Consider the following 55,626-nt stretch of genomic DNA (forward strand, 5'->3'; position numbering starts at 1 on the left):
TGGAACTACGCGCAGCACTACTCGCTGAGCGACAACTCGTTCAACACCGTCTTCGGCCCGTCCACCCCGGGCGCGATCAACCTGATCTCCGGCCAGACGCACGGGATCCAGGCGGTCGACCCGGTCACGCACGAGCCGAAGAGCGACTCCTACGTCGTCGCGTCGCCCGACAAGGACGGCGTCGGCACCGTGATCAACGACCCGGACCCGGCGTGGGACGACTGCTCGGGCAAGAACCACACCTCGAAGGACAACCTCGGCGCGATGCAGGGCCGCAACATCGGCGACCTGCTGAACGACCGGCACGTCACGTGGGGCTGGTTCCAGGGCGGCTTCAAGCCGACCGGGACCCAGAACGGCTACGCGGTCTGCGGGCAGAAGCACGCGAACGTCGGCAATCAGTCCTCCGTGGACTACAGCCCGCACCACCAGCCCTTCCAGTACTACAAGTCCACTTCGAACCCGCACCACCTGCCGCCGTCCTCGGTGCAGGCGATCGGGCAGACCGACCAGGCCAACCACCAGTACGACATGAGCGACTTCAACGATTCGCTCAAGGCCGGTTCGATGCCCGCGGTGAGCTTCCTGAAGGCGCCGGAGTACCAGGACGGGCACGCCGGCTATTCCGACCCGCTCGACGAACAGCATTTCGTCGTCGACGAGATCAACAAGATCCAGCAGTCGCCGGAGTGGCGTTCGACCGCGATCGTGCTCGCCTATGACGACTCCGACGGCTGGTACGACCACGAGAACTCGAAGATCGTCAACGGCTCGCAGGACGCCTCGCAGGACCAGGCCGTCTGCACCGGCAAGCCGGCCGGGCTCGGCGGGTACGCCGACCGGTGCGGCTACGGCCCGCGGCTTCCGCTGCTGGTCATCTCGCCCTACAGCAAGGTGAACTACGTCGACCACACCCGGACCGACCAGACCTCGGTGCTGAAGTTCATCGAGGACAACTGGTTCTCCGGCCGGGTCGGGGACGGCTCGTTCGACACTCGCGCGGGCGGACTGTGGAACATGTTCAACTTCTGGCGGCCGCAGGCGGGCAAGCTCCCGCTCGACCCGAAGACGGGTGCGCCCGCCGGGCGGAACTAGCTCGCGTTTCGTCTCGCACACCGAAGGCCATCGGGTTTCGACCCGGTGGCCTTCGGCCGTTTCCGGGTCGGCCCGCCCGTCCGCTCAGCGGGAAACCGCGTGCGAATAGCGCAGGCAGGACTGGAAATTTTCCAGTGCCGCGAAAGTCGCTCGCATTCCCCCGGCTCCCGGACCGCCCGGACCCGCGCGGGACAAGGAACGGTGCGCGCAGTCGCGGATTGGGTACCGAAGGTGTTCGGGAACCGGAGGGGAAAGCACGGGCGGCCGGACAGGAATGGAGTCGCGGTGCGCGGTCCGTCACTCGACACGATAGGGTAATCGCAGGCACATCCTGTAGAAGGTGAAGGAACGCGAACCATGGCGCAAAAAGTCCATGTCGAGATGGTGGACGACATCGACGGCAGCATCGCCGAACAGACCGTCCCGTTCAGTCTCGACGGCGTGAGCTACGAGATCGATCTGTCCGAAGAGAACGCTGCCGCACTGCGGGAAGAGCTGGCCCGTTACGTCGCCGCCTCGCGCCGGGTCGGCGGCCGCAAGGTCCGGATGGCCGCGGGGCAGTCCCCGCGACCGGCGTCGACCGCCGCGGACCGCGAGCGCAACAAGGCGATGCGCGAGTGGGCCGAGGCCAACGGTTTCACCGTGTCCGACCGCGGCCGGCTTCCGGCCGAGATCGTGAAGGCCTACGAGGAGCGCGACACCGAGGCTCCGGCCAAGCCGGCTCGCAAGCGCGCGACGCGCAAGAAGGCCAGCGCCTGAGCGTTCTTTTCGGCAGCTGTGCCGCGGGGGCCGCGGCTAGTGATCAGCGGTGAGGGCGCCGCCGGGATTCCCGGCGGCGCCCTTCTGGCTGTCCGGGGGAAAGCGGATTTCCCGCATCGAGGCGATGCTGAGGTCCGTAAGCGACTCCTCGAGGGGAATCAGATTCAAGGAGCCCTTCGCGGATGTCCTCGAGCGGAGCGGGCGTCGGGAAAGAGCTCCGGCAACCGCTCCGGGGAATCGATTTCCCGGGATTAAGACTTGCCGAGTCCGAGCAGCGCGTCGAGATCGATCTTGCCGCCGGCGGCGTCGCGGATCGCGCGGATCGCCTCGGCGGACGCGAGCCGTTCCCCGTGCTGGTCGGCGTGCGCGCGCAGCAGATTCCCGATGTGCCGTTCCGGGACCGTCCACGTGGGCCAGCGGCGGCGGGCGATCGTGGCCAGTTCGGCGAAGTCCGGCGTGCCCGCGCCGGCGGTCGCGTCGAGCAGCCAGTGCAGATAAGTGCGCAGCACCGCGACCGGGAAACTGCCCGGGTGGCTGAGCCCGCCGTGCCCGGGCACGAAGGTGCGGACGTCCGGGAACATTTTGTCGAGCCAGTCCAATGCGGTCAGCCAGCCGGGGATCGAGCCGTGCACGGCGAACGGCGTGGACCCGACCGACAGCAGGTCGCCGGTGAAGAGCGTCCCGGTGCGCGGTTCGAACAGCACGAGGTCGCCGTCGGTGTGCGCGGTCCCGGGAAACGGGACGACCTCCACGACCACGCCGCCCAGGTCGACCTCGACCGGTTCGATCACCGCGTGCACCGACTCGGGTCGCGGCGCTTCGAGCTTGCCCCAGTTCGCGCAGTCGAAGATCTCCTCGTTGCACTGCGGTCCGGACCGGATGATCGGCACCGCGGTGGGCGCGGCCAGGATCCGGCCGCCGTTGCGCAGCGCGACCCCGGCCCCGTTGTGGTGGGTGCCGTGCGCGTGGGTCAGCACGAGCGTGAGCGGCATTTCGACGGTCGAGTACTTGCGGACGTCGCTGACCAGGTCGAGCGTGTCGCGTTCGGTCCCGCAGGTGTCGACGAGCAGAACGCCTTCCCGGCCCCGGATCCAGCCGCAGTTGGACACCATCCAGTCGCTCGGGCTGCGCACGTAGGCGACGACGCTCGGGTCGGAATACCGCAGCGGGACGATATTGCGCCTGATGACGGGCATGGGATCCCCTCGTTGGCCACCGGACGGGAAATGATCACCGGAATGGTATAGACCAAGTCACCTGCTGTCAGCGGGGTGGAGACCACGCTCACGCGCGTGGTCTCTCGCAGTTCTCGCCTGTCCCGTTCCGCCCAGCTTCGCGCGCATCGTTGCCCCCGGCTCCGTCGGTGCCCGACAGCGTATACCCCGACGCCGCGGTTTTCTCGATGGTCCACAGAGGACTGGTTCAGGGGTTGCTCACGTCCGGTAACCGGTGAATACCAGCAGTGAGACCGGCCGCGCCCAGCGCCACCGATTTCGCCCCGTGCCGGGAGAGCCGGACGGACACCGGCTTCCCGGACAGCAGCGGCCGTTCCTCCAGCGCTTCCCGCACCGGTTTCTCGAGCAGAGCCCAGGACTTCACCACCGAACCGCCGAGTACGCAGGTCGCGATGCCGAGCAGTCCGGCCGCGTCCGCGACCGCCTCGCCGAGGAACCGGCCCGCCTCCGTGAATACCGCCTGGGCGGCCTGGTCCCCGGCGAGCGCTTCCGCGGCGACTGCCTCCGCGGTGAGGGTCCGGCCGGTCGCTTCGGCATAACGGCGGGCCAGGGCGCGCCCGGCCGCGTACGCCTCAAGGTGTCCGATCTGCCCGCATGTGCAGCGTTCCTCCCCGTAGCGGCCGATGTGCCCGATCTCACCGGCCCCGGTCGCCCCGCCGTACAGCAGCCGCCCGTCCACGAACAACGCACCGCCGACCCCGGTGCCGACCGCGACGCCGAGCACGTTCCGCTCGCCCGGCAGCAACTCGCCGAGCAGGAATCCGTCCACGTCGTTGACGGTGCGGACCGGCACCCCGCCGAGCCGCACGGACAGCTCGGCGTTGACCGGAGTGCCCGCCCATCCGGTGAACGAATCCCCGGTGACCAGCACCGTTCCGGTCACGGGATCAACGACGCCCGCCGCCCCGACGCCGACCCCGGCGAGCGTCGCGTGATCCGGCGCCAGCGAGCTGACCAGCTCCGCCGCGCGGTCGAGGATCGCCGCGCCGCCCCGGTGCGATTCGGACGGCGCGGACGCGGACCCGAGTTCCCTTCCTTCCTCGTCGCACACCACCACCAGGGTTTTCGTCCCGCCGATGTCGACTCCGGCCCGCAACTCCGTCACGCCGCGGGGTCCGCGCCGGCCAGCGCCTCGCGCCGGCTCCGCTGCAACTGCGGGTCCGGCACCGGCGAGGACAGCAGCAACGCTTGCGTGTAGGGGTGTTCCGGAGTGCGCAACACCGTTTCCGCCGGGCCTTCCTCGACCAGTTCGCCCGTGCGCAGTACTGCCACCCGGTCGCACAGGCTGTCGACCACCGCGAGGTCGTGGCTCACGAACAGGCAGCCGAAACCGAACTCGCGATGCAGCCGCCGGAACACCTCCAGCACCGCAGCCTGCACGGACACGTCCAGCGCACTCGTCGGTTCGTCGGCGATCAGCAGCTTCGGGCCGAGCACCAGGGCGCGGGCGAGGCTCACGCGCTGCCGTTGCCCTCCGGACAGCTCGTGCCCGTACCGGTCCAGCAGGCTTTCCGGCAGTTCCACCGCGTCGAGGAGTTCCCGCACCCGCCGCTGGCGCTCGCTGCGGCTGGCCGAGGTGTGGACCACCAGCGGTTCGGCGACGGTCTGCGCGACCGTCATCCGCGGGTCGAGCGACGACGCCGGGTCCTGGAACACCGCGCCGATCTGCCGCCGGACCGCCCGTGCCGAACGGCCGGTGCCTTTCGGCAGCGGTCCGCCGAGCACCTCGACGGTTCCGGATTTCGGCGTGACCAGGCCCAGTGCGCAGTTCCCGAGCGTGGTTTTGCCCGAACCGGATTCGCCGACCAGCCCGACGATCTCACCGGGTGAGACGGACAGGGAGACGTCATTCACCACCCGCCGTCCGCTGTACTCGACCACCACCTTCGACAGCGCCAGTACCGGCTTCCGGATTTCTTCGGCGGCCGCTTCGTGGGCGAACGAACCGAGTTGCGGAACCGCGGCCAGCAGTTCCCGGGTGTACTCCGCCTTCGGCGAGGCGAACAGTTCCGCCGCCGGCGCCTCTTCCACGAGCTTGCCGTTACGCAGTACCGCGACGCGATCCGCGACATCGGCGACCACGCCCATGTTGTGCGTGATCAGCAGCGTCGCGGTGCCTTCGTGTTCGCGGATGTCGCGCAGCAGATCGAGGATCTGCTGCTGCACGGTGACGTCGAGCGCCGTGGTCGGCTCGTCCGCGATGATCAGCTTGGGCCCGGCCGCGAGCGCGATCGCGATCATCACTCGCTGCCGCAGACCGCCGGACAGCTCGTGCGGGTACTGCTTCAGCCGCGCGGCCGGTTCCGGGACCCCGACGCGGTCGAGCAGTTCGGCGCACCGGTCGTAGTAGCGGCGGTGCCGCAGCCTCGCCGGGTCGTGGTTGCGGATCGCCTCGGCGAGCTGGAAACCGATGGTCCGCAACGGGTTCAGCGCGGTCATCGGCTCCTGGAACACCATCCCGGCGGCCGGTCCGCGCAGTTTCCGCAGCTCTTCGCCGTGCAGGGCGAGCACGTTCTGCCCGGCCAGCTCGATCGACCCGGTGATCCGCGCGGAGCCGGGCAGCAGGCCGAGCACCGCGAGCGCCGCCGTGCTCTTGCCGGAGCCGGACTCGCCGACCACCGCCACGATCTCGCCGGGCGCGACCGACAGGCTCAGCCCGTCGACCGCCGCCGCACCGCCGGAGTAGGACACCCGCAGGTCGCGGATGTCGAGCACTGCTTCGCTCATCGTCGCCCCTTCACCGCGAACGCGTCGCGCAGCCCGTCGCCGAGGAAGTTGATCGCGCACACCACCAGCACGATCGCGATGCCCGGCGGCAGGATCAGCCACCACGCGCCGTCGAAGGTGTAGGTGATTCCCTTGGAGAGCATCGCGCCCCAGTCGGTGTCGGGCGCGGGCACGCCGAGACCGAGGAAGCTGACGTACGCCACGAGCAGGATCGCGTCGGCGATCTGGAAAGTCGCGTTCACCACCACGGTGCCGATCGCATTGGGAATGATGTGCCGGAACACCACGCGCGTGCGGCTCGCGCCGAGCACGGTGATCGCGCGGATGTAGTCGCGCTCGCGCAGGCTCACCGTTTCCGCGCGCATCAGCCGCGCGGGCACCAGCCACGACACCGCGCCGATCAGCAGTGCCAGCACGCCGACGTTCGGCGTCACCAGCGTCGCGGCCACCAACAGCAGGAACAGCGCCGGGATCGCGACGCCGGTGTCGACGATCCGCATCAGCACGGTGTCCAGCCAGCCGCCGGTGTACCCGGCGACCGCGCCCCAGACCGCGCCGATCGCGGTGGCGATCAGCCCGGCGAGCACGCCGATGATCAGCGACGTCCGCCCGGCGACCATGAGCCTGCCGAGCACGTCGTAGCCGAGGTCGTCGGTGCCGAGCGGATGCCCTCCGCCAGGTCCGAGCCGCGCCGAGGCGAGGTCGGTGTGGGACTGGTCGGTGCCGTACAGCAGCGGCCCGAGGAAACAGAACGCCACGACGAGCAGCAGCAGGATCGCGCCCGCCACGGCGGATTTGCGGGCGACCAGCCGCGAAAGGACAGTCACGACCGCGCTCCCTTCACCCGGACCCGCGGGTCGATCGCCAGCTGGACCAGGTCCGCGAGCAGGGAGCCGAGCACGGTCGCCACGGCGATCACGAGCACGACGCCCAGCAGCACCGGGAAATCGGCGGTGCGGGTCGCGGTCCAGAACAGCAGGCCGATGCCGGGGTAGTTGAACATCGATTCGACGACCAGCGAACCGCCGAAGACCACCGGCACGTAGTAGCCGAGCATGGAGACCACCGAGGTCAGCGAGTTCGGCCAGACGTGCTGCCAGATGATCGTGCGCTCCGGCGTTCCCTTGGCCCGCGCGGTGCGCACGAAGTCCTCGGACAGACTGTCCAGAGTGGACGCTCGCATGTACCGGCTGAACGCGGCGAGCGCGGCTCCGGTCCCGGCGAGCACGGGCAGTACCAGCGCACCCGGTTGGGACAGCAGTTCGCCGATCGTTTCGCCCTGCGCGGCTTGCGCCGGGAACCACGGCAGGACCTGCGCGAACAGGATGATCAGCACCAGCGAAAGGAAGAACACCGGCGTCGCGTAGAGCACGAACGTGATCGCGGTGGTGAGCACGTCCGCGGTACGGCCGCGGCGGACCGCCTGCCATACGCCGAGCGGCAGCGCGACGAGGATCGCGAGCGCGGTGGACACCACGGTGAGCAGCAAGGTTTTCGGCATCCGCTCGGCCAGCAGCGTGCTCACCGGCGAGTTCTGCGTGTAAGACTCGCCGAGGTCCCCGCGGACCAGCCGCAGCAGGTAGTCCCAGTACTGCACCGGCAGCGGCTGGTCGAAGCCTTGCGCGTGGTTGAACGCGGCGATCTGCGCCTCGGTGGCCTTCACCCCGAGCACGCCGCGGGCCGGACCGCCGGGCAGCAAATGCAGCAGCACGAACGTCACCACGGTGACCAGCAGCACGACCACCACGGCCAGCACGAGCCGGCGGAGGATGTAGCGCGTCATGTCCTCACCTCGTCCAGAACCAGCGTTGCGGCAGCAGCCCGGCCATCGGATCCTGGGTCACGCCGTGCAACGCGGTGTCGATCGCCGACACCTGATACGGCGGATTCGGCAGCCACAGCACCGGAAGCCGCTCGGCCAGATATGCGCTGTACTCGAGCATCGCCCGGTCGTCCGAGGCCAGGTTGGTGGCCGCGATCAGCTTGTCCGCGTTCGGATCGGTGTAGCCGCCGAAGTTCGTGCCCGCGCCGGTCGCGAACAGGTCCTCGCCACTGGGGTTCGCCGAGAAGTACCAGCTGCCTTGCGTGCCGAAGTACGACAGCTGCCAGCTGCACGAAGGGTCCTTCGGTTCGCACGTGGTTCCGTTGGCCAGCACGGTGTTCAGCGGCTGTGCGTTGATCTTCATCTCGATGCCGATCTTCGACAGCTCCGAGCGCAGTTCCTGCATGGTGCCGTCGGTCTCGTCGGAACCGGATTCGGTCAGCATGGTCAGCGACAGGCGGGTGCCCTCGGCGATGCCCTCGCCGCATTTCGCCGGGGCCGCGCAGAGGAGCACGCCGTCGGAGCCGGGCTTCCAGCCGTGGTCGGCGAGCAGTTGCCGCGACTTGCTCAGGTCGAACGGATACGGATTGGTCTTCTGCTTGGGCGACAGGTACTTCGTGTCGTTGTCCTGCGGGACCGGGCCGTAGCCGACCCGCGCGGCGCCGCGCCAGATTACCGACGTGATCGCGTCCTGGTCGACGGCGTGCTGGAGCGCCTGTCGCACGTACAGCTGGGAGAACACCTTGCCCAGCTGGGGATTGTTGAAGTTGTACGGCGAGTACGTGATGGACCAGCCGTTCCACGGTTCGACCCGGTAGCCCTGCGCCTCCAGTTTCGAGCGCTGGCCGAGGTTCGACGTCGGCACGTAGCCGTAGTCGACGCCGCCCGCCCGCAGCACGTTGTACTCCGCCGACGAACTGGTGAAGGTCAGGAACCGGACGGTGTCGAGCTTCGCCGGGTCCGGGCCGGTGTACTTCGGGTTCTTCCGCAGCGTCACCTCGCCGGAGGTGGTGAACCCGGCCAGGGTGAACGGCCCGTTCACGACCTTCCACAGTGGATTCGTCGCGTAGGTCCCGAGCTGTTTGCCTTGGCTGACCAGGAAATCGAAGACCTGCTTCGCGCCGTCCGGGGTGCGGTCGTGATCGCCGACCGGACCCGCGGCGCTCGTGCGGTCCCACGCGTGCGGCATGGGGACGATCAGGCTGAGCTGGTTGGCGGTGAACCAGTCGGGGTTGTACGCCTTGTCCAGGGTGAACGTGAAGGTGCGGTCGTCCACGGCGTGAAACCCGGTGATGCTGTCCGGGATCAGGCCCTTTGAATACTTGCCCCAGTTGTCCTTGCCCGCACGGGCGAGATTGAGCCAGAACTCGACGTCCCGGCTGGTCAGCGGCTCGCCGGTGGACCAGGTCAGCGGCTTGAGCGTGATCGTCACGGTCTTGCCGTCGGGGGAGTAGCGCGGCACGTTGGCGGCGCTCGCGGCGTCGTCGAGCGTGACCGTGCCGGAACTGCCGTCATAGCTGTACAGCGGCACGTACATGGTCGACCGGATCATGGCGTTGTACGACCCGCCGTAGCCGGGGATCGAGAACGGCATGATCCAGTTCGGCGTCGCCGACGGCGGCATCGCGAACCGCACGGTCCCGCCGGTTTTCGGGGAGCCGGAACCACCGCCGTGCGGTTCTCGGCTCGCCGCGCAGCCGGACAGCGCCAGCGCGGCGGCGAGCGTGACCCCGAGCGCGGCGCGCCACGGGCGTCGAGCCATTCGCATCACTTCCAACAACTCTGATGAAAGACCGTTGCCAGGTGGTATGCCGTGCCCTGGCTGTCGGGTAATCTTGCATGAGATACGGGAATTGCCAAGAGTCTCATTAAACGGTTTAGTTACATCAGTTTTGATGAAAGAGGTGACGCGGTGGATCCGGCCGGACCGCTGCGGCTGTTGTGGCTGGTCGCGCACGGCCACGCGACGTCGCGCATGGACCTGGCGCGAGCGCTCGGGCTGCCGCAATCGACGGTGTCCGTGCGCACGCAGGCGCTGATGTCGGCCGGGGTGCTGAGCGAATCCGGCGAAGGCCGGTCCGCGGGCGGGCGGCGGCCGAAGCTGCTGTCGGTCAACGCGGAGTTCGGCCACGTCTGGGCCGCCGACGTCGGCTCCCGGCACGTGCGGATCGGCGCGCTCGACATCGCGGGCAACCTGCTGCAGGTGCACGAACGACCGCTGGACATCAGCCAGGAGCCGCGCGAACTGGTCGCAGGGCTCGCGGCCGTGGTGCGCGACGTGATGGCGGGCGCGGACTGTCCGGGTCGCACGCTCGGTCTCGGTGTCGCTTTCCCCGGTCCGGTGGACATCGGCGCGGGCACCATCACGCTGCCGTCGCGGATGCCCGGCTGGCGCGGCTTCGCGGTGCGGGAAGCGCTGGCGGAGCACTTCGAGCTGCCGGTGGTCGTCGACAACGACGCGAACATGCTGGCGTTGGGCGAATCCGTGGCCGGCGCGCCCGGCCGGACGTTGCTGGTGGTGAAGGCCGGCACCGGGATCGGGTCGGGAATCGTGCTGGGCGGCGAGCTTTACCGCGGCCGCGCCGGGGTCGCGGGCGACATCAGCCACGTGCGCGTGCCCGCGGCCGAGGACCAGCCGTGCACCTGCGGGAACCGCGGCTGCCTGGAAGTGGTGGCCAGCGGTGCCGCGCTCGTCGAACAGTTGCGGGCGCAGGGATTGAAGCTGGAAACCACCGCGCAGGTGATGGCCACCGCCGAGGACGGACACCCCGAGGCGACCACGGCCGTGCGGCGCGCCGGGCTGCGGCTCGGCGAGGTGCTGGCCACGGTGGTGAACTTCAGCAACCCGGACGAGGTGCTGCTCGGCGGCGCGCTGTCCGGTTCGGAAGCGTTCGTCGCGGCGGTGCGCGGTGCGCTGTACGAACGGTGTCTTCCGTTGGCTACCAGGGAACTGCGGATCGACCGGGTGCGGTTCGGTGCGGACGCGGGACTGTACGGCGCGGGCGCGCTCGCGCTGGACGCGGTGTTCGAGCAAGCGATCAAACGGAGTGGACGATGAAGAAACTGCGGGTCGGGATCACCGGAATCGCCATCGAATCGAGTACCTTCTCGCCGCATCGATCCACTGTGGACGACTTCCGGGTGCTGCGGGGGAACGATGTGCTGGCCCGCTACGACTTTCTCGATGCCGGCTGGGCTGCCGAGGTGGAATGGGTGCCGCTGGTCGACGCTCGTTCTCTTCCCGGCGGCGCGGTCACCGAGGAGGCTTATGCCGAGCTGTCCGGGGAGATCCTGGACCGGTTGCGTTCGGCGGGTGAACTGGACGGGCTGTTCTTCGACATCCACGGTGCGATGAGTGTCGTCGGACGGTCCGATGCGGAGGCTTCGCTCGCGCGGGAGATCCGTTCCATTGTCGGCCCGGACGTACTGGTTTCCGCGTCGATGGACTTGCACGGCAACGTTTCGCGGGAATTGGTCACCGCACTGGATCTGATCACCTGCTATCGGATGGCCCCGCACGAGGACGCGTGGGAGACCCGCGAGCGTGCGGCGCGGAACCTGGTGTCGCGGCTGCGGTCCGGCGGTCGGCCGAAGAAGGCTTGGGTCCAGGTTCCGGTGCTGTTGCCGGGGGAGAAGACCAGCACCCGGCTCGAACCGGCGAAAAGCATTTACGCGGCAGTGGAGTCTGTCGAAGCGCTGGACGGCGTCCTGGACGCGGCGATCTGGGTCGGCTACGCGTGGGCGGACGAACCGCGCTGCCAGGCCGCGGTCGTCGTGATGGGCGACGACGTTCCGTTGCTCGCCAAGGAAGCGGAGCGTCTCGCACAGTCCTATTGGGACGCTCGGCACGACTTCGCTTTCGTCGCCCCGACCGGGACCTTGCCGGAATGCCTCGCGCAGGCGGTCGCGTCGGACGCGCGGCCGTTCTTCATCAGCGATTCCGGCGACAACCCGACCGCCGGTGGTGCCGGGGACACGTCGTGGAGCCTCGACGTCCTGCTGAACACTCCGGCCATTGTGGACTCATCGCTGACCACTGTGTACGCGGCCATTGTGGATCCCGAAGCCGTCGCGACGGCGGTGGCGGCTGGCGTGGGTGGGACGATTTCGGTGGAGCTGGGCGGAAAAGTCGACTCCGGCCCGCACGGTCCGGTCGCGCTCACCGCGCAGGTGGCCGCGATCGACGCCGACGACCCGGTCGCCGGAACCGCGGTGGTGTTGGCCGTCGGCGGGCTGCGGGTGATCGTCACCGCGCGCCGCAAGCCGTACCACCTCGAATCCGACTTCCACGCGCTCGGCTTGCGCCCGCGCGAGGCGGACGTGGTGATCGTGAAGATCGGCTACCTCGAACCGGAGCTGTACGACATGGCGGCGGACTGGCTGCTGGCCCTCACACCCGGCGGCGTCGACCAGGACCTGCTCCGGCTGGGCCACTCCGGCATTGTCCGGCCGATGTTCCCCTTCGACGCCGACATGGCGGCTCCCTCGCTCACTCCCGAGGTCTTCTGAACACACTGAGTAGTCAGCGCCGAGGCGGTCGGTAGTTCGCCTCAGCGCTGACCCGCGCCCGTACCTGCGGGGGTTGACAGGCAGGCATTTGCCTGCCTTACTGTAAGTGTGCAACCTGACCTGGACAAAGTGTTCAAGGCGCTGGCGGATCCGACCCGCCGGTACCTGCTCGACCAGCTGCGCGAGGACAACGGGCAGACGCTGGGCGAGCTGTGCCGCCGGCTGGAGATGACGCGGCAGTCCGCGACCCAGCACCTCGCCGTGCTGGAGGCGGCGAATCTGGTGAGCAGCGTGCGCCGCGGCCGGGAAAAGCTGCACTACCTCAATCCGGTGCCGCTGCACGAGATGCAGGAGCGGTGGGTGAACCGGTTCGAGCAGCCGCGGCTGCGGATGCTCAGTGCCGTCAAACGTCGAGCAGAGGAAGCCATGAAGCCGAGTTTTGTGTACGTGACCTACATTCAGAGCACGCCCGAGCAGGTGTGGAAGGCGCTCACCGACCCCGAGGTGACCGCGCAGTATTGGGGCCACCGCAACGAATCCGACTACAAGCCGGGATCGCGGTGGGCGCACGTGCGGGCCGACGGGTCCGGGATCGCCGACATCGAGGGGGAGGTCGTCGAATCGGTTCCGCCGAAGCGCCTGGTCACCACCTGGTTCGACCCGAACGGCCCGGAGGACCAGGAACCGTCCCGCGCGACGTTCGACATCGAACAGCACGAGGGCATCGTCCGGCTGACCGTGACGCACGAGGACCTGCCGGACGAGAAGGCGCACCAGGACGTGTCCGGCGGCTGGGCGGCGGTGCTGTCGAACCTGAAGTCGCTGCTGGAGACCGGGCACGTGCTGCCGCAGGCTCCGTGGGAGATGCCGTGACCGCCGCGGGCCGCCGGGAATAGACCGGCGGCCGGCGTTGTTGGGGTCTTGTGAGTGCCGGTGGTCACCGGGCAGCCGCTCGCAAGGCCCCTTTCGCTTGTGCGGCCGGATCCGATGCGCTACTCTCACCGCATACCCTAGGAAGTCGGCCCCGCCGCCCCGGGGTTCCGCCCTCTCCGTCAGCGTGAGTCCACGCGACGAGAATGGGCATCTTTCCCGAAGCCCGTCGCCTGACCCGCTTCGCCTCTCTGGCGGTCCGCGTTTCCGCGTCGACTGTCTCTGCCGCTCAAGGAGCCACAAACCATGACACAGCAAGGAATTCTCGACATCCACGGCAAGACCGCCGCGCTGGGCTACGCCCCCGGCGGCCCGTCCGTGCCGCTGCAGCTGATCCGCAAGCACGGCCTGCGCCGCGGCGACGAACTCGTCCTCGACGACGGCGAACTCGTCTCGGTCAACGGCCGCCCGCCCGGAGAAAAGCGTCCCGATTTCGACAACCTCACTCCGATTCACCCGAACCAGCGGCTGGTTCTCGAAACCAGCCGGCACCAGCTCACCACGCGCGTCCTCGATCTCGTGGCACCGCTGGGCAAAGGCCAGCGCGCACTGATCGTCGCCCCGCCGCGGACCGGCAAAACCACTGTGCTGCAAGCGATCGCGCAAGCGGTGGCGGTCAACCATCCGGAGGCGCACCTCATGGTGCTGCTCGCCGACGAACGTCCCGAAGAAGTCACGGACATGAGCCGCTCGGTGCACGGCGAGGTCGTCGCGTCCACTTTCGACCGCAAACCCGCCGAACACACCGCCGTCGCGGAACTAGCCTTGGAACGCGCGAAACGCCTGGTCGAAACCGGCCGTGATGTCGTGCTGCTGCTGGATTCCCTGACCCGCCTGGGCCGCGCGTACAACCTCGCCGCCCGCCCCTCCGGTCGAATCCTGTCCGGCGGGGTCGACGCCAGCGCCCTGCACCCGATGAAGAAAATCCTCGGCGCGGCAAGGAACATCGAAGGCGGCGGCTCGCTCACCATCATCGCCACCGCGCTGGTAGGCACGGGTTCACTGGCCGACACGGTGTTCTTCGAGGAACTGAAAAGCACCGGCAACTCGGAACTCCGCCTCGACCGGATGCTCGCCGACCATCGCGTGTTCCCCGCGGTAGATTTCTTCGGCTCCGGCACCCGCCGCGACGAGCTGATCGTCCCGCCGCAGGAACTCGCCGTCATGAACGAGGTCCGCCGCGCACTGTCCACCCAGGACCCGAAACGAGCCGCGGAACAATTCCTGGACCAGGTCCGCACGACAAAGTCGAACGCGGAATTCATCGCGCGGGTAACCGCTTCGCTGACCGTTCCGTCCATGGCGGCTGCCTGAATTGGAGACCGAACGCCTCCGGCTGTCCCCGATCGGCCCGCATTGTGCCGATGAGCTGTACCGGTTGCACCAGGACCCCGGCATCGCCCGCTGGTACGGCGACTGGACCCGCGCTGAAGCGGAAGCCCGCGCCGCGGAGATCGGCCGAAGCTGGCACCGCGACGGCGTCGGCAAATGGCTGGCCTACCACCGGAAATCCGGAGAACTCGTCGGCCGCGATGGACTGTCCTATCAGGACGTTTCTGGTGCGCGACGACTGGAGATCGGCTGGGCGGTTCGCGAGGCGCACTGGGGAAACGGCTATGCCACCGAGATCGGCCTCGCTGGCCTGACCCGCGCCCGAGAACTCCGGGTAACCGAAGTTGTCGCCTTCACTGAGGTGCACAATGTTCGCTCCCGTGCGGTGATGGAACGCCTCGGCTTCACCTACCGCCACGACTTCCCGCATCGCGGCGAACCCTTCGCCCTCTACGCGATCTCTCAAAGCGATTGACCCTCCGTTGCCGAAGCGAAATCGCTCAGCTCTTTCGAAAAATTCCTTATTGTGCTATAGTCCCACAATACTGGGTTAAAGTCCGATCCCATGACTCCCAGCCGCACCGCTCTCCTTTCCGCCGCAGCACGAGCCGCGCATCTGCTCGTTGACGAGCGTCCGCCCATTTTCGCCGACCCGCTCGCGAAAACCCTCCTGGGAGACCGTGCCGAAGAACTGCTCGGCTACCACCTGTCCTACGGCAGCCACCCCGCCCTGTCCGGTGCTCGCACGACAGCCGTCACGCGCAGTCGCTACACCGAGAACCGTTTGGCGGAAATGGGCGTCGACCAATACGTGATCCTCGGCGCGGGTCTGGATTCCTACGCCTACCGTGGAGCCGACCACGTCCGCGTGTTCGAAGTGGACACCCCCGTCACGCAGCGCTGGAAGCGAACACTTCTGGCCGACACCGGCATCGCCACACCCAAGACAGTCGAGTTCGTCGCCGTTGACTTCGAAAAAGAACAACCACTGACCGGTCCCCTCGGGCAAGCCGGATTCGACCCCGCCCGCCCGGCGCTGGTCAGCTGGCTAGGCGTCACGATGTACCTCACCGAGGAAGCGATCAGCCACACTCTCCACGCGATCGGCAGTTTCGCCCCCGGAACGGAACTCATCGTCGAACACCTTCTCCCTGCCGCACTCCGCGATGAGGCCGGTCAGACCTACGCGGAGCTGGTCATGGCCGCAGCGGCCGAAAACGGCGAGCCCTGGCGAACCTTCCTCAGCACAGAGCAGATGGCCGCGCTCCTGCGCGACCACCTGCTCGAGCCGATCGAACACGTCGGCCAACGCGAAACGCTTGCCGATTGGGACCGCGGCGACGCACTGCGCCCGACCGAGCTGTCCGTCCTCACCCGGGCCCGGGTCAGGGCACCGTCACCAGCCACCGATCCGGCCGGCGCCGCAAATACCCCCACCAATACCCAGCCGAAATCACCAGCACCCCAGCGGTAATCGCCAGGTCCAGCAAGCTCTGCGACACCAGCACATACCCCAACACCAGCACCACGACGCCCGGCACCACCGGCCATCCCGGCATCCGCCACACCTGCGGACGCCGATGGGCCGGACGTCGCGCCCACAGCACGCTCACCGCGATCGCCAGGTACAGCGCGACCACGGCCACTCCGGTGACGCCGCTCAGCGTTTCCACCGGCACGAAACACAGCACCGCTTCCGAAATGCCGACCACGAGCGTCGCCACCCACGGCGCGCCGAATCGCGGGCTCACCACGCTCAACGCGCGATTCACCGGCTCCGGCCAAGCGCGGTCCCGCCCCGAGGCGTACAGCACGCGCGAATTCTGGATCACCATCACGATCACCGCGTTCACGATCGCCGCCGCGATGCACAGGCTCACGATCGTGCCGAAGGTCGAACTGCTCCAGCTCACCACGAGCGCGGTCAGGTCGAGGTTCCCGAGGGTCGCGAGATCCGGAACGCCCAGCGTGATCGCCACGACCGGCACCAGGATCACGACCGCGCTGACGCCGAGCGTCCAGAACACGGTCCGCGAGACCGTCTTGTGCGGTTCCCGCATCTCCTCCGCCAGGTACACCGCGGTCGAGAACCCTTGCACCACGAACAACGCCACCGCCAGTCCGGCGATCACCGAAACCAGCGCGATGGGATGCACGCCGTCCATGCTGGGCCGCACGAGCACCGCGGCCGGCCGGGCGCTGTGCGCGAAACCGAGCACGGACACCACGACGATCGCCACGATCTCGATCACCAGGAAAATCCCGGTCAGCCACGCGTTCGACCGCAGATTCACCAGGCCCATCCCGGTGGACGCCAGCATCACCAGCGCACCCGCCACCGAGGGATCGATGTGCACGGCGACCGCCAGGTAATCGGCCACCCCGATCGCGATGATCGGAGGCACCACCAGGATCACGATGAACGACAACATGAAGGTGATCCACCCGGCGAACCGGCTGACCACTGTCGACACCATGGCGTACTCGCCACCCGAACTCGGCACCAGCGTGCCGAGTTCGGAGTAGCAGAACGCGATCCCGACGCACAGCAGCACGGCGAGCCCGATGGCGAGCGCGGTGCCGGTGCCGAGCGAGCCGAACAACGGCGGGACGAGCACGAACAACGACGACGCCGGCGTGACGCAGCTCAGCGTCAGCAGGGTTCCGCCGCCGACCCCGATCGATCTGGTCAGCGAGCGGGGCGCGGGCGGCCCGGCGGCAGTGTCGGTCTGGACGGGGACCGGTTGAGGCGGCATGGGGATCCCTCCGTCGGCGGCGCTGGAATTCGACGGATGGAACAGGACGGGTTTGCCGTTGTCAACGCCGGAAAGACGACGAAATCCGTTGTCCGGTACCCAGGATGACAGTCCATCTGGACACTCTGCGCGACTGTTCGCCACGCCCCCGGTTGCCTGCGCGGGGGCCGACCCGACATGATCCGTGAATGCAGAGCCAGGACCCGAACCGGCCAGCGCCGCCGGTCGTCGACGAGATCTCGAAGCAGATCATCGCCCAGTTGCAAGAGGACGGACGGCGGCCGTACGCCACGATCGGCAAGGCGGTCGGACTGTCCGAGGCGGCGGTCCGCCAGCGAGTGCAGCGGCTCTCCGATTCGGGCGTGATCCAGATCGTCGCGGTGGCGGATCCCTTGCAGGTCGGGCTTCTCCGGCAGGCGATGGTCGCCATCACGGTCGACGGCCCGCTCGATCCGGTCGCCGACGCACTGGCCGAAATGGACGAGATCGAGTACGTCGTGCTCTGCGCGGGCCGCTTCGACGTGCTGTGCGAGGTGCTCTGCGCCGACGACGAGGCGCTGCTCGACGTGATCTCCAACCGCATCCGGACGCTGCCCGGAGTGCGCACCGCGGAGACGCTCGTGTACCTCAAGCTGCGGAAACAGTCCTACCAGTGGGGCACGCACGGCGGGTGACGACGAAATCCGAAGATCTGTCCGCATTAGACTGCTGAAATTAGTCGTTACGGGTGGCTGGGACGACTGATCCGCTTGCCAACCGGTGTTGGCTCGTGCGATAACCGAGAAGTCCGGCCGGTGCGCCACGGTGCGTGCCGGCAGCTTCGAGGCCCGTTTCGAGGAGCCATGACCACGACCGCCGAACCCGCCGGGATCATCACCGGCTCGGGCACTGCCGCACGCGACAACCTCTGGCTGCACTTCACGCGCCACAGCCGCGCCGACACCGCCGACATCCCGGTGATCGTGCGCGGCGAGGGCGCCTACATCTGGGACGACACCGGCAAGCGCTACCTCGACGGCCTCGCCGGGCTGTTCGCGGTGCAGGTCGGTCACGGCCGCGAGGAACTGGCCGAAGCCGCCGCGCGGCAAACGAAACAGCTCGCGTACTTCCCGCTCTGGGGCCACGCGCACCTACCCGCGCTTGAGCTGGCGGAACGCCTTGCCGCCGCCTCGCCGGGCGACCTCAACCGCGTGTTCTTCACCGTCAGCGGCGGCGAATCCGTGGAAACGGCGTGGAAACTGGCCAAGCAGTACTTCAAGCTGACCGGAAAACCCACTAAGCACAAGGTGATCAGTCGCGCGCTGGCGTATCACGGCACGTCGCAGGGCGCGCTGTCCATCACCGGAATTCCCGGTGCGAAGGCCGATTTCGAGCCGCTCGTGCCGAGCACCCTGCGCGTGCCGAACACGAACTTCTACCGCGCTCCCGAGCACGCCGACGATTACGAGGCCTATGGCCGGTGGGCCGCGGACCAAATCGAGCAGGCGATCGAATTCGAGGGCGCGGACACGGTCGCCGCGGTATTCCTCGAACCCGTGCAGAACACCGGCGGATGCTTTGTCCCGCCGCCGGGGTATTTCGCCCGGGTCCGCGAGATTTGCGACAAACACGACGTGCTGCTGGTGTCGGACGAGGTGATCTGCGCGTTCGGCCGGGTCGGCTACGACTTCGCGGCCAAGCGGTACGGCTACCAGCCGGACATCATCACCACCGCCAAGGGTCTGACCTCGGGGTACGCGCCGCTCGGCGCGGTGCTCGCGAGCGAGCGGCTGATGGAACCGTTCGCCGGCGGCGAGGCCACCTTCATGCACGGGTCGACCTACGGCGGCCATCCGGTTTCGTGCGCGGTCGCGCTGGCCAATCTTGACCTCATCGAGCGCGAGAACCTTTACGGCCACGTCCTGGACAAGGAAACCGCCTTCCGGGCGACCCTCGACCGGCTGACCGATCTGCCGATCGTCGGCGACGTGCGCGGCACCGGTTTCTTCTACGGCATCGAACTCGTCAAGGACAAAGCGACCAAGGAGACCTTCACCGCCGGGGAATCGGAACGTATTCTGCGCGGCTATCTCTCGAACGCGCTGTTCGAGGGCGGTCTCTACTGCCGTGCCGACGACCGCGCCGAGCCGGTGGTCCAGCTGTCGCCGCCGTTGATCTGCGACCAGCCGCAGTTCGACGAGATGGAGCAGATTCTGCGCGAGGCGCTCACCGGAGCGTGGAAATTGCTCTGACGCCCGCTGCCGCGAGGGTTGTCCCGCTACGCTGATCTTCGTTGCCTACCAACGGGAGGAAAGCGCGTGGCGCAGTGGAATGACCTGGTCGCCTACATCAGGCAGACCTACCGGGTGATCCGGGACGACCCGGGCGAAATCCGGATCCGGGTCCTGTTCGGCGACGACGCGGAGACGACGGGGCGGGCGCAGGTCGTGGTGATCGCGCGCGAGATCTTCGACCAGCGCGAGGACTGGGTGCAGATCGCGACGCCGTTCGCCCGCGTGGACGAGGTCGATCTGCTCACCGTGCTGACCGAGGTAGGCCAGACGCTGGTGGTCGGCGGGCTCGTGGTGATGGGCGAGCACCTCGTGCTGCGGCATTCGCTGCCGCTGCTGAACCTCGACCTCAACGAGTTCACCGATCCGCTCGAACTCGTCGCCGGTTCGGCCGAGCTGCTGGAGCAGCAGTTCACCGGCCGTGACGATTACTGAGCCGCCGCACCCACGAAAAAGCGGGGCCCTGATCCGATCAGGGCCCCGCTTTCCTTGTCTCAGTACGGCTGCACCGCCGGCGGCCGCGGACCGTCCATCCTGGACTGGACGCTCGGCTCGACCGCCGGGCAATGCTTGCCGCGGCCCGGGTTCGTGCCGTCGATCAGGAAAGCGTCCGCGGCGTCGGTGACGCATCGGCTCTTCTTGAAGTACGCGCCATGGCCCCAGCCCTCGTAGGTGAGCAGCGACGCACCGGACTGCTGTGACGCACGCGCCGCCCACTCGTACGGCGTGGCCGGGTCGTAACGGCTGTTCAGCATCAACATCGGCACTCCCGGCCGGACCGACAGCGGATGCTGCGGGTTGCGCACCGGGCTCGGCCAGCCGGCGCATCCGGTCGCCGCGCTCCAGCCCAGCGGAGAGAAGTGCAGGTCAGGCGACACCGTGGCGAGGGCGCGACGGTAGCTGTCGAGCTGCGGGTAGCTGGTGACCGGCAGCCGCCAGTCGGAGCAGAAGATGCTGTTGAACGGGTTCGGAATGGGGAGGTCGTCCTTGGCGAAGGACGCCTCGCCCGGCTTCCCGTCGCGCAGGTCGACGAGGTTCTTCGCGAGCTTGTCCCAGGTGGGGCCGTAGAAGTTCTGCGAGACGAGCCTGACGAACGCCATCGGATCGAGTTTGTCGTCCGGGGTGCCGAGATCGCCGCGTTCGGCGCGGGCGTACAGGTCCGCGACCACCGCACTCACGTCCTGGCCGTGCAGCGCGCACGACGTCGTCCGGTCGCACCAGGCGGTGAACTGCTCGAACAACTCTTGCGTGGCCTGGGTTTCCGTCTTCAGGAACTCCCAGGTGCTGCGGATGGAGTGGTCCATGCTGCTGTCGAGCACGAGCGCGCGCACCCGGTCCGGATACGCCTCGGCGTACTGCTGGCCCATCAGCGTGCCGTAAGAAACGCCGTAGTAGGTGAGCTTTTGGTCGCCCAGCGCGGCGCGGATCGCGTCCATGTCGCGCACGACGCTGCGCGTGTCGGAGTGGCTGGCGAGCGGCCCGGTGATCCGGTCGCAGCTGCGGCCGAGCGCGCGGTTGTACGCGAGCAGCTGCTGGAATTCGCCGGAATCCTTCGGCAGCACCGGGTTTTTCGCGGTGAGCTCGTCGAGCCCGCACTTGATCGCGGTGCTTTCCCCGACTCCGCGAGGATCGAATCCGACCGTGTCGAACCGTGCGGCGACCTTCGGCGACAGCGACCAGCCGCTCTGCACCTCGCCCGCTCCCGCGCCGCCCGGGCCGCCGGGGTCCAGGAGCACCGAACCGATCCGGTGCGCGGGATCGGCGGCCTTGCGCCGGGCGAGCGCGAGCTGGATCGTGCCGTCGCCGGGACGGTCCCAGTCGAGCGGCACGGTGAGCTTGCCGCATTCGACCCCTTGTCCGGTGGGACACGGTTTCCAGTCGATCGCCGCGGGTGCGGCGACTGCCGGTGCCGCGGTGGCCAACGCCGTCGCCGCGGTGACCGCGGTCGTGGCGACGGCCAGTTTCCTGCCCAGACCCAATGCCCTGTCCCTTCGGCGTGAACTGGAGACGTCAGAGCCGTCGATCTTGCCAGAAGGTGACGGGCGCCACCAGGGCGGGCTACTGTCCTTTGTGGACATACTGGGTGCTGGCGAGGTGTACCGGGAAGGCAAGCGGAATCAGCCCGTCCCGCCCGGCCAATGCTGGAGCCTCGGCGAAAAACGCGGTTCTCAGTGCGCTGGAAGCCGATTCGCCGAGCGGGAAGAGGTTGTAGGTGACGGAGAAGAAATCCCAGACCTGCTCGAGCGATCGGCTGAAGTCGATCTGCTCGGTGCGCCACTGAACCGGAGCGAACCCGGCCGGAGCGAGGATTTCGTCCAGCCCGGCTCGAGTCCGGCAGCGCTTGTCGCCCAACGGAGACAACCGCTGCTCAGCCGGGACGTCGGCGAGGATTTCCCGCAACAGCTTGCCGAACAGAGCGCGCGCGTCGTCTCCGGCCGCGCCGCCGCTGAGGACGAGCGCGAGTCGCCCGCCTGGCCGCAACACTCGTGCCAGCTCCGCGGCCACCTCGTCGATTTCGGACATCAGCATGAACGCCATGTGCGACACGCAGGAATCGAACGAGTGGTCCGCGAACGGCAGCTGCTGTGCCCGGCCCTCCGCCACCGCTGCCGGACGCTGCCGGGCGAGAACCAGATCCGTGCTCGACACATCGACCCCGATCGCCTGATGTCCGGCCGCGGCAAGCAAGTCGAGCAGGAAGCCGTCGCCGCACGCGAGATCGAGCACGCGCCCGGGCCCGGCGATTTCGTCCCGGAGAAGTTCGTAGCTCGTCCGTCCGTCGGCGCCGCGCCCGTCGGCGAAACAGCGCGAAGTAACCGCCGGATGGCTGGCGTGGAAGGCACGAAAGAAGGCTTCTTGCGCGGACCTGGTCACTCTCCCAACTTACGCACCGGCGCGAAATCCCGCCCTCTCTTTGTAGAATCACCGGATGGCGGACGTGGTGCCCGATCGGCGCGAGGCTGAGGTCTGGTGTTCCTACCAGCGTGTGCAGCGGGCGCTCGGCAGCGCGCTCGACCGGCAGCTGGAGCGCGACGCCGGGATTTCCGGAGCCGACTACGCCCTCCTCGTCCCGCTCGCGAACGAACCGGACGGCGTGCTGCGGATGCGGGAACTCGGCGCGGCCGTCGAATGGGACCGCAGCCGGCTGTCGCATCACGTGAGCCGGATGTGCAAGCGCGGGCTGGTCGTGCGGGAGAACTGCACCGAGGACGCGCGCGGGGCGAACGTCCGGCTCACCGACGCCGGACGGGCGGCGGTCGCGGCGGCCCAGCGCCAGCACTGCGAACTCGTGCGCCGGTATTTCTTCGACCAGGTCAGCGGCCCCGAGCTGGACCTGCTCGGCCGCGTGTTCTCCCGGATGCTCGCCCGGCTGGCGCAGGACTGACCGAGGCCGTCAGCGCTCCGTGCGGGCGCGGTAAGCGGTGCGCCGCAGTCTTGCCGCATCGCCTACCGATCCAGGGGAGCAGAGATGACCAGCAAGACCGTTCTCGTGTCCGGTGCCAGCGTCGCGGGTCCGTCCGCCGCCTACTGGCTGCACCGTTACGGCTATTCGGTGACCGTGGTCGAGGCCGCGCCGCGGCTGCGGCCGGGCGGGCAGGCCGTCGACTTCCGGGGCGAGCAGATGAAGCTCGTCGAAGCGATGGGCCTGCTCGACGACCTGCGGGACCACGAGACCGCGCTGCGCGAGCAGGTGCAGCTCGACCCGGACGGACAGCCCGCCTTCACCCTGCCGAGCGGGTTCACCAACGGCGAGCTGGAGGTCCTGCGCGGCGACCTCGGCCGCATTCTCTACGACCACACCAAGGACTACACCGAGTACGTCTTCGGCGACCGCGTCACGTCGCTCGCCGAGACCGCCGACGGCGTCGACGTCACCTTCCGCCACGGCGCCCCGCGCCGGTTCGACCTGGTCGTCGGCGCGGACGGCATCCACTCCGGCGTGCGGACGGCCGCGTTCGGTCCGGAGGCGAAATTCCGCACCGACCTCGGTTACCACGTCGCCGGGTTCACCGCGCCCAACCACCTCCGCCTCGACCACGCGGGTCTGCTCTACAACGAACCCGGTCTCGGCGCGGTCGTCACCAGCCACCGCGATCCGGCGACCGTCACCGTCGGGCTCGCTTTCCGCGGCGATCCGGACGGGTACGGCCGCCCCGACCTCGCCCGGCAGAAGGACATCGTCACGGAGGTTTTCGCCGGTGCCGGATGGGAACTCCCGCAGCTGCTCGCCGCGGTCGCCGACGCGCCTGACCTGTACTTCGACACCGTCGGCCAGATCAAGCTCGACAGCTGGTCCCGCGGCCGGGTCGTGGTGCTCGGCGACGCCGCCTGGTGCGCCGGACCGGGCGGATCCGGGACCGGTCTCGCGATGATGGGCGCGCAGGTGCTCGCCGGGGAACTGGCCGCGGCCGGCGGCGACCACGTGACCGCGTTCGCCCGCTACGAGCAGCGGCTGCGCAAACCCGCCCGCGTCGGGCAGCGCAACGGAGCCGGTTCGGGCGACTTCCTGGTCCCGGCCACCGCGGAGAAGCTGCGCAAGCGCAACCGGATGTACCGCTCGCTGACCGGTCCGATCGGCCGCCGCGTCTTCGAGTACATGGGCAGCCGCGCGGCGAACGCGGTCACATTCCGCGAATACCCCCAGCCCCGCGCGCACGCCTTGCCTTGACGTCAGCGTAAAGGTTTAGCGTCGAAGACATGCGGATCGGCGAACTGGCCCAGCGGGCCGGAACCACCACGCGGGCCCTGCGCTTCTACGAGGCACAGGGCCTGCTCCCGGCGGCGCGGGCGGCGAACGGCTACCGCGAGTACGACGAGGACGACCTGCGCTTGGTCACGGAAATCCAGACCCTGCGCACGGTCGGGTTCAGCCTCGACGACACCCGCCCGTTCGTCGATTGCCTCCGCACCGGCCATGACGCGGGCGACGCGTGCCCGGCGTCGGTCGAGGTGTACCGGCGGAAGCTGGACGAGGTCGAGGCCTGCATGCGAGACCTCGCCGCGGTCCGCTCCGCCCTGCTCGACAAGCTCGCCGCCGCCACCGCGCGCCCGGCCGATCCGTGCGCGGTCCCTGCCGAACTCGAGGAGTCCCGATGACCACCGACGCCACCTTCGCCGCCGACGTCCTGGAGCACGACCAGCCCGGCCTCGTCGACTTCACCGCCGACTGGTGCCCGCCGTGCCGCATGATCGCGCCGGTGCTCGCCGAGATCTCCGCGGAGCGGCCCGGCCTCACCGTGCGCGAGCTCAACACCGACGAGAACCCCGAAACCATGCGCGCGTATCAGGTGATGGCGCTGCCGACGCTGATGCTGTTCCGCGATGGTGCCCCGGTGGCGTCGTTCGTCGGCGCGCGGCCGAAGGCGAAACTGCTCGCCGAACTGGACAATCTGCTGGGCTGAACCGGTGGCCTTTCCCGCTTGCTCGGTGGGCAGGTGACGGAGCAGGTACAAAGAGTGCACGACTTTCGGGGAGGCCGTGCCATGACCGCTTTCGTGCGCTCTTACCTGTTCCTTCGCCGCGCCATCGGCGTGCTCGGGATCTTGCTGCCGATCGTCGTGATCGTCGGCAAGGAACTGCTCGAGGGCGGCGGCTTGCTCGGCTCGCTGAGCGGCTATTACTACAGCGATCTCCGCAACGTCTTCGTCGGCACGCTGTGCGCGATCGGCGTCTTCCTGATCGCCTACCGCGGGTACGGCCGGGTCGACGACATCGCGGCCAACATCGCGGCGGTCGCGGGCATCGGCGTCGCGCTGTTCCCGACCCAGCCGGTCTCGCCGACGCCCACCGAGCACGCGATCGGGATCGTCCACCTCGTATTCGCCGCGATTTTCTTCCTCACCCTCGCGTTCTTCTGCCTCTTCCTGTTCACCAAGAACGACGGCGCACCGACGAAGCGCAAACGGTCGCGCAATGTCGTCTATCGGGTGTGCGGCATCGTGATGCTCGCCTGCCTGGTGCTGATCGTGGTCAACGGCCTGTTCTTCAGCGCCGCCACCGCGGCCTTGCATCCGACTCTCTGGCTGGAGTCGCTCGCGGTGTTCGCCTTCGGGTTCGCGTGGCTGACGAAGGGCCAGACCCTGCTGGGCGACCAGCCGGAGCCCCAGGTCCAGTCTCAGCCGAGCCTGGCGTAAGCCTCGGAAACCTGGGTGAGCCAGGCGACCTCGGCGGCGAACGTCTTGGCGTCGTGGTCGTCGAACGCACCGTTGTCCTGGCTTTCCGCCGGGGCGACGCCGGACGTCTTCGCCTCCAGGGCCTGGCGGATCTTGCGGGCCTCGGCCAGCGCCTGGTCGCCGTCCGGGGTGTCGGCGCGGTCCATGTACGGCCGCAGCGCGCGCCAGCCGTCGCGGATCTCGATCACCCGGCGGTGCAGCCGGTAGTGCAGGTCCGACCAGCGCCGGTCGGTGTCGCCCTCGGCAGGCGGTTCGAGCGCGATGCCCGGCGACGATTGGTAAAGCGAATGCCACAGCGGGTAAAGCGCGCGATAAGAACGGTAATTGCGCTGCCACCGCGCGACCGACGACACGTGCTCTCCCCACGAAGGCATCGTCAGCCCGAATGAGACGATCACGATGCCCAGCGCACTGAAAATCGACGGCGTGATCGCCCACGCGCCGAGATGCCAGCCGAGCGCCGGGCTCACGATGTTCACCGCGCGCGTGGCGCAGTAGCAGAACAGCACCACCGCGCCGGCCGCGAGCGTCCGCAGCGTCCGGCGCAGCCACACCCTCGAGGTGCTCTTCGCGTACGGCAGGCACTGCAGGTAGATCGTCACGCACGGCACGGCCTGCGAAATGATGAACAGCAGCAGGTAGGTGAGGATCACCGGGTCGCTGCTGCCCACCGCGAAGGCGGTGCCCGGGGTGCCCGGCTTGTTGCCGATGAAGAACAGCACGGTCAGCACGACGAACAGCACCGCGCCGGAAAGGATCCACGCCCGGATCTGAGCGCGGATTTCGGAGGGCGGATTCGCCCACAGCATCAGCAGGAGCTGCGCGCTGATGCAATACGCGACCGCGGCGAGGTGCAGGATCAGGATCGCCAGATTGGGGATCCCGAACACCGAGCCGATGCTGAGCGAGAGCGCGCCGAGGGTGAACGTGACGCACTGCAGGATCAGCGTCGTCATCAGCACCATGTAGGCCGGGTCGCGCCACGAGCGGCGCATCGAGAAAAGCTTGTACAGCAATGCCGCGTACGACGAGACCGCCGACAACGAGAACAGGATGATCTTCAGAGTGTTCACTCGCGCCCCCGGAACGCCCTCAGTGCCCGGTGGGCGGAACGGTGTGCGCGGCGGCCTTGGCGGAATCGTTCACGATCGGCGACCATACACCACCTCAAGTGCCGGAACTAGGGCCGGAAAACGGGTTCTGGCCAGGGCGAATTCCGAGTGGATCTCGGGTGTCGGCGAGCTGGTCCAGACCAGCCGGGGTGATCTTCCGGTGAACGGCGGGCGGCCAGGTCGTGAACTGCCGCAACGGGATGCGCCCGTCGCTAGGGTGTCTCCATGAGCCTTCAGGTGGTGATCGGATACGGACCGGCGGGGGCGGCCACCGCCGCGTTGCTGGCCGAACGAGGAGAGCGAGTCCGGGTGATCGGCCGTTCGCCCCGGGAGAACGAGCCGGGGCTCGAACACGTCGCGCTCGACGCCGCCGACCAGGCCGCTCTCACCGAAGCGACCAGGGGAGCGGCGGCGATTTACAGCTGCGCGAGTCCGCCTTATCACCGGTGGGCGACCGATTGGCCGCCGCTGCAGGACTCGATCTGCGCCGCGGCCGAAGCGAACGGCGCGCTGCTGGTGTCGCTGGGCAATTTGTACGGTTACGGCCCGGTCGACGGTCCGCTCACCGAGAATCTGCCGCTCGCGGCCACCGGAACAAAGGGCCGGATCCGGGCAATGCTCTCCGAGCAACTGCACGCATTGCACGACGAGGGCCGTATCCGAGCGGTCGAGGTGCGCGCCTCCGATTTCTTCGGCCCCGGAGTGACCGACGGCGGCCATCTCGCCGCCCGCGTGGTGCCGAACGTACTGCGCGGACGGAAGGTCCAGGTGTTCGGCGATCCGGACGCGCCGCACAGTTGGACGTACATTTCCGATGTCGCGCGCACGCTGGTCGCGGCCGCGCGCGAAGAAAAAGCGTGGGGCAAGACGTGGCATGTGCCGACTGGTCCGCCGCGGTCCGCCCGGGTGATGGTGGCGCTGTTGTGCGAGGCGGCCGGAGTGCCTCCGGTGCCTGTGCAACGCCTTTCCCCGATGTTACTGCGGGCGGGCGCGCTCGTTTCGCCGATGGTGCGCGAGCTGCAGGAGGTCCGGTACCAGTTCGACCGGCCCTACGTCCTCGATTCCCGTGCGGCACAGGAATTGTTCGCTCTCCGGCCGACCCCGGAGAAAGATCAGTTCGCCGGCACCGTGGCCTGGTGGCGTGATCGCTTGGCTACCGTGAGTTGAGGTGTCTGTGCATTCCTCCGCATAATGTCCAATGCCCTTGAAAAACCGGGTAGGAACGGGCAATCTCGGTGTCGACTGGGTGGGAATCGGCACGAGGAAGTCATGCCATGGGGTCTGCTGGATCAGGGTGGGAAGAATCCGAAAATAGCCAGGACATCGCCGTTGTCGGAATGGGATGCCGTTTTCCGGGGGCGCGCAACGTCAACGAGTACTGGGATCTGCTGAGCGAGCCCAAACCGCAGTTTCGGCGGGTGCCGGATTCGCGGTGGCGGCGCGAAGCGTTCTACAACGACGATTTCCGGGACAGCGCCGCGGCCTACTCCGACCGCATGGCGCTGCTGGAGGGGGTCGGCGACTTCGACGCCGGGCACTACAAGATCCCGCCGCGGCGGGCCAAATCGCTCGACCCGCAGCACCGGCTGCTGGTCGACCTGACCCGCGAAGCCCTGCAGGACGCGGGATGGGAGGCCGAGGGGTTCGACCGCGACGACACATCGGTGATCATGTCGCTCAGCGACAGCGGATATCGCGACCTGAGCACGCTGCACCTGCGGATGAAGCAGCTGATCGGCGGCGAGTTCGGCCGGCCGGGCGACCCGGCGATGGCCGAGGCGGCGTCCGCGGTCAGCGGCCTGCACGCCACCGCGATGGCCGGGCTGCTGCTCAACATGGGGCCGAGCACGATCAGCAACGTCTTCGACCTGCACGGCGAGAGCTACGCGCTCGATTCGGCCTGCTCCGGCGGCCTGACCGCGGTGGCGAACGCGGTGTTCGCGCTGCGGGCCGGCCGCTGCCGGATCGCCGTGGCCGGCGGCGCCCAGCTGATCCTGGCCCCGGACCTGTTCGTGGGCCTGTGCCGGATCGGCGCGATCTCGCGCACCGGCGAATGCCGTCCGTTCGACCGCCGGGCCGACGGATTCGTGCTCGGCGAGGGGGCCGGGGTCCTGGTGCTGCGCCCGCTCGCGGACGCCCGGGCGGCGGGAGACCGGGTGTACGCGGTGATCCGCGGCGTCGGGCTGTCCAACGACGGCACCGTCAAGGGCGGCATGATGCCGCAGGAGTCCGGTCAGCTGCTGGCGTTGCGGCGGGCCTACCGGGACGCGGGCGTCGACCCGGCGTCGGTCGGTTTCCTGGAGGCGCACGGCACCGCGACCGCGGTCGGCGACGACGTGGAGATCAGCGCGCTGGCCGAACTGCGCCGCGGTGCGGAGAACCCGGCGTATCTCGGGGCGGCGAAGTCGGTGGTCGGGCATTCCCTTGGCACCGCGGGAATCGCCGGGTTGATCAAGTCCATTTTGTCCGTCCACAAGGGACAGATACTGCCGCAGCCGGATTTCGAACCCGCTGAGCATCTGCCGCTGAGCGACGCCGGGCTGCGGGTGGCCGGCCAGGTCACGCCGTGGGACAGCGACGGACCGCGCCGGGCCGGGGTGAGCGCGTTCGGCTTCGGCGGTTCGAACGTCCACGTCGTTGTCGAAGAGGCGGCACCGGAAACCGCGTCCGCCGAGACGCCTCGGCTGCTGCTGCTCACCGCGCGGGACCGGGCCGGGCTGGCCCGGCACGCCCGGGAGGTGGCCGAGACTCTCAGCAGAGAGAACCCGCCGCTGGCGGCCGTCGCGGGGACGCTGGCCCGCCGGACGCTCTTCCCGGAGCGGCTCGCGGTAGCCGCAGACGACGTCGCCGGCGCGGTTTCCCAGCTGGTCGCCGCGTCGGTCGCGCTCGAATCCGGACAGGGAGGCGAGCTGGTTCCAGGCGTGTTCGCCGGTGTGGTGTCACCAGGGGAGGAGCCGGTCGAGGACGGCGCACCGGCCGAGTTGGCCCCGCGTGCGGTGACCGGCGTCGGGCTGAGGCCGGTCGCGGACGGCCTGCCGCTCTGCACGCTGCCGCCAAGCCCGCTCAGCCCGCGCCGGCATTGGGTGGTCGACGACGCGAAGCTCGCCAAAGCGCAGACGCTGGAGCCGCTGGGCGCGACCGCGGCACCGGCCGAGGAGACGGAGGAGACGACGTCCGCGCGGGACGTGCTGGCGGTCGTGCTCGAAGAAGTCGCGCGGACGACGGCGTTTCCGGTCAGCGACCTGTATGCCGGGCAGTTGCTCGTCGACGACCTAGGTTTTGATTCGCTGATGCTCACCGAGTTGGAAGGGCGGCTGCGCAAGCGGTTCCCGGGCCTGCCGCTGGAGGTCGAGCAGTCGGGCGCGCTGACAGTGGGCGCGGTGGCCGGGATGATCGCTCCCGCAACGGCTTTGGCGCCCGCCGCTCCGGTTCCGGCTGTCCCGGATCCAGCTGTTCCGGTTCCGGCGTGGGATCCGGCCAGCGCGGCGATCGAGGAGTTCCCGGAGGCGGCGGCGATCGAGGCGCGGCTGAAGGAGTTCGACGACCTCGGGGTGCCGAATCCGTATTTCCGCAAGCATCAGGGGCGGATGGACGCCACGACGTCGGTGTCCGGCCGGGAGTATTTGTCGTTCTCCAGCTACAACTATCTCGGGCTGGCCGGGCATCCGGCGGTGACCGCGGCGGTGCACGAGGCTGTCGAGCGGTACGGGACTTCCGTGTCCGGCAGCCGATTGCTTGCCGGGGACCGAGAATTGTCGCGTGCTTTGGAGACGGAACTCGCCGCGTTCCTCGGGGTCGAGGACAGTCTTGTTCTGGTGAGCGGACACGCGACGAACGTCGGGGCGATCGGTCATCTGGTCGGGCCGGGAGACCTGATCGTGCACGATTCGCTGGCCCACGACAGCATCCTGCAAGGCTGTGCGCTTTCCGGCGCTACGCGGCAACCGTTCCCGCACAACGACATGGCACGGCTCGAGGACGTGCTGCGCCGGTCGCGGTCGCGATTCCGGCGGGTGCTGATCGTGGTTGAAGGCGTGTACAGCATGGACGGTGACGTCGCTGATTTGCCCGCGCTTATTGAGCTTAAGCGGCGGTATGGCGCGTTGCTGATGGTCGATGAGGCGCACAGCATCGGCACGATGGGGCCGCGGGGCGCTGGGGTAGGCGACCATTTCGCCGTCGATCGTTCCGGGGTCGATCTCTGGATGGGGACGCTGTCCAAGTCGCTGGCCGGGTGCGGGGGGGTACCTGGCCGGGTCGGCTCGGACGGTGCGGTGGTTGCGGTATTCGCTGCCCGGGTTTGTTTACAGCGTGGGGATTACTCCGGCCAATGCGGCTGCTTCCCTTGCCGCGTTGCGGGTTTTGCGCGAGGAGCCGGAGAGATTGGTGCGGTTGCGGGGGAATTCCCGGTTGTTCCTGGAGTCGGCGGTGGCGGCGGGGTTGCCTACCGGGTCGGCTGGGGATACGCCGATCGTGCCTTGTGTGGTGGGGGGTTCGGAGATCACGTTGCGGCTGGCTACGGCGTTGTACGAGCGCGGGGTGGTGGTGGATCCGATCCTGTATCCGGCGGTGGAGGAGTCTCAGGCTCGGTTGAGGTTCTTTGTGACCAGTGAGCATCGGGAAGAGCAGTTGAGGTATGCGGTGGGGGTGGTTGGGGAGGAGTTGGGTTTGTTGCGGGAGGGGTGAGCTGCTCGTCGCCTGGCGGCGACATTGCAGGTGGGTGTGTGCGTGGGGGCACCCCGAAGCCCGAGTGTGCTGACGGTCTGGGGGTGCTTGTCAAGGCGGGAAAGATGCCTTGACAAGCACCCCCAGACCGCAGGGAGGCTTCGTATCGGGGTGTGGGGGAGGGGCTGGGTGCCTCGAGTGTTGGGTGCGCCGGTGGCGGTTGGGTGGTGGGTGTGCGCGGCTTGTGCGTCTGGTCGCGTGGGGTTCGCGGGTGGCGGTTGGGTGATCGGTTAGCGGCGCAGTGTGGCGTTGGGTGGGTTTCACGCGCCGAATGCCGCATTGGGGGGCGGGGCGGTGCCCGGCGGTCCGTGAAGGGGCCCCATGGGCCAAGCCTCGCCAGGCGCGGGCTAGAGGAGCGAGCGCTCGATCCGGTCCATCGGGTTCTCGCCGGCTTTGGGGGTTTCGGCGATGGGTTTCGGCGGCGTGCCCATGCGTTCGGACAGCAGGAAGGCGATGATCTCCGCCTCCTGCTCCTGTGCGTCGTCGTAGGTGGCGCGCATCAGCATGTCTCGGACGATGTCCGGGTCCAGGTTGGGGAACAGCGAGCGGGCGCTCTCGTCGTCAAGGAGACCCGAGCCGCGATGACAGCAGATGATGTGACCCAGCTCGTGCAAGATGATGTGCTCCTGGTGCGCCCCGGTGGTGTTGGCGTCGAAGAAGATCAGGTCCTCGCCTCGCGCGGCTACCCACATGCCGCACGGGTGCGACGCCGGCATCGGGATCGGCACGAGGGTGATCGGCCGTTCGCGGATCTCGCCTAGGCGTGCGCAGAGGGTGGCCAGGTCGTACTTCGGCGGAAGGCCGAGTTCGGCGATCCGCTGGGCGCCTTCGTCGCGCATCCGGCGCAGCTGCTCGCGCCGCTGCGGGGCTTCGGACGGCGTGCCGGTCACTGTGCCGCTTCGTCCGTGACCGGGGGCAGCCCCTGCATCTTGCGGTACTGGTCCATGATCGTGGTGATCGCCTGGAGGTTTTCCTCGCGCATGCCCGCCGCGCGCATCGCGACCGCTCGGACGCCTGCCTGGCGCATCGCCTCCACGGCCGCCAGTTCGGACAGCACCGACCCGGCGACCTCGTCGTCGAAGAAGTACGCGACCGAGACCCCGAAGAACTTCGCCAGTGCGGCCAGCAGCTCCTGAGACGGATTGGTCCGCTTGCCCGTGCGCAGCTGAGACAGGTACACCGCGCCGACCTTCAGCTCCGGCGTCGCCCGCTTCAGTTCGGCTGCCACCTCGGCGTTCGTCCAGTGCTTCCCTTGCGGGCGCACCGTGCGGAAGAGGTCGTCGAGTCTGGAGGCCAGGGTGGGCCGGGCATCCGCCGGCTGAGTGTCTTCGGACATGCTGCTACGCCCCTCCAGTTGCAGCTGATTGCTCTCAGCTAAGGCGACTATCTCAGATTAGCTCACAGTTGACAATCGCCGGAGGGCTCCACAAGACTGTGCCTCAACGAGATAGCTGGTGGCTAACTCGCCACATTCCGGGCAGGGCGGCAGGCGTAGTACCGGCCCGGGGCGACGCTGGGGGTGTCGCTCCGCTCGGTCCGCCGAGGCCGGGCCCGGAGGCAGCAGACGCATCAGCCTGCCTCCGGGCCCGGCGAACTACGTCGTCGCCGGGCCATCGAGATCACGGTGCCAAGAGCAGCGGTCGAGCGCTTGCCGGGGCGTGGAGGAACGTGGGGGTAGTGCGCGCCCGCGCGGTGGGGACCTGGTGCGCGGAACTTCCGGTGAGCGTCGGCTGGCTGAGGTGTCCGCGACGGCCGTCGGACTGGCGGATCCGCGCCATTCGAACGGCCGACCGCACTAGCCGGAGGAGTTCCGGTGCGGAACTCCCGCCGGAACTGTCAGCGAACCGCTTCCGGCCCGGCGAGCTGCGCCCATTCCTCGGCCCACCGCGCCGCGCGCCGGTGGTCGAGCACTCGTCGCGCCACCCAGAACGCGCCGCCCAGCACTCCGACCGCGCACAGCCAGCAGAAGGCCGCGACGAGCACGCCGTTGGTGACCGCGTCCGCGTGCGTCAGCGGGGCGGTGGTCTGCCTGCCGGTGTCGTCGAGCCAGATGTCGGTGGTCGAGCCCTCGGTCGCGGAAGCGCTGGGCACCGTGATGACGCCGGTCCGCTGCACGCCGTTCGGCGGCTTCCAGACCGCGTTCACGCGCGCGGTGTTGGCGATCGGCGCGCTGTCGCCGACCGAAGCCGCCGGTTGCGTGGCCGTCGTGAGCACCGTGGCGGTGACCTGGTGCCGCGACTGCATCTGCGCGTCCGACGCGGCGGTCTCCGCGGCGATGTCCTCGCTGCCGATCATCATCGCGAAGGGAATCGCGATGAGCGCCAGCAACGTGACGATCCCGGCGAGTACGCCTTCGATCCGATCCGACCGGCGAACGAGCGGGTTGCGCACGGCGCCGAGCCGTCGGAGCAATCGTTTACCAGGGTGTGGTGGTCTGCCTGCCCGAGTCCTGTTCCGCATGGCTTCCATGGTCCTCTTTCGCGCGCGCGAGCGCTGTGTCCCGCGCAACGTTTTTCGCGTTTTTCCTGGGGATCCGGTGTGTTTCTGCTTACCTCCGGGCCCGGGGTTTACCCGTGTGGGTGACGACGAGCGGAGGTTTGCCCTGCGAGGGCACGGTTTCGGCCCCGTCGCGGCGCGCGGCGAGTGGTCCAGGCCAATGCCTCACTGGTCCGGCAGGCGTTGCCCGCGTTGATCTTTCGCTCGGCTTGTCCGTGGATGGGTTGCGGTACCGACGGTTCAGCGGCGCGGTCGATCGGCGGATCGTCTGATTCGCACGGTTCACTTTGGCGGGTAAGCGATCTTGTGTCCTCGCGCACTGGACGCTGACGCGACTGTGCGCGGAAAGTTCGCCTGCGGGCCACCGCGGGTTTCCGTCGCGGACGGGCCAGGCTGGCGGGTGTGCCCGGCTTGGAATCGGGCGATTGCCGAGAAACAATCCCGCTATCCGGGAGCCATTCAGTCGACCAGCCGAATCGTCGTCGTCGAGCTGTACGAACGACGCCGGGTGATCCCGTGTTCGGCGACGATTCCGAGTTGGATGCTGCGGTCGGCGGGCGCCCAGTAGCCGGTGCGCACGAAATAGCCGTCCATTGTGCAGAGCCGGTTCGCGCTCTTGCGGGAACTGATCGCTTCCCAGCCCCATTGCCGTCCGCTCTCCTCGACGCCGTTGCGCCGCACGTGCAGCCGCGGGTTCCCGATCTCCCGGCAGTACGCGCTGCCGTCCGCGATGTAGAGCACGCCGTCGACCTTGTAGAACCGCTTGCCGTCCAACAGGCTCACCTGGCCGGACAGGGTGAAGTGCACCCTGCCGCCCTGGGCCCCGTCCATCGTCCAGTCGAGGCAGAATTCCTTCGTCGGAACCTCGAGCGACTGGGTCATGGCCGTCTCTCCTTTGCTGCCTGCCGGAGCGTCCAGGAAAATATAAGGAAGAAACGGGTTTACGACAGGTATCGGGAACCGTTTTCACCCAAAGAGGCCCCGTGAACACGCATCGTGGTCAAGCCTCGATTAATCGGTGGAATTACCGCCGATGGGGTATCGCGGACACGATAAGTGAATTCTTCGTGCCCGAAACCGGTGGCGGCCCGCCGGTCGCGGAGCCAGCGGGCCGGACACGTCGTGTCGGCAGCGTGACATCGTCCATGACGCTTGTCATAGTGCTGGCGGTGTGCGACCCTCGGGTTATGACAACTGTCATGACCGCCGTGCGACCGGCCACCGCCGGTTCCGCGGCCGACCTCGTCCGCGCCTGCTCGCCGGAGTCGCTGAGCCGCCGGTTCACCCTCGGCGGCCGGATCGACCCGGAGGCGGTCCTGTCCCGGTACCGGCGTTTCCTCCTCGCTGGCACCGCTCTCGTCGCCGAGGTTTCGGGCGCGCCGGCCGGGCTGCTGAACGCGGTCCCGGAGGAGGGCTCCCGCGTCGAACTGGGGCTGCTCGTCGCCGACCGGTGGCAGCGACGCGGCATCGGTCGCGGCCTGGTGGGGCTGGCCGCTGAGCAGTGGCGAGGCTGGACGCTGCACGCCACGGTGCAGGACGGCAACATCGCTGCGGAAGGATTGCTGCGGGCGTGCGGGTTCCGCTTCGTCCCGGGGTACGGCGGGGAGCACGAGTACGAGCTGACGGTCACGGAGGAGACGCTCGATGACGGAACGGCCGGCGCGCGACCGGATGGTCTTCAGCGCTGCGCAGTTGCTGCGTACGCAGGGCTTGAGCGGCACCGGGATGCGCGAGGTAGTAGCGCATGCCGAAGCGCCGCGGGGGTCGCTGCAGCACTACTTCCCGGGCGGTAAGGAACAGCTGTTCAGCGAGGCTATCGAGTGGGCCGGTCGCCAGGCCGCGCGCCGCGTGACGCGCGCCATGGACTCTCTCGCGGACCCGACGCCGTCCGCGCTCTTCGCCGCGGTTGTCGAGTACTGGCGCGCAGAGTTCGTCGGGATCGGCTACGACTACGGCTGTCCGTTAGTAGCTACCGTCGCCGACACGGCGGCGTCGAGCGAACCGCTGCGCGAGCGCGCGAACGACGCTTTCGCACAATGGCGGAAGCCCATCGTGTCTGCGCTACAGGAAATGGGCGTACCAGCGGCGCGCGCTGCTTCACTGGCGGTATTGATGATCAGCGCGCTTGAAGGGGCCATCGTGCTGGCGCGCGTCGAGCGTTCGGTCATGGCGCTCGACACCGTGGTCGAAGAGCTAGGTCCAGTTCTCGACGCGGCAGTGGACAAGCGCCGCCGTCGCTAGCTCCGGTCGAGCTTCGCGCGCAACGTGGCCACTGTGTCCGGGTCGTGCAGCAGATCGGCGAAGTGCTTGGACTCCGACTCCATTCGCGCTTCGACGCTCTCGTCGGTGCGGTCGTGCAGCAGCGCGCGCGTCGCCTTCAATGCGCGCACCGACCGTGCCGCGAGCGTCTCGACGCGTTCCGAAACGCGCTTACGGAGCGCTGTCTCGTCAGGGAGCACCTCGTTGACCAACCCGAGTTGCGCCGCCTCAACCGCAGGCAAGCGTTCTCCGAACAGCAGCAGCTCCGTCGCACGCTGTGGCCCGACACGGCGCGGCAGTGCGTAACTGCTGCCGAACTCCGGCACCAATCCCAACGGTACGAAGGGGAACTGCAGGTAGCTGCGTTCGGTGGCATAGACGAGGTCACAGTGCAGCAGCAGGGTCGCACCGATGCCGACAGCGGGGCCGTCGACCGCTGCGACGACTACTGCCTGCGTCGCGAGCAATGCCTCCTGAAAGACCCGCGCGGGCGTCTTCGTGCGGTCACCGGCTTCGTGCGCGAGGAAGTCGCCGAGATCGTTGCCTGCGGTGAACGCACCGCCAGCTCCGCTCAGTACAGCGATGGGCGTGCGGACAGCGTCGAAGGCGTCAGCGAGGGCGACGTACATCGCCTTCGTGAGCGCGTTCCGCTTCTCCGGCCGATTGATGGTGATGGTGGTGACCTGTCCGTCGACAGTCGTCTCGATGCTCATTCACAGCTCCGCAACAGCAGCGAGCAGCAGATCGACTTCCGCTGCAGTCGTGTACGGCGCGATGCCAGCGCGTACGGCACCAGTGTCGCCAAGGCCGAGATGCCGCGCGCACTCGATGGCGTAGAAGGTCGAAGCAGGCGCGTTGATCCCACGCGCTCCGAGACGCTCGTACACGGCCTGCGGCGTCAGGCCAGTGACGGAGAACAACACTGTCGGCGTACGGCGACGCGTCGGCGAGCCGTAATGCACGACCCGCGGCAGTGCGGCGAGCCCGTCCTCCAAACGCTGCAACAGGGCGTCTTCGTGCTCTTCGAGAGCCGTAAGCGAGGTACGCAAACGCTCGCGACGGCTGCCTTCGCTTGGCACGAGCCCCGCGAGGAAGTCGATAGCCGCGGTAGTGCCCGCGAGAAGCTCGTACGGCAACGTACCCAGCTCGAAGCGCTCTGGAACCGCGTTGCTCGACGGCAGCAGCTTGTCCGGCTGCAGTGTCTCCAGAAGATCCGGTGAGGCGGCGAGAAGGCCGAGGTGCGGGCCGAGGAACTTGTACGGCGAGCAGGCGTAGAAGTCCGCGCCCAAGGCGGCGATGTCGACCGGCGCGTGCGGCGTCAAGTGCACGCCGTCCACGTAGCTCAGCGCGCCTGCTTCGCGCACCGCGTCGGTAATCGCCGGGATGTCCGGGCGCGTGCCCAGGAGGTTCGAGGCGGCGGTGACCGCGACCAGCCGAGTCCGGTCAGTGAGCAGTTCCGTGATCGATGACGTCGGCAGCTCGCCCGTCTCGGGATCGAAGTCCGCCCAGCGGACAGTCGCGCTGCGAGCTTCGGCAGCCTGCACCCACGGGCGAACGTTGGCGTCGTGGTCCAGGCGGGTCACCACGACCTCGTCGCCCGGACCCCAGTTCTTCGCGAGCGTACGGGAGAAGTCGTAGGTCACCTGGGTCATGCTGCGCCCGAACACGACGCCCTCCGGACGCGCGCCGAGCAGGTCAGCGACGGCTTGGCGGGCTTCGCGCACGACACCGTCCGCGCGGCGCTCCGCCGCCGTCACGGTGCCGCGGTTCGCGATGGCGGAACAGAGCGTCGAGGACACTGCGTCGCCGACCACGTCCGGGACCTGGGAACCACCGGGTCCGTCGAAGTGGGCAGCGCCGTTCTCGAGCGAGGGGAAGTGCTTGCGGATCGCGTTCACGTCGTAGGCCACGGCTGCCAGCTTGCCTGATCCCCGGGCGAGTGTCGTGCTCCGCGCGGGTGCGATCATGCCGCTGTCCCGTTGCCCTTGGAGAGGGGTTCGCCGGTGCTCGCCGAACAGGTCGAAAAACTGCTCGCCCAGCCGTTGCCGTGGCCGATCGTGCAGGCAGGCGACCCCGTGCTGCGTGCCGCCGCGCGCCCGTACGAGGGCGAACTGAGCGACGAGACGCTGTCCGCGCTGATCGCGGGCATGAAGGAGACCATGCACGCCGCGCCCGGCGTCGGCCTCGCCGCGCCGCAGATCGGCCTGTCGGTCCGGATCGCGGTCGTCGAGGACAGTGCTCGGGAACGTCCGGGGGTCGCCGAATCCACCCTCGCGACCCGCGGGATCGTTCCGCTGCCGTTCCGCGTGCTGGTGAACCCGACATACACCCGAGTGGGCGATGAAACCGCCGCGTTCTTCGAGGGCTGCCTGAGCGTGCACGGCTGGCAGGCCGTCGTCGCCCGAGCCCTGCGGATCCGGCTTCGCGGCGCCGACGAAACCGGTGCCGCCCTGGACGAGGAATTGTCTGGCTGGCCAGCGCGAATCGTCCAGCACGAGACGGATCACCTGCACGGCATCCTGTACCTGGACCGAGCCGAACTGCGCTCGCTGTCCACCCACGAGGCCGTCGCCCGCCGCTGGACCCAGCCGACACCTGCCGAGGCCGCTCGCGAACTGGGCTTCGACCTCCCCTGACTCCTTCGGCGCCGGTTTTTGTCGGTGGCCGCTGATACGTTCCTCCGCAGTCGCCCCGCCCGGGGCTTGCCACTGGGGAGGAATCTCGTGAACTCGTTGCAAGACAAGGCAAAACTCTTCCGCGAACTGCACGCGACGGACGTCCTCGTCCTGCCGAACGCCTGGGACGCGGGCAGCGCGGTCGCCATCGAACGCGCCGGTGCCCCAGCGATCGCCACCACCAGCGGCGGCGTCTCCTGGGCGCTGGCCAGAGGCGACGGCCAGCAGCTCTCCCGCGCGGAAATGCTGTCAGTGATCGCCCAGATCGCCGCGGCCGTAGAAGTCCCGGTCACCGCCGACGTGGAAGGCGGCTACGGCTCAGCTCCCTCGGCCGTCGCCGAAACCGTGACGGGCGTAGTCGAGGCCGGTGCGGTAGGCGTGAACCTGGAAGACTCCCGCGCCGGAACCGCCACCCTCTTCACCCCGGACGAACAGGCAGAACGCTTCACCGCGGCCCGCGCCTCCGCCGCGACGGCCGGTCTCTCGGAGTTGTGGATCAACGCCCGGACGGACGTGTACCTGTTCGGAATCGGCGAACCCGCCGGCCGCTTCGACGACGTACTGACCCGAGCCCGCGTCTACGCCGACGCCGGAGCGGACAGCATCTTCGTCCCGGGCCTGGTGGACGTCGAGGTCCTGGCGGAGCTGGCAAAGGCCTCGCCCATCCCGGTCAGCGCCATGGCTGGCCCCGGCGCACCCCCGGTGTCGGACCTGGCAGGGGCCGGAGTGCGCCGGGTGAGCGTGGGAACGGCCATTGCCCAGGCGGCCTACTCGCTGGCCCACCACGCGGCGGCCGAGGTGCTGAACCAGGGGACCTACGGGGAGGTGACGGGCGCACTGGACTTCGGAACGGTGAACGGCTGGTTCAACTGAGGACGGCCACGGCTGATGAACTGCCTGGGGTTAAGCCTTGCCGGGGGCGGCGATCCAGGTTGTCCCGCGGCTTGTCGGGCCGAACGAATCGGAACCACTCGGCTTCCCGTTGAAACCCTTGCGCCTGCCGGGTGCTGCCGCCGCTCGTCCGGTGCCTGCTCGTTGTGTCGGGCAGGAAGGTGCCGCGGGCCTTCCGAGGGGGCCGGGACGAGCCTGGGATTGGAGCCATGCCCGGTCTTCGCAGGGAAGCAGGGCGGCTAGCGAGGAAGTCGACACGGTCGGCAGCGGGAGCGATCGCGTGCTTGGCGATCCGTTCCCGGCCGCGGACTTCGGCGGCCCGGCGGCGCGCTTCGGTACGCCTCCGTCCGCGGAAACCCTCGACGCGGCGGCGGACTTCGTCGCATGTGAGCCGGTCAGTGAACTCGTCCGAAGTACCCGAGGCGCGCACCGCGGCCAGCACCTGGCCGATGAGCGTCTGCGGTTGCAGCGAGTGAGTCGGGTCTGGTCTTACGAGCGGACTGGGTCGATCGAGTTGGGTGTGGCGTTGCGGACCGACCGGGCGAAGCGAGCCGGGGCTCGGCGTTCGCAGGGGAGCAGGACCGAGCGAGTCGGGTCTGGCTTTTGCGGGCGGATTGGGTTGAGTGAGTTGGGTGTGGCGTTGCGGACTGGCCGGGCGAAGCGAGCCGGGGCTCGGCGTTCGCAGGGGAGCAGGACCGAGCGAGTCGGGTCTGGCTTTTGCGGGCGGATTGGGTTGAGTGAGTTGGGTGTGGCGTTGTGGAGCGGCCGGGCGAAGCGAGGCGGGCTCGGCCGGGTAGCCGCGTCGCGCGGGCACGCGGCTCGACCGGGCTGGCAGGTCGATCGCGAGACGGGTCGACCGCGCAGCCACGTCGGGCGGGCAGGTCGGGCAGGCAGGTCGGGCGGGCAGAGCGAGGCGAGATGGCGACTCGAACCAGCCCGACCGGTCTCCTAGCCCTGGCCTCGGGCTGGCTCAGCCGGAGCCGATCCTTTCCGCCTGCCCCGCTCAAGCTCCAGCAACCTCCGCTTGTACTCCACCCCAGCCGCGTAGCCGGTCAGCGAGCCGTCGCTGCCCAGCACCCGGTGGCACGGCACCACGATGCCGATGGGGTTCCGGCCGTTCGCCAGGCCGACCGCACGGGACGCCGTGGGGCGGCCGATCGACTCGGCGAGCTCTCGGTAGGTCGTCGTCTCGCCGTACGGGATCTGCAGGAGCGCCCGCCACACCGTCTCTTGGAAAGGAGTGCCACTGAAAGCTAACGGAAGGTCGAACTCGACCCGGTCACCGGCGAAGTACTCGTTCAGCTGACGCGTCGCGGCGACGAACGGGCGGTCGTCCCGGTCGCCGAAGGCGGCGCGTGGAGGGCGGTACTGCTCGTCGCCGATGTACAGGCCGGTTAGGGCGCCGTCGCGGGCCATGAGGGTCAGCGGGCCTTCGGGACTGTCGATGACGGTGTGCACCACGGTCATGCCGATTCCTCCTCGGGAATCCGGTTGATCGGGTGGTCGCCGGTCGCCCAGAGGTGCTGGACCGCGTACGCGCGCCACGGCTGCCACCGAGTGGCGTGCGCGATCAAGGCGGCTGGACTCGTTGGCAGGCCTAGGGTTTCGGCGGCGATCTTCACGCCCAGGTCGGTCGCGACGAAGGCGTCCGGATCGCCGAGGGCGCGCATGGCGATGCTCTCGACAGTCCACGGGCCGAAACCGGGCAGCGCGGCCAGTTGCGCGCGGGCGTGGACCCAATCGCCGCCGGCGGTCAGGTCGACGTCGCCGGAGACCAGGGCCGACACGAGGCCGAGCAGGGTCGCGCGGCGGGACTTCGGCATGGCCAGCGTTTCCGGGTCCAGGTCGGCCAGCGCCTCGGGGGACGGGAACAGGTGCGTCAGGCCGCCTTCCCGGTCCTCGATCGGGGTGCCGTGCGCCAGGACCAGGCGTGCTGCGTGGGTGCGGGCGGCCGCGGTCGAGACCTGTTGGCCGAGGACGGCTCGCACGGCGAACTCGGCTCCGTCGGTCGTGCGTGGGACACGTCTGCCGGGAGCGGCGGCCACCAGGGGAGCGAGGGTCGGGTCCGCGGCGAGCTGGTCGTCGACGGCCACTGGGTCGGCGTCGAGGTCCAGCAGCCAGCGGCAACGGCTGATCGCGGCGGCCAGGTCGCGCAGGTCGGTCAGGCTCAGGCGGCACGCGACGTGGTCCGGCTCCGGGCGCAGCGACACCACGCCGTGGCCGTGCGGCAGTCGCAGGGTGCGGCGGTAGGCACCGTCGCGCCATTCCTCGACGCCCGGGACCGCGGTGGCGATCAGGTGCCCGAACAGGTTGTCCGGGCACAGCGGCCGCCGGAACGGGAGCCGCAGCGACAGCACGCCCGGCGACTTGGTCCGTTTGCCGCCGCGGACGCGCGAGCGCAGTTCGCTCGGCGTCAGGGCGAAAACTGCCCGCACGGTTTCGTTGAACGTCCGGATGCTGGAGAACCCGGCGGCGTGCGCGATATCGCTCATCGGCATCGTCGTGGTTTCGATCAGCAACCGGGCGGTCTCGGCGCGCTGGGCCCGCGCGAGTGCGAGCGGGCCCGCGCCCAGTTCGGCCTGCACCTGGCGTTCCACCTGCCGGACGCTGTACCCCAGACGATCGGCCAGGCCCTGCACGCCTTCCCGGTCGACGATTCCGTCGCCGATCAGGCGCATCGCGCGCGCCACGACGTCGGCGCGCTCGTTCCACTGCGGCGAACCTGGCGACGCGTCAGGTCGGCAGCGTTTGCAGGCACGAAATCCGGCGGCCTGCGCGGCGGCCGCGCTGGGGTAAAAGCGCATGTTCTCGACCTTGGGCGGCACCACCGGGCAACTCGGCCGGCAGTAGATCCGCGTGGTCAGCACCGCGGTGAAGAACCACCCGTCGAACCGGTCGTCCTTCGACTGCACCGCGCGGACACAGCGTTCGGTCTCCTCGTACACGCCGACCAGTCTGCCGCGCCCCGTGCGCGAAACCTCGCGAAAAAACGACATCACCCTGGCGGGGCAACTGGCTCCCGATCCGCCGCCCGCGTGTCGACGACGGACAACCCGCACACCAGCCCGGTCAGGCCCCGATGTCCCCGCGTGAAGACCATGAACACCAGGTGCGCCAGCAGCCACAGCGACGTCCACCCGGAATTCAAGCCGACCAGGATGAAGTAGCCGCCCGAACCGACCAGGAACTGAATGATCGACTGCATCATCGACGGCGGCCGCCCGTCCGCGCGCACCACCGTCAGCAGAACCGCGCGTTGACCAGGCGTCGCGCCGTTGCCAGCCAGCGGCACGAACAACAGCAGAACCGCGGTGGGCACCCATCGGCCGAGGACGTCGTCGATCAGCGTGTTGTTCTGCAGCGTGCCCTTCGTGACGTACTGGACCGCAAGCGCGATCATGCTCAGCGCGACGCCCGCCAGCGTGACCGAGATCAGATCGAGCACCATGCCCAGCAGCCGCCGCCGAGCCAGGACTGGACGCGGTTCGTCCGGACGCAGCCGTCCGGATCGGCGCACCACGGGCGCGAGCAGCGCGCCGATCCCCGCGCCGACGGTGTTGGAGAGCAGGTCGCCGGTATCGAACAGCCGGTACGGGCACTCCATCAGGAACCACACGCCGGTCAGCTGGGTCGTTTCGATGGCAAGCGACACAAGGAACCCGCTGGCGATGGCGAATCCGATGCTCCGCCTGAACAAACGCCGCAGGAACACGCCCCACGGCACGAAGAACGCGACGTTGAACAACACCTGCCGCAGCGCCGGATTATTCAGCAACCCAGTGTCGAACTGCCGCAGGTCTTCCAGGAACTGGAGCGGATTCCACACCGGGTGCCGAAGCGCTTCGTGCGTCGCGCAGTACGCGGCGTCGACGTTCGGCAACGGCAGCAGCGTGTAGGTGACCAGCGCGAAGCAGTACACGAGGAAGGCCGGTGCCGCGACCGCGCGCAGCAGGCCGAGTTCGCCGCGTTTGCGATAGCTGATCGCGACATACGGAACCACCAGAACGAACGCCAGCCCGAATCCGGCGAACACGGCGATCAGCGTGGGCCCGCTCCACTGAGTCATCGTTCCTCCACCCTGCGTGCGCGCACAGGCTAGCGGGCGGCAGTAGCCTGGGCACGCGGGAAGGAGGAGCAGTGGACGACGACATCGAAGACAACGCCGACACCGGCTTGCTGGATCCGGAGGACACCCTGGAGGAGGGCGATCCTTACGACGAGGGCTACTCGCCGCCGGAGCGTCCGCTCGCGACTCGCGACTGGGGCACCACCGCCTCTGAAGAAGCCACCGGCGAAAGCTGGGCGGGCCGGCTGGCCCGCGAACTCCCGGACATCCGCGCGACCGACGGCGACGGCCTGGGCGACACCGACGACACCGACGGCGAACTCGTCGACGACGAGGTCGGCGACTTCCGCGCGGGCCGCCTGGTCGCCTCCAACGCAGGCTTCGGCCCGGAAACCGAGGCCGAGTTGTATGCCTCGGACATCGGCATCGACGGCGGCGCGGCGTCAGCGGAGGAAGCAGCGGTGCACGTCGTCAACCCGCGGGATTTGTGACCTTTCTGCTGGGCTCTTCAAGCCCGTGTGTCGCTAGTCCGCCGGATCCCCGATCCAGACCGAGGCCGGAAGCACGTACTGCCGCAGCAGTTTGACCAGGTCCGCGTCCCCGCCGCCGTGCAGGGTCTCTTCGGTCAGCCTGCGGGCGACTCCGGCCAGGAAATCGGCTGTCTGGACCCGCGGTTCGGACTTCGAGTCGACGAATCGCCACTGCGGCACCGGATCGAGCAACTGGGCGAGCCGCGCCGGGGTGAGGGACGGCTGCTCGTCGTGGATGACCTTTTCCGGACGCCAGAACGCGATCGTGTCGGCGAGGGCGGGCATCAACGGGTCGAGCGGCGAGACGAGGCCGGGGTCGGCGAGAAGCTGGTCGCGCAGAGCAGTCAGTCGCGGGCGAGCCGCGACCCAATCACCGAGAACGTCCGTCTGGGCGAAGAAGCTGGCGGGCGTGGTCGCGGGGAGACGGCGGTTCGAAGTCCGCAGCAGTCCGGTGAACGAGCGCAGGAATTCGGACCAGCGACGGGTGCCGTGGATGCGTGGGCCTTCTCGGTGCAAGGCGCGGGCGCGGGCGTCCGGACGGCACCGCAGGCATTCCGGGTACGGGGTCTGGTCGATGAGAAGGTCGACGATTTTGCCCGCCAGGAACAGGGCTTTGTCGACGAGCAGCACGCTGGCGTTGTCGGCGAGAGGCTTGGTGAGCAGCCATTCCAACGCGGCGCGGTTCTTGGCGCGCAGTAGATGGTTGGCTTTGTACTCGAGCGCGGGAGAACCGATGAGTTCCCTCAGCCGCGCAACACATTCCGCGGCGGACTCAGGTTCCAGCCGGACCCCGGCGTGCGCGAATACCGCGGTGTTCGCCCCGATCAGGTTCACGCCCTCCGAACCGGACTCGTCGCACGCGATCGTCGGCGGCCGCACGAAATCCGATCCTGCCAGACCCGCGCGGGGAGAGCGACCCCATTTCTCCAGGGAACCCCTGGGGTGAATTCCCGGATGTGCCGGAGGTCCCGGACGTTTCACCATGAGAGGGACGGAGGGAGCCGGTCATGGTGCTCGTCGAGGAGGACGTACACGCACTGGACGACGTCCGGCGCGGGCTGGTGGTGGTCCACAACGGATTCGCCGGGGAGTGCTACCTGTGGTCGGTCGGCGGGCGGGTTCCGCTGTGGGAAACGCAGGCGATGGACCGGCTGCGCCGCCGGGGCCTGGTGAGAATCGCCCGCCGCCGGGGCGCACCGGCGAGCCCGGTCGTGCTGACGGATCTCGGAGCCGCAGCCGCCTGAGTCCTTTGTGGACTGACTGGTCGCTGAACGGCCGCGCTGACCTTGGGATGAGATGTGCGCGGCGGCGTCCGGTGCTGGTGGTCATTGGTGTGGGTTCCCGACCCGGCTCGCGAGGCTGCCACCATATCCGCACGCGTTCGCTGGCGTGACGGCTGGCAGTGGCTGGCGAGCTTCGGGACAACGGCCACGGGCAGCCTCAGCACACCGGCACGAACCTCGCAGTTGGCCGCCGGGCACGGAGCGCAACGGGCCCAAGGTGCCCCGGAGCCGCCGGGAGGGCGGTGTGCGCAGCGCTCCCGGCGGCTCCAGGGCGGTCGGGCGGCCGGAGCGGTGATCCCAGTGCACGGCACCGGCGTGCGCCGACCTGGTGAGCAAGCCTTCCGGCCGGATCAATTTCGAACTTAGCCCAGGTCCGGGGCTTGGAGGCGGTGTGTTCCCCGATCGTGTCGGCGGAACCACGCTGGTGGGCGGGTATCGATCGGGGAAGCGGCACCCATCGCGGAAGCCGCACTCGACAGGGAGCGGCGACAGGCCGGGGGACTGCACCGATCGGGCGAGCGACCCGAGCGCGCAGCGGCCTCCAGTACGAAGGGCGTAGGCGGGCCCGAAGATACCGCCGTGCGGGAGCGACACCCCGGCGTCGAGACGGCAGCGGCGAGGGCGGAGAAAAGGATGCTCCGCCCAGCACAGAAGAAGTTGCGGAGGACGCGGTACTAGGCCCGGGAGCTATCCCGGAGGGGCTGGGAGCGATGCGGCACTCAGCACAGCAGGAGCTACGGAACGGGGCGGCACCGTGACAGTGCGGTGCCGGGCGGCGAGTGACCGAGCTCGGCTGCAGTGCGAATCGGGTTCGTGGCTGGAGTGGTGTCGGGGAGGGCGCGGCACGGTTCGATTGCGGAACAGAGCGGTGCCGTGACCGGTGTGGTGTCGGGCGGGGAGTGACAGGGCTCCGGCTGCGGTATGAAGCGGGGTCGTACTGGCGAGGAAGCGACATGGCTCGGTTGCGGACCAGAGCGGCACCGGCAGGAAGCGACTCACCTCCGCTGCGGGACAATCGGCCGCGATCGGGAGGATGATCGGGGCATGGCCGGGTTCAGGGCCCGTCACCGGCGGGCGGTTGCGGACGAGGCGCTGGTCCGCGCGCTTTTCGAGGAGCACGGGCGGGCGATGCTCGCCTACGCCACGCGGTTGCTCGGCGACCGCGCGGCGGCGGAGGACGTGGTGCAGGAGGCGCTGGTCCGCGCGTGGCGCAGTCCGGACAGCCTGGTCAACGGGCGCGGCTCGGTGCGCGGGTGGTTGCTGACCGTGGTGCGGAACCTGGTGATCGACCGGTTCCGGGCGAAGGAGGCGCGGCCGCAGGAGGTGGCCGAGTCGCCGGCGGGCGTGCCGGTCGAGCGGGATCATGCTGATCAGGTCGTCGACTCGATGGTGGTGCTCGCGGCGCTCGACGGGCTTTCTCCGGAGCATCGCGAGGTGCTCGAGCAGATGTATCTGCAGGGGCGCAGCGTCGCGGAAGCGGCTGAGCGGCTCGGGATTCCCCCGGGCACGGTCAAATCCCGCTCGTATTACGGGTTGCGGGCGTTGCGGGAAGAGTTCCGGCGAGCGGAAGGGGTGGCCGGATGAACACAGCCGACGAGCACGTCGACCTGGCGGGGTACCTGACCGGTCAGCTCGCGTCGGGCGAGCAGCGCGACGTCGAGGCGCATCTGGACGGCTGCGAGCGGTGCCGGGCCGAGGCCGCGTCCCTGCGGGAGGTGCAGAGTTTCCTCGGCGAGCTGCCGCCGGAGGCGTTGCTGGACGGACCGCCGGTCGGAGCGGACCTCGTGATGCAGCGGACCGTGAACCAGGTCCGGGCCGAGGCACGTGCGCAAGCTGGGCGGGGCCGGTCGATGGCTATCGTCGCCGCGGTCGTGGTGGCTGCGGTCGTATTGGGCGTCGGGGTGATGGTGGGGCGCAGTTCGTCCGGGCCCGAGGTGGCGGCGCCGACCACGCCGCCGCCGTCGACCAGTGCGGTCCCTGGCACGAAGGTCGTGTCCGGCGCGGACGCCAGCGGGCAGACCCGGCTGACCGCGAGCATCGTGCCGGAACCCGGCTGGGTCCGCGTGGACGGTTCCGTGAAGGGCATCCCCGCCGGACAGAAATGCCTTCTCGTCGTCCTCGGCAAGAACGGCGAGCGCCAGGTCGCGGGCGGCTGGATGGTGTCGGAACGAGCGGCCCGGGACGGCGCGAACCTCTACGGCACGGCGGTCGTCGACCCGGCGCAGGTCGCGGCGGTGGTCATCGAGAACACCGCCGGGCACCGGTTCGTCGAGGCGGACGTCAGCTGAACCACCGGTCGGGCTGGCCCGGGTCGACCGGGCGGGTGTGCTGCGGGCATTGCGTGGACCGCTGGTCGAGCCGTGCGCGGGCGGACTGGCGCTAGCTGATGCGTCGGGGCGAGCGATCTGCGGCGGGTCGGCTGGATTGATCGGGCAGCGGTGGCGTGCCGGGGTCCGGCGTTAGCTGAAGCGTCGGCCGAGCCATGCGCGGGCGGACTGCCAGGGTTCGTCGGCCGGGTCGATCAGGCGGAAGTGGTCGACGCCGGGAAGCTCGACGTAGTCCACGTCGTCACCTGCCGCCTTTGCCGCGGCCACGTAGTCGCGGCTGTGCGCCACCGGGACCCGGACGTCGGCGTCGCCGTGGACGACTAGTTGCGGGCAGCCGATCGGGAGTTGCCGGATTGGCGACGCCGCCGGGTCGTCGCCGGTCAGGAACAGGCCGGCGGCGCCTTCGCCCAGTTCTTCGGCCCGGGCGCGCGGAACGTCGGTGATCGGGGCCAGTGCGACGACGCCGGAGAGTGCGCCGCCGGCCAGCAGGGCCAGGTGTCCGCCCGCGGAGTGTCCGATCGCGACTGTCGGCAGCGCGTCCGGACGTTCGACGGCGGCGATCGCTGCTCGCACGTCGTCGAGGGTTTGCGGCCAGCCGCCGGTGTCGCCGTCGATCCGCCGGTACTCGACGTTCGCCACGTACCAGCCGGCGGCGACGAGGTCGGCGGCCATCGGGTCGAGCTGGTGCAGGTCGTGCCGGGCGCGCCACCATCCGCCGTGCAGCAGGATCGCGGTGCCCCGTCCGCCCGGGGTCCCGTGGAGTTCGACGAACTGGCTGGGCTCGGTGCCGTAGCGGAGGGTTTCCATGCTGGTCATTAGATCACCATCGCGCCAGCCGTTCGTGCACTCTTGCGAGCCCTTCGTGAGCCGCGCGATACGCCTCGTACAGGCCGGTCAAGTCTGTCTCGGGGGCGAAGGTTCGCTCGATGGCGACGGTCGAGGCTGCGGCTGTTTCGACGTCCGGGTACCGGCCCGCGCCGACTGCGCCGAGCAGGGCAGCTCCGAGCGCGGCGCTGTCGTGCACGCGGAGGCGGTCGACGGGGCGAGACAGCGCGTCGGCGTGGAGTTGGGTCCAGAGGTCGCTGCGTGCGCCGCCGCCGGAGAACGTCACCGACGGGAGTCGTTCGCCGCAGGCTTCCTCGACGGTTTCCAGCACGTGCCGTGCGGAGAACGCGACTCCGGTGAGGACGGCTCGGGACAGGTCAGCGGTGGTAGTGGACGAGGTCAGCCCGAGGAAGCTGCCGCGCAGGTCCGGATCCCAGAGCGGCGCGCGTTCGCCTTGGAGGTGCGGCAGGAACACCACGCCGGGCGTGCCGTCCGCGGCGGAAGCGAACACTTCAGGCACGGACAGTCCGGATGCCCGGCTCCACCAGCGCACCGCGTCGCCTGCTGCTTGTGTTGGTCCGGCGTGCACGACGAGATCGCCGCGCGGCGGGAAGGTGACCAGGCCACGGACCGAGTTGTGCCGGTGCGAGGCCGCCGCGACCACCAGCGACGTCCCGCAGGTGACCATCGCGCGGCCCGGTTCCGTTGTGCGGGTACCGAAAACGGCGCCGAACGCGTCCATGGTTCCGACGACGACCGGGGAGTCGCCCAGTACGGCAGCGTGGCCGAGGGGTTCCTCCGGAACGAGTAGTTCCGGCAGACGGTCGCCGAGTCCGTCCACGAGTGCGACTGCCTCGGGCAGATAGCCGGACGCGTCTGCGATGCGCACGCCGGACAGCAGGTCGGTCGCGACCCGTCCGGTGAGCCGCGCGCCGATGAAATCCTTGGGGCTCAGCATCCATCGCGCGCGGGACCACAGTTCCGGTTGCTCGCGCGCGAACCACGCGGCCCGGGCACCGGCGAACGACGCATCGAGCGCGATCGGCCCGCCCCAGATGCGTTTTTTGTCGTCGTCGGTGAATCGTGCGTCGAGTTCCGCGGCGATCTCCGCGCAGCGCTGGTCCTGCCAGATCACCGCCGGAGTGAGCGGACGCAAGTCTTCGCCGACGAGCAGATGGGTGTTGACCTGGCTGACGATCCCGGCCGCGCGCACGGAACCGGCGGGGAGTCCGGAAAGGACGGCGCGGAGCGCGGTTTCCGTTGCGCGCCACCAGTTTTCCGGGTCCTGCTCGGCCCAGCCGGGACGCGGCCGCGTGATCGGGTAGGGCACGTAGTGCGCCGCGAGTTCCCGGCCGTCCGGCGCGAACGCCGCGACTTTCACCGCGGTCGTGCCGACGTCGATGCCGAGCAGAGCTTCTTCGTTCATGCCACAGCGGTACCAGGAATTCGCTACCGTCGGAGCATGACCTCTGCCGCGGAGAATTACCTGCGCGAGTACCACGATCGCAAACCGGACGCGATGTCCGTGCTGATCGAGTCCGGCCGGGTGACCGGGGACGGCCGGACGAGTTACGAGGTCCTGGCCGACCGGGTCGCGCCCGCGCACCGGGTGCTCGACCTCGGGTGTGGCGACGGTGCGCTGCTGGCCGTTTTCGCCCGGCGCGGGGCGGAAAAGCTCGCTGGCGTCGACCTGTCCGCGGGACAGCTGGCCCTTGCCCGGCAACGGCCCGAACTGGCCGGTGCGGACCTTCGTCACGGGCGGGCGCAGGAGCTGCCGTTCGAGGACGGCAGTTACGACGCGGTCGTGTCGCACATGGCGTTCATGCTCATGGACAACCCCGAGGAAGTCGCTGCCGAGATCGCGAGGGTGCTGGTTCCGCACGGGATCTTCGCGGTGGTCGTCGGCGGTCCCGAATCGACCGGCGCGACTCCGGTGTTCCTGGAATTGGCCCGGCCGCTGTTCCGGGAGGTGCCGGAGGAACGACGGGCCACCTACACCGCCGAACGGCGCACGTCTCATCGCGAGGGGATTGACGAGGTGCTCGCTCCGGCCGGGTTCGCGCCGGTTTCCTGGGAGTCGTACGAGATCGACCTGACCGCCGCGCCGGACAAGGTGTGGACGTTGTGCTGTGAATCGTATTACTCGACCGACACCCTCGACGACGCTCAGCTGGCCCGGCTGCGCGCGGCCTTTCTCGCCGAAACCGAGCACCTGCGGACCGCGGACGGGCGGCTCCCGGCGGGATTGTGCGTCAACCTGGCCAAAACCGAGCTGCTGAAGTGACCGTTCGCGCTACCGTCACGGACATGATGACGCCCGCCGAAGAGTTCCTGCGCGATTTTCACGACCGGAACCCGGCAGCTGCGTCCGAACTGGCCGAGCGGGGCCGGGTCGACGGACGCTCGGTGTACGAGGCGTTCGCCGACCACGTCGGCCAGCCGCGCAGCGTGCTCGACCTCGGCTGCGGGGACGGCGCGCTGCTGGCGGTGCTCGCCGCTCGCGGTACCGAAAAGCTCGCCGGCATCGACCTTTCCGCCAAACAGCTGGACCTCGCGCGTGGCCGGGCCGGGCTCGCCGACGCGGACCTGCGGCCGGGTCGCGCGCAGGAGCTGCCGTTCGAGGACGACAGCTTCGACACGGTCGTGTCGCACATGGCGCTGATGCTCATGTCCGACGTCGAGAAGGTGATCTCCGAAACCGCCCGTGTGCTGCGGCCCGGCGGCGCCTTCGTGATCGGCGTGGGCGGCGGCGGGACCGACGCGCTCGAGGTGTTCCTGAAGGTCGCCCGGCCGCTCTTCGCGGTGGTCGCCGAGGACCGCCAGGTGCCGACCTCCGGCGATCCGCGCAGCCGCACCCGCGAAGGCCTGGACGCGCTGCTCGGCCCGGCCGGATTCGCGCCGGTCGGATGGCACCAGCTGCTGGTGGACCTGTCCGGCACGCCGGATTCGGTCTGGCAGACGTGCCACGACACCTACTACCAGGTCGACGCCCTGGACGAGACGCAGCTGATGGGGCTGCGGACCGCGTTCAAGGTGGCGTCCCGGTCGCTGGTGGCCCCGGACGGCAGGCTGCCGGCCGGGGCGCGCATCAACGTGGCGACGACACGGCTGACCTGACCGGTGCGCCGAACCACTGTGTGAGTGCGGCTTGGAGCTCCTCGCCATCTGGTTCGGCGTCGGTGGAGGACCAGGCGACGTAACCGTCCGGGCGGATGAGCAGCGCGGTGGGTGCGTCGCCAGTTGCCTCGGTGGACACGGTGGTCACGCGGTCGTGCCACGGTGCGGCCACGTCGGCGAGCACGGCGCCAGGCGTCAGGTCCAGCAACACCGGGCGCGCGGCTTGGTACGCGGCGGTGAGCGGGCCTGGGTCGGCCAGCGGCAGGTCGGGAGCCCAGCGGCCGCTGTCCGGGTCGGTTCCGTAGTGGATGTCCGCGCCGGACATCAGGTCGGCGACGTGCTGCCGCACCTCCGGATAGGCCAGCAGCTGGCCGAAGAATTCGCGCAGCGCGGTGACTTCCGGCCCGGGTGCGACGAGCGCGCTTTGCGCCTGCGTGTGCATCACGACGCGCTCGCTCACCGGGCGGCGCTCTGCCTCATAGCTGTCGAGCAGGCCCGGCGGAGCCCAGCCCCGCACCTCCGCGGCGAGCTTCCACGCGAGGTTCGCGGCGTCCTGCAGACCGAGATTGAGCCCGGGGCCGCCGATCGCGGAATGCACGTGGGCCGCGTCGCCGACCAGCAGCACCCGGTCCCGCCGGTACGTCTCGGCGATCCGGGTGTTGCCGCCGGACAGCCTGCGCAGCAGGAACGGGCCGAGGCCGGACGGCGGTTCGAGAGGCAGGTCGACCCCCAGCACCCGCCGCACGCTCGCCCGCAATTCCTCCAAGGTCAGCGGATCGTCGTCGGCGAAATCGGCGGCACCGCTGTGTTCGGAGACCGACAGCGTCGGGTTCGCCGGGTCGAACGGCGCGAACACGAACACCCCGGTTTCGGTCCGATGGTGCTGGAACGGCGAGAGAACGCCGGTCTCCAGCTTCAGCCCGCCGGTCACGGGATCGACGAAGGACTGCGGGAGCCGCACATTCGCGCTGCGGGACACCGTTTCGTCCCATGTGACGCCAGGAAAGTCGATCCCGGCGAGCTTGCGCACAGTGCTGCGTCCGCCGTCCGCGCCGACCAGGTAGTCGGCGGCGATCTCGTAGGGTCCGTCCGGTCCCTGCACCTGCACGGTGACCGAGTTCTCGTCCTGGGCGAAACCGGTGATTTCGTGGCCTCGGCGGAGCTCGGCCCCGAGCGCGGTGGCGTGCTCGGCGAGGATCTGCTCCATTTCGTGCTGGGGCCGCGGCAGCACATACATCGGATTTCTGGGCAGGTCGGCGAATTCGACCGGGAAAGCGGCGAAGACGAACCGCGGTGCCGGCGTGGGTTCGGGGACGCCGGCGAGCTTCCCGAACAACCCGCGACGGTGCAGCAACGGCACGACCTGGCCGACGAGACCGTTGGCACGGCGCACCCCGTCAGGTTCGGCGAGCCGCTCCAAGACGACGGGGCGGACTCCGGCGAGGCAGAGTTCGGCGGCGAGCATCAGGCCGTTCGGCCCGGCACCCGCGATGACGATGGAGGACATGGAGATCTCCTTGCGGGATCAGGGAAGCACCTCGGCGAGGGTGTCGAACGCCCGGTGCACGATGTCGGTCAGATCCGCGGGCGGGTCGGCGCGCACCCATTCCTGGATGACTGCGCGGAGCACGCCGCCCGCGGTGGTGGCGGTGAGCTGGACGCGGAGGTCGTGGACGTCCGCGCCGAGGCGTTCCGCGATCGCTTCGGCCAGTGCTTCTTCGGCCGCGGCATTGGCTTTGAGGAATTCGCCCGCCAGCGCGGGTTCGGCGATCATGACCTGGACCCCGGCCGTCCATTGGGCGTCCGTCGTTTCGCCCGAAGAACTGCCTCGGTCGGCGTTGAGCTGCGCGAGCGACGCTTCGCGCAGCGCGGTCCACAGCGGTTCCGTCGCTGGGCGCGCGCGGAGGTGATCAGCGATCCCGCGAGCCCGGTCCTGGTGCCGCGCGACGATCGCTTCGGCTTTGCTGGAGAAGTAGTTGTTGACGGTGCGTGGCGAAACTCCCGCCTCGCGGGCGATGTCCTCGATGGTCACGTTCGACAGACCGCGCTCGACTGTGAGCCGGATTGCCGCCCAGGAGATGTCGACCCGGGTCTCTTGGCGGCGGCGGTCTCGCAGGTTCGGTCGCTCGGTCATGAGACCTACCCTAGCGCGGTTCTTGCGTAACACGCAAACTTTGCGTGTTACGCAAATTTGAGGACAAGAAGAAGCCCGGGGCACGGATGCCCCGGGCTTCTCTGCTCCCGCGTGCGGTCAGTCCTTAGAGCTCTTGAAGGCGTCCTTCACCTTCTCGGCAGCCTGCTTGAGGTTGCCCTTGCCCTGCTCCGCCTTGCCTTCGGCCTGCCACTGCTCGTTGTCCGTGGCGTTCCCGACGGCTTCCTTGGCGCGGCCCTTAAGTTCTTCAGCCTTGTTTTCGGCCTTGTCGTTCACGATGGGTGTCCTCCCTTCTCGTGCCTCGCGCTTCGGCTACCCGCTCTGCCGGGCGCCAAACTCTCCAAAACGCAAAATCGGCGCCACGCTCAGTGAGCGGCAGCACCTGCGGGCACGGAAGAGTGACGGCCTCCGCACCTGCCGCGGACCGGCGCGCACGGCGACGGCGAGGCGGCGGATTTCCCTTTACTGTGGCCGTGTTCCGTCCAGTTCCGAAGGAGTTCCCCGCCATGCGTCTGTCCACTCGCAACCAGCTCACCGGCACCGTGTCCGCGATCCAGCCCGGTGCGGTCATGACCGTGGTCACCGTTCAGCTCGACGGCGGGCAGTCCGTCGTCGCCTCGATCACCAAAGACGCCGCCGAGGAGCTCGAACTCGAGGTGGGCAAGCCGGTGACCGCGCTGGTGAAGTCGACGGAGGTCATGCTCGGCGTCGAGTAAGGCGATCAAGGCAGCACCCGGCACAGCGCCGCCAGCGCGCCCGACCACGCGCTCGCCGACGGGGTGCTGAAGCCGATCACCAGCGCGTCGCGGTCCGCGGTCGCTTCGGGATGCCGGAACGCGCCGAGGCCGTGCATGGCCAGCCCCTGCCACGCGGACCCTTGCACCACCGCGTCTTCCTCGCCGGCGGGGACGTCCACCAGCACCTGCAGGCCGGCGGACAAACCGGTCACCCGCGTGTTCGGAGCGTGCTCGGCCAGTGCCGCGACGAGCTGGTCGCGCCGGCGGCGGTAGTGCAGCCGCATCGCCCGGATGTGCCGGTCGTAACTGCCCGAAGTGATGAACTCGGCCATGGTGAGCTGGTCGAGCACGCCGGAGAACGGGTCGCGTTCGCCCTTGGCCTCGGCGGCGGCCCTGGCGATCCGCGGCGGCAGCGCCATCCAGCCCAGCCGCAGGCCCGGCGCGAGCGCTTTGCTTGTGGTGCCAAGGTAAATCACGTGCTCCGGGTCGAGGCCCTGCATCGCGCCGACCGGGCTGCGGTCGTAGCGGAACTCGCCGTCGTAGTCGTCCTCCAGGACCAGGCCGCCGGTCCGGCGCGCCCAGTCCACCACGGCGGCGCGGCGGTCCGGATGGAGTGCGACGCCGGTGGGGAACTGGTGCGACGGCGTCAGCAAGACAGCACCGACGTCCGGCAGCTCGTCGAGGCGCTCGACCATCGCGCCGTCGGCGTCGACCGGCAACTGCGGGGTCTCGAGGCCAACCTTGGCGAGATGCGCGCGATGTACTTGCAGGCCGTACGACTCGACGGCGACCGCTCGCGCCTCACGCTGCTTCAGTACTTCGG

Annotated in this window: 54 protein-coding genes and 1 pseudogene (2 of these 55 cut by a window edge); 29 read left to right on the forward strand and 26 right to left on the reverse strand. The window is 69.1% G+C overall.

What is annotated here, in order from left to right:
* A protein-coding gene (locus tag H5411_RS07105; RefSeq protein WP_101438177.1) for a phospholipase C crosses the window boundary here: on the forward strand, nt 1-1,095 show its 3' portion. Its footprint begins 531 nt before the window's first position; the window shows 1,095 of its 1,626 coding nt (coding positions 532-1,626); its start codon lies off the left edge, out of view; the stop codon is at nt 1,093-1,095.
* Nucleotides 1,096-1,452: 357 nt separating this feature from the next.
* On the forward strand, nt 1,453-1,854 hold the full coding sequence (locus tag H5411_RS07110; RefSeq protein WP_009082354.1) for a histone-like nucleoid-structuring protein Lsr2: 402 nt from the start codon (nt 1,453-1,455) through the stop codon (nt 1,852-1,854).
* 251 nt (nt 1,855-2,105) lie between these two features.
* Here H5411_RS07110 and H5411_RS07115 read toward each other — a convergent pair whose 3' ends face one another.
* The 6 genes from H5411_RS07115 to H5411_RS07140 form a co-directional block, all read right to left on the reverse strand.
* Nucleotides 2,106-3,050, reverse strand: a complete 945-nt coding sequence (locus tag H5411_RS07115) for an MBL fold metallo-hydrolase (RefSeq protein WP_183123300.1) — start codon at nt 3,048-3,050, stop codon at nt 2,106-2,108.
* 226 nt (nt 3,051-3,276) lie between these two features.
* Nucleotides 3,277-4,194 (reverse strand): ROK family protein, encoded by a 918-nt coding sequence (locus H5411_RS07120; protein ID WP_183123301.1) that lies wholly within the window; start codon nt 4,192-4,194, stop codon nt 3,277-3,279.
* Complete coding sequence (locus H5411_RS07125; RefSeq protein ID WP_183123302.1) at nt 4,191-5,816, reverse strand: dipeptide ABC transporter ATP-binding protein; 1,626 nt, start codon at nt 5,814-5,816, stop codon at nt 4,191-4,193. The genes H5411_RS07120 and H5411_RS07125 overlap by 4 nt, the downstream gene beginning before the upstream one ends.
* Nucleotides 5,813-6,643 carry an ABC transporter permease gene (locus H5411_RS07130; RefSeq protein WP_183123303.1) on the reverse strand — a complete coding sequence of 277 codons (831 nt, stop codon included), beginning with the start codon at nt 6,641-6,643 and terminating at the stop codon, nt 5,813-5,815. Before H5411_RS07130 ends, H5411_RS07125 begins: the two co-directional genes overlap by 4 nt.
* Nucleotides 6,640-7,599 (reverse strand): ABC transporter permease, encoded by a 960-nt coding sequence (locus H5411_RS07135; protein ID WP_183123304.1) that lies wholly within the window; start codon nt 7,597-7,599, stop codon nt 6,640-6,642. Before H5411_RS07135 ends, H5411_RS07130 begins: the two co-directional genes overlap by 4 nt.
* 4 nt (nt 7,600-7,603) lie before the next feature.
* A complete protein-coding gene (locus H5411_RS07140; protein ID WP_183123305.1) occupies nt 7,604-9,400 on the reverse strand; it encodes a peptide ABC transporter substrate-binding protein in 1,797 nt (598 codons plus the stop codon).
* A gap of 150 nt (nt 9,401-9,550) precedes the next feature.
* On the opposite strand from H5411_RS07140, the gene H5411_RS07145 reads away from it, so the two are divergent.
* The 6 genes from H5411_RS07145 to H5411_RS07170 all read left to right on the forward strand — a co-directional run bounded on the left by H5411_RS07145 (nt 9,551) and on the right by H5411_RS07170 (nt 15,883).
* Nucleotides 9,551-10,696: an ROK family transcriptional regulator gene (locus H5411_RS07145; protein ID WP_312877840.1), complete on the forward strand. Its 1,146-nt coding sequence runs from the start codon at nt 9,551-9,553 to the stop codon at nt 10,694-10,696.
* On the forward strand, nt 10,693-12,147 hold the full coding sequence (locus tag H5411_RS07150) for a M81 family metallopeptidase (protein ID WP_183123306.1): 1,455 nt from the start codon (nt 10,693-10,695) through the stop codon (nt 12,145-12,147). The genes H5411_RS07145 and H5411_RS07150 overlap by 4 nt, the downstream gene beginning before the upstream one ends.
* 108 nt (nt 12,148-12,255) lie before the next feature.
* Nucleotides 12,256-13,020, forward strand: a complete 765-nt coding sequence (locus tag H5411_RS07155; protein WP_244194751.1) for an ArsR/SmtB family transcription factor — start codon at nt 12,256-12,258, stop codon at nt 13,018-13,020.
* A gap of 303 nt (nt 13,021-13,323) precedes the next feature.
* Nucleotides 13,324-14,391: a transcription termination factor Rho gene (gene rho / locus H5411_RS07160; protein ID WP_183123307.1), complete on the forward strand. Its 1,068-nt coding sequence runs from the start codon at nt 13,324-13,326 to the stop codon at nt 14,389-14,391.
* Between the two features lies 1 nt (nt 14,392).
* Nucleotides 14,393-14,884, forward strand: coding sequence for a GNAT family N-acetyltransferase (locus H5411_RS07165; RefSeq protein WP_208637439.1), 492 nt, complete (start codon nt 14,393-14,395; stop codon nt 14,882-14,884).
* Between the two features lie 90 nt (nt 14,885-14,974).
* Nucleotides 14,975-15,883, forward strand: coding sequence for a class I SAM-dependent methyltransferase (locus H5411_RS07170; RefSeq protein WP_101438188.1), 909 nt, complete (start codon nt 14,975-14,977; stop codon nt 15,881-15,883).
* Here H5411_RS07170 and H5411_RS07175 read toward each other — a convergent pair.
* Nucleotides 15,795-17,165 carry an APC family permease gene (locus tag H5411_RS07175; protein WP_183123308.1) on the reverse strand — a complete coding sequence of 457 codons (1,371 nt, stop codon included), beginning with the start codon at nt 17,163-17,165 and terminating at the stop codon, nt 15,795-15,797. The genes H5411_RS07170 and H5411_RS07175 overlap by 89 nt on opposite strands.
* Before the next feature lie 188 nt (nt 17,166-17,353).
* Here H5411_RS07175 and H5411_RS07180 point away from each other — a divergent pair, with 188 nt between their 5' ends.
* The 3 genes from H5411_RS07180 (at nt 17,354) to H5411_RS07190 (ending at nt 19,870) form a co-directional block, all read left to right on the forward strand.
* Nucleotides 17,354-17,839 carry an Lrp/AsnC family transcriptional regulator gene (locus H5411_RS07180; protein ID WP_101438189.1) on the forward strand — a complete coding sequence of 162 codons (486 nt, stop codon included), beginning with the start codon at nt 17,354-17,356 and terminating at the stop codon, nt 17,837-17,839.
* Nucleotides 17,840-18,007: 168 nt separating this feature from the next.
* Entirely contained in the window at nt 18,008-19,396 is a 1,389-nt protein-coding gene (locus tag H5411_RS07185) for an aspartate aminotransferase family protein (protein ID WP_183123309.1), read from the forward strand.
* Between the two features lie 66 nt (nt 19,397-19,462).
* The gene (locus tag H5411_RS07190; RefSeq protein ID WP_009082327.1) at nt 19,463-19,870 is read left to right on the forward strand and encodes a hypothetical protein; all 408 of its coding nucleotides are present in this window, start codon (nt 19,463-19,465) and stop codon (nt 19,868-19,870) included.
* A gap of 59 nt (nt 19,871-19,929) precedes the next feature.
* Here H5411_RS07190 and H5411_RS07195 read toward each other — a convergent pair whose 3' ends face one another.
* Nucleotides 19,930-21,414: an alpha/beta hydrolase gene (locus tag H5411_RS07195; RefSeq protein WP_183123310.1), complete on the reverse strand. Its 1,485-nt coding sequence runs from the start codon at nt 21,412-21,414 to the stop codon at nt 19,930-19,932.
* A 79-nt stretch (nt 21,415-21,493) separates the two neighbouring features.
* On the reverse strand, nt 21,494-22,309 hold the full coding sequence (locus tag H5411_RS07200) for a class I SAM-dependent methyltransferase (protein WP_183123311.1): 816 nt from the start codon (nt 22,307-22,309) through the stop codon (nt 21,494-21,496).
* A 55-nt stretch (nt 22,310-22,364) separates the two neighbouring features.
* Here H5411_RS07200 and H5411_RS07205 point away from each other — a divergent pair, with 55 nt between their 5' ends.
* The 5 genes from H5411_RS07205 (at nt 22,365) to H5411_RS07225 (ending at nt 25,569) form a co-directional block, all read left to right on the forward strand.
* Nucleotides 22,365-22,820, forward strand: a complete 456-nt coding sequence (locus H5411_RS07205) for a MarR family winged helix-turn-helix transcriptional regulator (protein WP_101438193.1) — start codon at nt 22,365-22,367, stop codon at nt 22,818-22,820.
* A gap of 84 nt (nt 22,821-22,904) precedes the next feature.
* Nucleotides 22,905-24,104 carry an FAD-dependent monooxygenase gene (locus tag H5411_RS07210; RefSeq protein ID WP_183123312.1) on the forward strand — a complete coding sequence of 400 codons (1,200 nt, stop codon included), beginning with the start codon at nt 22,905-22,907 and terminating at the stop codon, nt 24,102-24,104.
* Nucleotides 24,105-24,133: 29 nt separating this feature from the next.
* Nucleotides 24,134-24,532, forward strand: a complete 399-nt coding sequence (locus H5411_RS07215) for a MerR family transcriptional regulator (RefSeq protein WP_183123313.1) — start codon at nt 24,134-24,136, stop codon at nt 24,530-24,532.
* Nucleotides 24,529-24,837 (forward strand): thioredoxin, encoded by a 309-nt coding sequence (gene trxA / locus H5411_RS07220; protein ID WP_183123314.1) that lies wholly within the window; start codon nt 24,529-24,531, stop codon nt 24,835-24,837. The genes H5411_RS07215 and trxA overlap by 4 nt, the downstream gene beginning before the upstream one ends.
* Nucleotides 24,838-24,918: 81 nt before the next feature.
* Nucleotides 24,919-25,569, forward strand: coding sequence for a DUF998 domain-containing protein (locus tag H5411_RS07225; RefSeq protein WP_183123315.1), 651 nt, complete (start codon nt 24,919-24,921; stop codon nt 25,567-25,569).
* Here H5411_RS07225 and H5411_RS07230 read toward each other — a convergent pair.
* Complete coding sequence (locus H5411_RS07230) at nt 25,551-26,681, reverse strand: MAB_1171c family putative transporter (protein WP_183123316.1); 1,131 nt, start codon at nt 26,679-26,681, stop codon at nt 25,551-25,553. The two genes, H5411_RS07225 and H5411_RS07230, sit on opposite strands and share 19 nt — an antisense overlap.
* A gap of 264 nt (nt 26,682-26,945) precedes the next feature.
* Here H5411_RS07230 and H5411_RS07235 point away from each other — a divergent pair, with 264 nt between their 5' ends.
* Together H5411_RS07235 and H5411_RS07240 are read left to right on the forward strand one after the other, a co-directional pair.
* The gene (locus H5411_RS07235) at nt 26,946-27,887 is read left to right on the forward strand and encodes an NAD-dependent epimerase/dehydratase family protein (RefSeq protein WP_183123317.1); all 942 of its coding nucleotides are present in this window, start codon (nt 26,946-26,948) and stop codon (nt 27,885-27,887) included.
* Between the two features lie 170 nt (nt 27,888-28,057).
* Nucleotides 28,058-31,406: pseudogene (locus H5411_RS07240) on the forward strand (aminotransferase class I/II-fold pyridoxal phosphate-dependent enzyme).
* A 386-nt stretch (nt 31,407-31,792) separates the two neighbouring features.
* On the opposite strand, the gene H5411_RS07245 reads toward H5411_RS07240, so the two are convergent.
* From H5411_RS07245 to H5411_RS07260, 4 genes are all read right to left on the reverse strand, one after another.
* On the reverse strand, nt 31,793-32,335 hold the full coding sequence (locus tag H5411_RS07245) for a toxin (RefSeq protein WP_208637440.1): 543 nt from the start codon (nt 32,333-32,335) through the stop codon (nt 31,793-31,795).
* Nucleotides 32,332-32,781 (reverse strand): helix-turn-helix domain-containing protein, encoded by a 450-nt coding sequence (locus H5411_RS07250; protein WP_101438201.1) that lies wholly within the window; start codon nt 32,779-32,781, stop codon nt 32,332-32,334. Before H5411_RS07250 ends, H5411_RS07245 begins: the two co-directional genes overlap by 4 nt.
* 500 nt (nt 32,782-33,281) lie before the next feature.
* Complete coding sequence (locus H5411_RS07255; protein ID WP_244194753.1) at nt 33,282-33,836, reverse strand: Rv1733c family protein; 555 nt, start codon at nt 33,834-33,836, stop codon at nt 33,282-33,284.
* A 564-nt stretch (nt 33,837-34,400) separates the two neighbouring features.
* Nucleotides 34,401-34,823, reverse strand: coding sequence for a hypothetical protein (locus tag H5411_RS07260; RefSeq protein ID WP_183123319.1), 423 nt, complete (start codon nt 34,821-34,823; stop codon nt 34,401-34,403).
* 317 nt (nt 34,824-35,140) lie between these two features.
* On the opposite strand from H5411_RS07260, the gene H5411_RS07265 reads away from it, so the two are divergent.
* The gene (locus H5411_RS07265; RefSeq protein WP_246368831.1) at nt 35,141-35,734 is read left to right on the forward strand and encodes a GNAT family N-acetyltransferase; all 594 of its coding nucleotides are present in this window, start codon (nt 35,141-35,143) and stop codon (nt 35,732-35,734) included.
* Entirely contained in the window at nt 35,634-36,182 is a 549-nt protein-coding gene (locus H5411_RS07270) for a TetR/AcrR family transcriptional regulator (protein ID WP_416333052.1), read from the forward strand. The genes H5411_RS07265 and H5411_RS07270 overlap by 101 nt, the downstream gene beginning before the upstream one ends.
* Here the strand turns inward: H5411_RS07270 and H5411_RS07275 are convergent.
* Together H5411_RS07275 and H5411_RS07280 are read right to left on the reverse strand one after the other, a co-directional pair.
* The gene (locus tag H5411_RS07275; RefSeq protein WP_183123321.1) at nt 36,179-36,913 is read right to left on the reverse strand and encodes an enoyl-CoA hydratase-related protein; all 735 of its coding nucleotides are present in this window, start codon (nt 36,911-36,913) and stop codon (nt 36,179-36,181) included. The genes H5411_RS07270 and H5411_RS07275 overlap by 4 nt on opposite strands.
* Nucleotides 36,914-38,110 (reverse strand): cysteine desulfurase-like protein, encoded by a 1,197-nt coding sequence (locus H5411_RS07280; protein ID WP_183123365.1) that lies wholly within the window; start codon nt 38,108-38,110, stop codon nt 36,914-36,916. It abuts the gene before it with no gap.
* 93 nt (nt 38,111-38,203) lie between these two features.
* Here H5411_RS07280 and H5411_RS07285 point away from each other — a divergent pair, with 93 nt between their 5' ends.
* Nucleotides 38,204-38,836: a peptide deformylase gene (locus H5411_RS07285; RefSeq protein ID WP_312877853.1), complete on the forward strand. Its 633-nt coding sequence runs from the start codon at nt 38,204-38,206 to the stop codon at nt 38,834-38,836.
* An 87-nt stretch (nt 38,837-38,923) separates the two neighbouring features.
* Complete coding sequence (locus tag H5411_RS07290; protein WP_183123323.1) at nt 38,924-39,748, forward strand: isocitrate lyase/PEP mutase family protein; 825 nt, start codon at nt 38,924-38,926, stop codon at nt 39,746-39,748.
* A gap of 966 nt (nt 39,749-40,714) precedes the next feature.
* Here H5411_RS07290 and H5411_RS07295 read toward each other — a convergent pair.
* From H5411_RS07295 to H5411_RS07305, 3 genes are read right to left on the reverse strand one after another with little or no spacing between them, the layout of a single operon-like run.
* The gene (locus H5411_RS07295; protein ID WP_183123324.1) at nt 40,715-41,233 is read right to left on the reverse strand and encodes a methylated-DNA--[protein]-cysteine S-methyltransferase; all 519 of its coding nucleotides are present in this window, start codon (nt 41,231-41,233) and stop codon (nt 40,715-40,717) included.
* Entirely contained in the window at nt 41,230-42,711 is a 1,482-nt protein-coding gene (locus H5411_RS07300) for an AlkA N-terminal domain-containing protein (RefSeq protein WP_183123325.1), read from the reverse strand. Before H5411_RS07300 ends, H5411_RS07295 begins: the two co-directional genes overlap by 4 nt.
* 50 nt (nt 42,712-42,761) lie before the next feature.
* Entirely contained in the window at nt 42,762-43,832 is a 1,071-nt protein-coding gene (locus H5411_RS07305) for a VanZ family protein (protein WP_183123326.1), read from the reverse strand.
* 71 nt (nt 43,833-43,903) lie between these two features.
* Here H5411_RS07305 and H5411_RS07310 point away from each other — a divergent pair, with 71 nt between their 5' ends.
* The gene (locus H5411_RS07310) at nt 43,904-44,323 is read left to right on the forward strand and encodes a DUF5709 domain-containing protein (RefSeq protein ID WP_183123327.1); all 420 of its coding nucleotides are present in this window, start codon (nt 43,904-43,906) and stop codon (nt 44,321-44,323) included.
* Nucleotides 44,324-44,356: 33 nt separating this feature from the next.
* Here H5411_RS07310 and H5411_RS07315 read toward each other — a convergent pair whose 3' ends face one another.
* Nucleotides 44,357-45,241: a DUF3800 domain-containing protein gene (locus tag H5411_RS07315; RefSeq protein WP_183123328.1), complete on the reverse strand. Its 885-nt coding sequence runs from the start codon at nt 45,239-45,241 to the stop codon at nt 44,357-44,359.
* A gap of 128 nt (nt 45,242-45,369) precedes the next feature.
* Between H5411_RS07315 and H5411_RS07320 the strand changes: the two genes are divergently transcribed.
* The 3 genes from H5411_RS07320 (at nt 45,370) to H5411_RS07330 (ending at nt 47,933) form a co-directional block, all read left to right on the forward strand.
* Nucleotides 45,370-45,606, forward strand: coding sequence for a hypothetical protein (locus tag H5411_RS07320; protein WP_101438212.1), 237 nt, complete (start codon nt 45,370-45,372; stop codon nt 45,604-45,606).
* Between the two features lie 1,083 nt (nt 45,607-46,689).
* Entirely contained in the window at nt 46,690-47,229 is a 540-nt protein-coding gene (locus H5411_RS07325) for a sigma-70 family RNA polymerase sigma factor (protein ID WP_101438213.1), read from the forward strand.
* On the forward strand, nt 47,226-47,933 hold the full coding sequence (locus H5411_RS07330) for an anti-sigma factor family protein (protein ID WP_183123329.1): 708 nt from the start codon (nt 47,226-47,228) through the stop codon (nt 47,931-47,933). Before H5411_RS07325 ends, H5411_RS07330 begins: the two co-directional genes overlap by 4 nt.
* Before the next feature lie 171 nt (nt 47,934-48,104).
* Here the strand turns inward: H5411_RS07330 and H5411_RS07335 are convergent, their stop codons facing one another.
* Nucleotides 48,105-48,788, reverse strand: a complete 684-nt coding sequence (locus H5411_RS07335; protein ID WP_220816611.1) for an alpha/beta hydrolase family protein — start codon at nt 48,786-48,788, stop codon at nt 48,105-48,107.
* A 4-nt stretch (nt 48,789-48,792) separates the two neighbouring features.
* Nucleotides 48,793-50,223 (reverse strand): xylulokinase, encoded by a 1,431-nt coding sequence (locus H5411_RS07340; protein ID WP_183123330.1) that lies wholly within the window; start codon nt 50,221-50,223, stop codon nt 48,793-48,795.
* 36 nt (nt 50,224-50,259) lie between these two features.
* Between H5411_RS07340 and H5411_RS07345 the strand changes: the two genes are divergently transcribed.
* A complete protein-coding gene (locus H5411_RS07345; protein ID WP_183123331.1) occupies nt 50,260-51,081 on the forward strand; it encodes a class I SAM-dependent methyltransferase in 822 nt (273 codons plus the stop codon).
* Between the two features lie 23 nt (nt 51,082-51,104).
* Nucleotides 51,105-51,914, forward strand: a complete 810-nt coding sequence (locus H5411_RS07350; protein WP_183123332.1) for a class I SAM-dependent methyltransferase — start codon at nt 51,105-51,107, stop codon at nt 51,912-51,914.
* On the opposite strand, the gene H5411_RS07355 is transcribed toward H5411_RS07350, so the two are convergent.
* The 3 genes from H5411_RS07355 to H5411_RS07365 form a co-directional block, all read right to left on the reverse strand.
* Nucleotides 51,886-53,421 carry an FAD-dependent monooxygenase gene (locus tag H5411_RS07355; protein WP_183123333.1) on the reverse strand — a complete coding sequence of 512 codons (1,536 nt, stop codon included), beginning with the start codon at nt 53,419-53,421 and terminating at the stop codon, nt 51,886-51,888. The two genes, H5411_RS07350 and H5411_RS07355, sit on opposite strands and share 29 nt — an antisense overlap.
* Nucleotides 53,422-53,439: 18 nt before the next feature.
* Nucleotides 53,440-54,048 carry a TetR/AcrR family transcriptional regulator gene (locus H5411_RS07360; RefSeq protein WP_183123334.1) on the reverse strand — a complete coding sequence of 203 codons (609 nt, stop codon included), beginning with the start codon at nt 54,046-54,048 and terminating at the stop codon, nt 53,440-53,442.
* A gap of 117 nt (nt 54,049-54,165) precedes the next feature.
* Nucleotides 54,166-54,342 carry a CsbD family protein gene (locus H5411_RS07365; protein WP_101438219.1) on the reverse strand — a complete coding sequence of 59 codons (177 nt, stop codon included), beginning with the start codon at nt 54,340-54,342 and terminating at the stop codon, nt 54,166-54,168.
* A 230-nt stretch (nt 54,343-54,572) separates the two neighbouring features.
* Here H5411_RS07365 and H5411_RS07370 point away from each other — a divergent pair, with 230 nt between their 5' ends.
* A complete protein-coding gene (locus H5411_RS07370) occupies nt 54,573-54,782 on the forward strand; it encodes a TOBE domain-containing protein (RefSeq protein WP_037363926.1) in 210 nt (69 codons plus the stop codon).
* A gap of 5 nt (nt 54,783-54,787) precedes the next feature.
* Here H5411_RS07370 and pdxR read toward each other — a convergent pair whose 3' ends face one another.
* On the reverse strand, nt 54,788-55,626 hold the 3' portion of the coding sequence (gene pdxR, locus H5411_RS07375) for a MocR-like pyridoxine biosynthesis transcription factor PdxR (RefSeq protein ID WP_183123335.1). Its footprint extends 559 nt past the window's final position; only the last 839 of its 1,398 coding nucleotides appear in the window; its start codon lies off the right edge, out of view; it ends in the stop codon at nt 54,788-54,790.

The organism is Amycolatopsis echigonensis (assembly GCF_014174495.1).
Lineage (GTDB): Bacteria > Actinomycetota > Actinomycetes > Mycobacteriales > Pseudonocardiaceae > Amycolatopsis > Amycolatopsis echigonensis.

What these genes read in the sequence shown, in the direction of transcription:
- H5411_RS07110 (WP_009082354.1), top strand. Translation starts at nt 1,453, where the DNA reads ATGGCGCAAAAAGTCCATGTCGAGATGGTGGACGACATCGACGGCAGC.
- H5411_RS07115 (WP_183123300.1), bottom strand. Translation starts at nt 3,050, where the DNA reads ATGCCCGTCATCAGGCGCAATATCGTCCCGCTGCGGTATTCCGACCCG.
- H5411_RS07125 (WP_183123302.1), bottom strand. Translation starts at nt 5,816, where the DNA reads ATGAGCGAAGCAGTGCTCGACATCCGCGACCTGCGGGTGTCCTACTCC.
- H5411_RS07135 (WP_183123304.1), bottom strand. Translation starts at nt 7,599, where the DNA reads ATGACGCGCTACATCCTCCGCCGGCTCGTGCTGGCCGTGGTGGTCGTG.
- H5411_RS07140 (WP_183123305.1), bottom strand. Translation starts at nt 9,400, where the DNA reads ATGGCTCGACGCCCGTGGCGCGCCGCGCTCGGGGTCACGCTCGCCGCC.
- H5411_RS07150 (WP_183123306.1), top strand. Translation starts at nt 10,693, where the DNA reads ATGAAGAAACTGCGGGTCGGGATCACCGGAATCGCCATCGAATCGAGT.
- rho (WP_183123307.1), top strand. Translation starts at nt 13,324, where the DNA reads ATGACACAGCAAGGAATTCTCGACATCCACGGCAAGACCGCCGCGCTG.
- H5411_RS07170 (WP_101438188.1), top strand. Translation starts at nt 14,975, where the DNA reads ATGACTCCCAGCCGCACCGCTCTCCTTTCCGCCGCAGCACGAGCCGCG.
- H5411_RS07175 (WP_183123308.1), bottom strand. Translation starts at nt 17,165, where the DNA reads ATGCCGCCTCAACCGGTCCCCGTCCAGACCGACACTGCCGCCGGGCCG.
- H5411_RS07180 (WP_101438189.1), top strand. Translation starts at nt 17,354, where the DNA reads ATGCAGAGCCAGGACCCGAACCGGCCAGCGCCGCCGGTCGTCGACGAG.
- H5411_RS07185 (WP_183123309.1), top strand. Translation starts at nt 18,008, where the DNA reads ATGACCACGACCGCCGAACCCGCCGGGATCATCACCGGCTCGGGCACT.
- H5411_RS07205 (WP_101438193.1), top strand. Translation starts at nt 22,365, where the DNA reads ATGGCGGACGTGGTGCCCGATCGGCGCGAGGCTGAGGTCTGGTGTTCC.
- H5411_RS07210 (WP_183123312.1), top strand. Translation starts at nt 22,905, where the DNA reads ATGACCAGCAAGACCGTTCTCGTGTCCGGTGCCAGCGTCGCGGGTCCG.
- H5411_RS07215 (WP_183123313.1), top strand. Translation starts at nt 24,134, where the DNA reads ATGCGGATCGGCGAACTGGCCCAGCGGGCCGGAACCACCACGCGGGCC.
- trxA (WP_183123314.1), top strand. Translation starts at nt 24,529, where the DNA reads ATGACCACCGACGCCACCTTCGCCGCCGACGTCCTGGAGCACGACCAG.
- H5411_RS07225 (WP_183123315.1), top strand. Translation starts at nt 24,919, where the DNA reads ATGACCGCTTTCGTGCGCTCTTACCTGTTCCTTCGCCGCGCCATCGGC.
- H5411_RS07235 (WP_183123317.1), top strand. Translation starts at nt 26,946, where the DNA reads ATGAGCCTTCAGGTGGTGATCGGATACGGACCGGCGGGGGCGGCCACC.
- H5411_RS07250 (WP_101438201.1), bottom strand. Translation starts at nt 32,781, where the DNA reads ATGTCCGAAGACACTCAGCCGGCGGATGCCCGGCCCACCCTGGCCTCC.
- H5411_RS07260 (WP_183123319.1), bottom strand. Translation starts at nt 34,823, where the DNA reads ATGACCCAGTCGCTCGAGGTTCCGACGAAGGAATTCTGCCTCGACTGG.
- H5411_RS07265 (WP_246368831.1), top strand. Translation starts at nt 35,141, where the DNA reads ATGACCGCCGTGCGACCGGCCACCGCCGGTTCCGCGGCCGACCTCGTC.
- H5411_RS07275 (WP_183123321.1), bottom strand. Translation starts at nt 36,913, where the DNA reads ATGAGCATCGAGACGACTGTCGACGGACAGGTCACCACCATCACCATC.
- H5411_RS07295 (WP_183123324.1), bottom strand. Translation starts at nt 41,233, where the DNA reads ATGACCGTGGTGCACACCGTCATCGACAGTCCCGAAGGCCCGCTGACC.
- H5411_RS07305 (WP_183123326.1), bottom strand. Translation starts at nt 43,832, where the DNA reads ATGACTCAGTGGAGCGGGCCCACGCTGATCGCCGTGTTCGCCGGATTC.
- H5411_RS07320 (WP_101438212.1), top strand. Translation starts at nt 45,370, where the DNA reads ATGGTGCTCGTCGAGGAGGACGTACACGCACTGGACGACGTCCGGCGC.
- H5411_RS07325 (WP_101438213.1), top strand. Translation starts at nt 46,690, where the DNA reads ATGGCCGGGTTCAGGGCCCGTCACCGGCGGGCGGTTGCGGACGAGGCG.
- H5411_RS07330 (WP_183123329.1), top strand. Translation starts at nt 47,226, where the DNA reads ATGAACACAGCCGACGAGCACGTCGACCTGGCGGGGTACCTGACCGGT.
- H5411_RS07335 (WP_220816611.1), bottom strand. Translation starts at nt 48,788, where the DNA reads ATGACCAGCATGGAAACCCTCCGCTACGGCACCGAGCCCAGCCAGTTC.
- H5411_RS07340 (WP_183123330.1), bottom strand. Translation starts at nt 50,223, where the DNA reads ATGAACGAAGAAGCTCTGCTCGGCATCGACGTCGGCACGACCGCGGTG.
- H5411_RS07345 (WP_183123331.1), top strand. Translation starts at nt 50,260, where the DNA reads ATGACCTCTGCCGCGGAGAATTACCTGCGCGAGTACCACGATCGCAAA.
- H5411_RS07350 (WP_183123332.1), top strand. Translation starts at nt 51,105, where the DNA reads ATGATGACGCCCGCCGAAGAGTTCCTGCGCGATTTTCACGACCGGAAC.
- H5411_RS07355 (WP_183123333.1), bottom strand. Translation starts at nt 53,421, where the DNA reads ATGTCCTCCATCGTCATCGCGGGTGCCGGGCCGAACGGCCTGATGCTC.
- H5411_RS07360 (WP_183123334.1), bottom strand. Translation starts at nt 54,048, where the DNA reads ATGACCGAGCGACCGAACCTGCGAGACCGCCGCCGCCAAGAGACCCGG.
- H5411_RS07370 (WP_037363926.1), top strand. Translation starts at nt 54,573, where the DNA reads ATGCGTCTGTCCACTCGCAACCAGCTCACCGGCACCGTGTCCGCGATC.